The organism is Shewanella sp. S1-49-MNA-CIBAN-0167 (assembly GCF_040310145.1).
GTDB classification, from domain to species: domain Bacteria; phylum Pseudomonadota; class Gammaproteobacteria; order Enterobacterales; family Shewanellaceae; genus Shewanella; species Shewanella psychromarinicola.
Window position 1 is genome coordinate 1 of the sequence record NZ_JBEOPO010000027.1, and the last position, 57,671, is coordinate 57,671.

The 57,671-nt window shown below is 42.3% G+C and carries 52 protein-coding genes, 1 tRNA gene and 2 pseudogenes (1 of these 55 running past the window's edge); 35 read left to right on the plus strand and 20 right to left on the minus strand.

Annotated elements, in window-relative coordinates; all coding sequences use genetic code 11:
- Positions 1-230 precede the first annotated feature (230 nt).
- Complete coding sequence (locus AAEZ00_RS13330) at positions 231-2,129, plus strand: sensor domain-containing phosphodiesterase (RefSeq protein WP_351088746.1); 1,899 nt, start codon at positions 231-233, stop codon at positions 2,127-2,129.
- A gap of 90 nt (positions 2,130-2,219) precedes the next feature.
- On the opposite strand, the gene AAEZ00_RS13335 is transcribed toward AAEZ00_RS13330, so the two are convergent.
- Both AAEZ00_RS13335 and hcp read right to left on the minus strand, forming a co-directional pair.
- Positions 2,220-3,416, minus strand: coding sequence for an FAD-binding oxidoreductase (locus AAEZ00_RS13335; RefSeq protein WP_351088747.1), 1,197 nt, complete (start codon positions 3,414-3,416; stop codon positions 2,220-2,222).
- A 115-nt stretch (positions 3,417-3,531) separates the two neighbouring features.
- Positions 3,532-5,190, minus strand: a complete 1,659-nt coding sequence (hcp, locus tag AAEZ00_RS13340) for a hydroxylamine reductase (RefSeq protein ID WP_351074545.1) — start codon at positions 5,188-5,190, stop codon at positions 3,532-3,534.
- Positions 5,191-5,505: 315 nt separating this feature from the next.
- Between hcp and AAEZ00_RS13345 the strand changes: the two genes are divergently transcribed.
- Positions 5,506-6,195, plus strand: a complete 690-nt coding sequence (locus AAEZ00_RS13345) for a DUF3157 family protein (protein WP_351088749.1) — start codon at positions 5,506-5,508, stop codon at positions 6,193-6,195.
- 128 nt (positions 6,196-6,323) lie between these two features.
- On the opposite strand, the gene AAEZ00_RS13350 is transcribed toward AAEZ00_RS13345, so the two are convergent.
- Positions 6,324-6,584, minus strand: a complete 261-nt coding sequence (locus AAEZ00_RS13350; protein ID WP_101033932.1) for a DUF5062 family protein — start codon at positions 6,582-6,584, stop codon at positions 6,324-6,326.
- Between the two features lie 287 nt (positions 6,585-6,871).
- Here AAEZ00_RS13350 and AAEZ00_RS13355 point away from each other — a divergent pair, with 287 nt between their 5' ends.
- From AAEZ00_RS13355 to AAEZ00_RS13380, 6 genes are all read left to right on the plus strand, one after another.
- The gene (locus AAEZ00_RS13355; protein ID WP_124012599.1) at positions 6,872-9,028 is read left to right on the plus strand and encodes a M3 family metallopeptidase; all 2,157 of its coding nucleotides are present in this window, start codon (positions 6,872-6,874) and stop codon (positions 9,026-9,028) included.
- Positions 9,029-9,228: 200 nt separating this feature from the next.
- Positions 9,229-9,318, plus strand: a tRNA-Ser gene (locus tag AAEZ00_RS13360).
- A gap of 492 nt (positions 9,319-9,810) precedes the next feature.
- A complete protein-coding gene (locus AAEZ00_RS13365; protein WP_124012600.1) occupies positions 9,811-10,026 on the plus strand; it encodes a hypothetical protein in 216 nt (71 codons plus the stop codon).
- A gap of 586 nt (positions 10,027-10,612) precedes the next feature.
- The gene (locus tag AAEZ00_RS13370; protein ID WP_351088751.1) at positions 10,613-11,611 is read left to right on the plus strand and encodes an endonuclease/exonuclease/phosphatase family protein; all 999 of its coding nucleotides are present in this window, start codon (positions 10,613-10,615) and stop codon (positions 11,609-11,611) included.
- 263 nt (positions 11,612-11,874) lie between these two features.
- Positions 11,875-12,333 (plus strand): DUF1499 domain-containing protein, encoded by a 459-nt coding sequence (locus AAEZ00_RS13375; protein WP_101033927.1) that lies wholly within the window; start codon positions 11,875-11,877, stop codon positions 12,331-12,333.
- 224 nt (positions 12,334-12,557) lie between these two features.
- A complete protein-coding gene (locus tag AAEZ00_RS13380; RefSeq protein WP_124012603.1) occupies positions 12,558-12,749 on the plus strand; it encodes a DUF3185 family protein in 192 nt (63 codons plus the stop codon).
- Between the two features lie 267 nt (positions 12,750-13,016).
- Here the strand turns inward: AAEZ00_RS13380 and AAEZ00_RS13385 are convergent, their stop codons facing one another.
- The 3 genes from AAEZ00_RS13385 to AAEZ00_RS13395 form a co-directional block, all read right to left on the minus strand.
- Complete coding sequence (locus AAEZ00_RS13385; RefSeq protein WP_124012604.1) at positions 13,017-13,613, minus strand: 2-hydroxychromene-2-carboxylate isomerase; 597 nt, start codon at positions 13,611-13,613, stop codon at positions 13,017-13,019.
- A 407-nt stretch (positions 13,614-14,020) separates the two neighbouring features.
- Positions 14,021-15,280 (minus strand): alkaline phosphatase family protein, encoded by a 1,260-nt coding sequence (locus AAEZ00_RS13390; RefSeq protein WP_351088753.1) that lies wholly within the window; start codon positions 15,278-15,280, stop codon positions 14,021-14,023.
- 101 nt (positions 15,281-15,381) lie between these two features.
- Positions 15,382-16,254, minus strand: a complete 873-nt coding sequence (locus AAEZ00_RS13395) for an alpha/beta fold hydrolase (RefSeq protein WP_351088755.1) — start codon at positions 16,252-16,254, stop codon at positions 15,382-15,384.
- Between the two features lie 197 nt (positions 16,255-16,451).
- Here AAEZ00_RS13395 and AAEZ00_RS13400 point away from each other — a divergent pair, with 197 nt between their 5' ends.
- Positions 16,452-17,195: a sulfite exporter TauE/SafE family protein gene (locus tag AAEZ00_RS13400; protein ID WP_101034795.1), complete on the plus strand. Its 744-nt coding sequence runs from the start codon at positions 16,452-16,454 to the stop codon at positions 17,193-17,195.
- Positions 17,196-17,201: 6 nt separating this feature from the next.
- On the opposite strand, the gene AAEZ00_RS13405 is transcribed toward AAEZ00_RS13400, so the two are convergent.
- Positions 17,202-17,408 carry a hypothetical protein gene (locus AAEZ00_RS13405; protein WP_351074556.1) on the minus strand — a complete coding sequence of 69 codons (207 nt, stop codon included), beginning with the start codon at positions 17,406-17,408 and terminating at the stop codon, positions 17,202-17,204.
- A 131-nt stretch (positions 17,409-17,539) separates the two neighbouring features.
- On the opposite strand from AAEZ00_RS13405, the gene AAEZ00_RS13410 reads away from it, so the two are divergent.
- Together AAEZ00_RS13410 and AAEZ00_RS13415 are read left to right on the plus strand one after the other, a co-directional pair.
- On the plus strand, positions 17,540-18,169 hold the full coding sequence (locus tag AAEZ00_RS13410) for a flavin reductase family protein (RefSeq protein WP_101033923.1): 630 nt from the start codon (positions 17,540-17,542) through the stop codon (positions 18,167-18,169).
- 255 nt (positions 18,170-18,424) lie between these two features.
- Complete coding sequence (locus AAEZ00_RS13415) at positions 18,425-19,414, plus strand: phosphotransferase (protein WP_351074558.1); 990 nt, start codon at positions 18,425-18,427, stop codon at positions 19,412-19,414.
- Between the two features lie 313 nt (positions 19,415-19,727).
- On the opposite strand, the gene AAEZ00_RS13420 is transcribed toward AAEZ00_RS13415, so the two are convergent.
- The gene (locus tag AAEZ00_RS13420) at positions 19,728-20,234 is read right to left on the minus strand and encodes a glycine cleavage system transcriptional repressor (RefSeq protein WP_101033921.1); all 507 of its coding nucleotides are present in this window, start codon (positions 20,232-20,234) and stop codon (positions 19,728-19,730) included.
- 882 nt (positions 20,235-21,116) lie between these two features.
- On the opposite strand from AAEZ00_RS13420, the gene AAEZ00_RS13425 reads away from it, so the two are divergent.
- Complete coding sequence (locus AAEZ00_RS13425) at positions 21,117-21,713, plus strand: acetate uptake transporter (RefSeq protein ID WP_101033920.1); 597 nt, start codon at positions 21,117-21,119, stop codon at positions 21,711-21,713.
- Between the two features lie 332 nt (positions 21,714-22,045).
- Here the strand turns inward: AAEZ00_RS13425 and AAEZ00_RS13430 are convergent, their stop codons facing one another.
- Together AAEZ00_RS13430 and AAEZ00_RS13435 are read right to left on the minus strand one after the other, a co-directional pair.
- Complete coding sequence (locus AAEZ00_RS13430) at positions 22,046-22,564, minus strand: hypothetical protein (RefSeq protein WP_101033919.1); 519 nt, start codon at positions 22,562-22,564, stop codon at positions 22,046-22,048.
- A gap of 7 nt (positions 22,565-22,571) precedes the next feature.
- Positions 22,572-23,360 (minus strand): winged helix-turn-helix domain-containing protein, encoded by a 789-nt coding sequence (locus tag AAEZ00_RS13435; RefSeq protein ID WP_101033918.1) that lies wholly within the window; start codon positions 23,358-23,360, stop codon positions 22,572-22,574.
- A gap of 463 nt (positions 23,361-23,823) precedes the next feature.
- On the opposite strand from AAEZ00_RS13435, the gene AAEZ00_RS13440 reads away from it, so the two are divergent.
- Both AAEZ00_RS13440 and AAEZ00_RS13445 read left to right on the plus strand, forming a co-directional pair.
- Complete coding sequence (locus tag AAEZ00_RS13440) at positions 23,824-24,645, plus strand: cytochrome c3 family protein (RefSeq protein ID WP_351088758.1); 822 nt, start codon at positions 23,824-23,826, stop codon at positions 24,643-24,645.
- A gap of 7 nt (positions 24,646-24,652) precedes the next feature.
- On the plus strand, positions 24,653-25,225 hold the full coding sequence (locus tag AAEZ00_RS13445; protein ID WP_233768612.1) for a hypothetical protein: 573 nt from the start codon (positions 24,653-24,655) through the stop codon (positions 25,223-25,225).
- A gap of 245 nt (positions 25,226-25,470) precedes the next feature.
- Here AAEZ00_RS13445 and AAEZ00_RS13450 read toward each other — a convergent pair whose 3' ends face one another.
- Positions 25,471-27,564 (minus strand): prolyl oligopeptidase family serine peptidase, encoded by a 2,094-nt coding sequence (locus tag AAEZ00_RS13450; RefSeq protein ID WP_124012619.1) that lies wholly within the window; start codon positions 27,562-27,564, stop codon positions 25,471-25,473.
- Positions 27,565-27,877: 313 nt separating this feature from the next.
- On the opposite strand from AAEZ00_RS13450, the gene AAEZ00_RS13455 reads away from it, so the two are divergent.
- Complete coding sequence (locus tag AAEZ00_RS13455; RefSeq protein WP_351088760.1) at positions 27,878-28,171, plus strand: hypothetical protein; 294 nt, start codon at positions 27,878-27,880, stop codon at positions 28,169-28,171.
- A gap of 160 nt (positions 28,172-28,331) precedes the next feature.
- On the plus strand, positions 28,332-28,610 hold the full coding sequence (locus tag AAEZ00_RS13460; RefSeq protein WP_011639051.1) for a peptidylprolyl isomerase: 279 nt from the start codon (positions 28,332-28,334) through the stop codon (positions 28,608-28,610).
- A 175-nt stretch (positions 28,611-28,785) separates the two neighbouring features.
- Here the strand turns inward: AAEZ00_RS13460 and AAEZ00_RS13465 are convergent, their stop codons facing one another.
- Positions 28,786-29,511: an arginine N-succinyltransferase gene (locus tag AAEZ00_RS13465; protein ID WP_124012621.1), complete on the minus strand. Its 726-nt coding sequence runs from the start codon at positions 29,509-29,511 to the stop codon at positions 28,786-28,788.
- A 247-nt stretch (positions 29,512-29,758) separates the two neighbouring features.
- On the opposite strand from AAEZ00_RS13465, the gene AAEZ00_RS13470 reads away from it, so the two are divergent.
- The 3 genes from AAEZ00_RS13470 (at position 29,759) to AAEZ00_RS13480 (ending at position 32,116) form a co-directional block, all read left to right on the plus strand.
- The gene (locus AAEZ00_RS13470; RefSeq protein ID WP_124012694.1) at positions 29,759-31,327 is read left to right on the plus strand and encodes a S41 family peptidase; all 1,569 of its coding nucleotides are present in this window, start codon (positions 29,759-29,761) and stop codon (positions 31,325-31,327) included.
- Positions 31,327-31,710, plus strand: a complete 384-nt coding sequence (locus AAEZ00_RS13475; RefSeq protein WP_124012622.1) for a hypothetical protein — start codon at positions 31,327-31,329, stop codon at positions 31,708-31,710. The genes AAEZ00_RS13470 and AAEZ00_RS13475 overlap by 1 nt, the downstream gene beginning before the upstream one ends.
- A 154-nt stretch (positions 31,711-31,864) precedes the next feature.
- Positions 31,865-32,116 carry a DUF2999 family protein gene (locus AAEZ00_RS13480; RefSeq protein ID WP_101033909.1) on the plus strand — a complete coding sequence of 84 codons (252 nt, stop codon included), beginning with the start codon at positions 31,865-31,867 and terminating at the stop codon, positions 32,114-32,116.
- Positions 32,117-32,269: 153 nt separating this feature from the next.
- Here AAEZ00_RS13480 and AAEZ00_RS13485 read toward each other — a convergent pair whose 3' ends face one another.
- Positions 32,270-32,761: a MarR family winged helix-turn-helix transcriptional regulator gene (locus tag AAEZ00_RS13485; protein WP_124012623.1), complete on the minus strand. Its 492-nt coding sequence runs from the start codon at positions 32,759-32,761 to the stop codon at positions 32,270-32,272.
- A gap of 146 nt (positions 32,762-32,907) precedes the next feature.
- Between AAEZ00_RS13485 and AAEZ00_RS13490 the strand changes: the two genes are divergently transcribed.
- Positions 32,908-33,789, plus strand: coding sequence for an EamA family transporter (locus AAEZ00_RS13490; protein WP_124012624.1), 882 nt, complete (start codon positions 32,908-32,910; stop codon positions 33,787-33,789).
- Positions 33,790-33,983: 194 nt separating this feature from the next.
- Here the strand turns inward: AAEZ00_RS13490 and AAEZ00_RS13495 are convergent, their stop codons facing one another.
- Complete coding sequence (locus tag AAEZ00_RS13495; RefSeq protein WP_101033905.1) at positions 33,984-34,499, minus strand: hypothetical protein; 516 nt, start codon at positions 34,497-34,499, stop codon at positions 33,984-33,986.
- Positions 34,500-34,791: 292 nt separating this feature from the next.
- Entirely contained in the window at positions 34,792-35,799 is a 1,008-nt protein-coding gene (locus tag AAEZ00_RS13500) for an AraC family transcriptional regulator (protein ID WP_351088763.1), read from the minus strand.
- 185 nt (positions 35,800-35,984) lie between these two features.
- Here AAEZ00_RS13500 and AAEZ00_RS13505 point away from each other — a divergent pair, with 185 nt between their 5' ends.
- The 4 genes from AAEZ00_RS13505 to AAEZ00_RS13520 all read left to right on the plus strand — a co-directional run bounded on the left by AAEZ00_RS13505 (position 35,985) and on the right by AAEZ00_RS13520 (position 39,893).
- Positions 35,985-37,451: a flavin-containing monooxygenase gene (locus tag AAEZ00_RS13505; protein WP_351088764.1), complete on the plus strand. Its 1,467-nt coding sequence runs from the start codon at positions 35,985-35,987 to the stop codon at positions 37,449-37,451.
- A 59-nt stretch (positions 37,452-37,510) separates the two neighbouring features.
- Positions 37,511-38,284, plus strand: a complete 774-nt coding sequence (locus AAEZ00_RS13510; protein ID WP_233768611.1) for an SDR family oxidoreductase — start codon at positions 37,511-37,513, stop codon at positions 38,282-38,284.
- A gap of 48 nt (positions 38,285-38,332) precedes the next feature.
- Entirely contained in the window at positions 38,333-39,424 is a 1,092-nt protein-coding gene (locus tag AAEZ00_RS13515) for an alpha/beta hydrolase (RefSeq protein WP_351088767.1), read from the plus strand.
- 190 nt (positions 39,425-39,614) lie between these two features.
- Positions 39,615-39,893, plus strand: coding sequence for a DNA polymerase III subunit epsilon (locus tag AAEZ00_RS13520; RefSeq protein ID WP_101033900.1), 279 nt, complete (start codon positions 39,615-39,617; stop codon positions 39,891-39,893).
- A gap of 267 nt (positions 39,894-40,160) precedes the next feature.
- On the opposite strand, the gene AAEZ00_RS13525 is transcribed toward AAEZ00_RS13520, so the two are convergent.
- Positions 40,161-40,565, minus strand: coding sequence for a hypothetical protein (locus AAEZ00_RS13525; RefSeq protein WP_124012628.1), 405 nt, complete (start codon positions 40,563-40,565; stop codon positions 40,161-40,163).
- Between the two features lie 337 nt (positions 40,566-40,902).
- Between AAEZ00_RS13525 and AAEZ00_RS13530 the strand changes: the two genes are divergently transcribed.
- From AAEZ00_RS13530 to AAEZ00_RS13550, 5 genes and pseudogenes are all read left to right on the plus strand, one after another.
- The gene (locus AAEZ00_RS13530) at positions 40,903-41,391 is read left to right on the plus strand and encodes a TIGR00645 family protein (protein ID WP_124012629.1); all 489 of its coding nucleotides are present in this window, start codon (positions 40,903-40,905) and stop codon (positions 41,389-41,391) included.
- A gap of 183 nt (positions 41,392-41,574) precedes the next feature.
- Positions 41,575-42,810, plus strand: coding sequence for a hypothetical protein (locus AAEZ00_RS13535; protein WP_351088770.1), 1,236 nt, complete (start codon positions 41,575-41,577; stop codon positions 42,808-42,810).
- A 141-nt stretch (positions 42,811-42,951) separates the two neighbouring features.
- Positions 42,952-43,530: pseudogene (locus AAEZ00_RS13540) on the plus strand (IS4 family transposase); the annotation flags it as partial.
- 82 nt (positions 43,531-43,612) lie between these two features.
- Positions 43,613-45,168 (plus strand): IS3 family transposase gene (locus AAEZ00_RS13545; RefSeq protein ID WP_351088772.1). Its coding sequence is split into 2 segments (ribosomal slippage): positions 43,613-44,066 and positions 44,066-45,168, totalling 1,557 coding nucleotides; the frame shifts between segments, so codons are not numbered across the junction.
- Between the two features lie 46 nt (positions 45,169-45,214).
- A pseudogene (locus AAEZ00_RS13550) lies at positions 45,215-45,808 on the plus strand (transposase family protein); the annotation flags it as partial.
- Between the two features lie 360 nt (positions 45,809-46,168).
- Here the strand turns inward: AAEZ00_RS13550 and AAEZ00_RS13555 are convergent.
- From AAEZ00_RS13555 to AAEZ00_RS13565, 3 genes are all read right to left on the minus strand, one after another.
- Positions 46,169-46,681: an Sbal_3080 family lipoprotein gene (locus AAEZ00_RS13555; protein WP_351088774.1), complete on the minus strand. Its 513-nt coding sequence runs from the start codon at positions 46,679-46,681 to the stop codon at positions 46,169-46,171.
- A gap of 660 nt (positions 46,682-47,341) precedes the next feature.
- Complete coding sequence (gene groL / locus AAEZ00_RS13560) at positions 47,342-48,982, minus strand: chaperonin GroEL (RefSeq protein WP_124012634.1); 1,641 nt, start codon at positions 48,980-48,982, stop codon at positions 47,342-47,344.
- A gap of 57 nt (positions 48,983-49,039) precedes the next feature.
- Positions 49,040-49,330 (minus strand): co-chaperone GroES, encoded by a 291-nt coding sequence (locus AAEZ00_RS13565; protein ID WP_101033888.1) that lies wholly within the window; start codon positions 49,328-49,330, stop codon positions 49,040-49,042.
- Positions 49,331-49,541: 211 nt separating this feature from the next.
- Here AAEZ00_RS13565 and AAEZ00_RS13570 point away from each other — a divergent pair, with 211 nt between their 5' ends.
- Together AAEZ00_RS13570 and AAEZ00_RS13575 are read left to right on the plus strand one after the other, a co-directional pair.
- Positions 49,542-50,984 (plus strand): MATE family efflux transporter, encoded by a 1,443-nt coding sequence (locus tag AAEZ00_RS13570; RefSeq protein ID WP_351088776.1) that lies wholly within the window; start codon positions 49,542-49,544, stop codon positions 50,982-50,984.
- A gap of 87 nt (positions 50,985-51,071) precedes the next feature.
- Entirely contained in the window at positions 51,072-51,452 is a 381-nt protein-coding gene (locus AAEZ00_RS13575) for a hypothetical protein (protein WP_233768610.1), read from the plus strand.
- Between the two features lie 164 nt (positions 51,453-51,616).
- Here the strand turns inward: AAEZ00_RS13575 and AAEZ00_RS13580 are convergent, their stop codons facing one another.
- The gene (locus AAEZ00_RS13580; RefSeq protein WP_351088785.1) at positions 51,617-52,267 is read right to left on the minus strand and encodes an FxsA family protein; all 651 of its coding nucleotides are present in this window, start codon (positions 52,265-52,267) and stop codon (positions 51,617-51,619) included.
- A 205-nt stretch (positions 52,268-52,472) separates the two neighbouring features.
- Between AAEZ00_RS13580 and cutA the strand changes: the two genes are divergently transcribed.
- The 4 genes from cutA to galK form a co-directional block, all read left to right on the plus strand.
- Positions 52,473-52,799: a divalent-cation tolerance protein CutA gene (gene cutA, locus AAEZ00_RS13585; protein ID WP_101033885.1), complete on the plus strand. Its 327-nt coding sequence runs from the start codon at positions 52,473-52,475 to the stop codon at positions 52,797-52,799.
- Positions 52,796-54,655 (plus strand): protein-disulfide reductase DsbD, encoded by a 1,860-nt coding sequence (locus AAEZ00_RS13590; RefSeq protein ID WP_124012637.1) that lies wholly within the window; start codon positions 52,796-52,798, stop codon positions 54,653-54,655. Before cutA ends, AAEZ00_RS13590 begins: the two co-directional genes overlap by 4 nt.
- A 236-nt stretch (positions 54,656-54,891) precedes the next feature.
- Positions 54,892-56,556: a cation:proton antiporter domain-containing protein gene (locus tag AAEZ00_RS13595; RefSeq protein WP_351088779.1), complete on the plus strand. Its 1,665-nt coding sequence runs from the start codon at positions 54,892-54,894 to the stop codon at positions 56,554-56,556.
- A gap of 235 nt (positions 56,557-56,791) precedes the next feature.
- Positions 56,792-57,671, plus strand: partial view of a galactokinase gene (gene galK, locus AAEZ00_RS13600; protein ID WP_124012639.1) — the 5' portion only. It continues 263 nt past the right edge of the window; the window shows 880 of its 1,143 coding nt (coding positions 1-880); the start codon lies at positions 56,792-56,794; its stop codon lies off the right edge, out of view.

Consider the following 57,671-nt stretch of genomic DNA (forward strand, 5'->3'; position numbering starts at 1 on the left):
AGAGTGTAATTTGTTTCATGGGGCTATGATGATCCCATTTGGGACAAAATCAAGCATTTTCAATGATCACGGGTATATACCTTTATATAGGTTTATATAGAGCTAACAATATAGCTGTTAGTGATTAACTCGAATGTGCGCACCTTACAAAATGGCAAGCTGTTAACGTTTTTTAATATACAAACGGTCTGTTTATTGAGTAACAAGACAATGAAAGTAGGGATAATACGATGTTGAAAAACAACACTATTGCGATACCAGCAGAAATGCTAACGTCTTGGCAAACCACAGTAGACCTCATCGCCAAGGTCGCTAAAGTGCCAGCATCATTAATCATGAAACTTCATACTCATGAATTAGAAGTCTTTGTTGCCAACAATAATACTAACAGTCCATTTGCGGCTGGGATGAAGGACTCGCTGGGTCATGGTTTATATTGCGAATCAGTGATTGTTCAACAAACTAAATTACATGTCGAAAATGCCCTAGAAGATCCCAAATGGTGCACAAACCCTGCGCTTGCAGTAGGTATGATGTCTTATTATGGCTTACCCCTCAATTGGCCCGATGGGGAGCCTTTTGGCACCATTTGCATGCTAGACATAAAAGCAAATAGTTACTCAGGCGACCTTATGATGTTGATGGAGTGTTTTCGTCGCTGTATTGAAGGTAATCTAGAAATGTTAGCGCAAAAGGAAAAACTTGCACAAGCCAATTTACATTTAGAAACCAGTATTGCACAGCGCACCTTTGAATTAGAGAAGCTTAACAGCGATTTAATGCAAGAAATCGATTCACGCATCGCGGCGGAAAAACTATTAGATATCCAGCAACGTTTCGACTCCGTCACTGGTTTGCCTAAATTTAACCAGCTCGAAAAAGTGTTTAACAAACTTATTGCAAAAAATGAGTTGACTAGTATTTCGATAATTCATTTCAGCATCACTAACCTAAAGAGAATTCAAGACGGATTTGGTTATGACATAAGTGACAAAGTGCGCAATACCGTTGTCCAAAAACTGCAACTCTTTACTAATAATAGTACCTATCTTGCCATTTTCAGTGAAACCACATTCTGCATCATTATCCCGACCAAAAAACAGCAGTATGCCAACAAGATGGCGGTTTTTTGCAGCCGCTTATGTCAGCAATTTAGCCAAGATATTTATGTTGATGAATTATCACTCTCCATTACCACAGCAATGGGAGTCGCATTTTACCCCAATGATGGTAGTGGATTTATGGACCTATCAAGAAAATCCAGCGCCGCGCTATCACATTGTGAAATGGGTAATAACAATAGCTATAAGTTCTTTAACCCAAAAATGGAATCCGAACTGTCTAGTCGTATAAAAATGGAATCATTATTAAGGGGGGCACTGCAGCGCGATGAGTTGTCATTACATTATCAACCTTTTGTAAACACCCAGAGCCAAAGCGTTGTCGGCGCTGAAGTGCTTATAAGATGGCATAACCCAACTTTAGGCCAAGTTTCGCCGGCAGAATTTATTGGAATTGCAGAACATTCAGGGCAAATCATTGAAATCGGTTATTTTGTATTAAGAAGCGCTCTGAAACAGTTAGCTTATTGGCGCGAAATATACAATCAAGATTTTTATCTGGCGATCAATTTGTCTCCAGTACAACTCAAAGACAGCTACTTGGTCGATAAAATTGTTAACTTGCTTGAGTTATACAAAATACCCGGCCATTTGCTTGAGATTGAGCTAACAGAAAATGCGTTAATACATGATGCCGCATATGCCCAAGAAGTACTGAGCAAGTTACATCGGAAGGGGATCCGTTTGTCGTTAGATGATTTTGGTACTGGCTATTCATCACTCAGTTATTTGCAGTATTACCCTTTTAACTCAATTAAAATTGATCGCAGTTTTATTCACAATCTTGAAACCTCAGAACAGAGCCGACAGTTGGTGAACACCATTATCGCCATGGCCAATAACTTACAGTTGTCATTAGTGGCAGAAGGGGTCGAAAATCAATTTCAAGCCGATTTTGTTGCCAAGCAAGGAGCCAATATATGGCAGGGTTATTATCTGGGAAAACCGGTAGATGCCAATGTTTTTGCCCAGCAATACCTCATTCCCTCAATGACACTGCTGTTTTAACCTTCGCCAGTTAGGGCACGAAGCAGGATTAGAGTATGTACCATCATTAAAGGCGGATACGTCAACTGACGCACCCTTGGATCATACCCATTACATTTGTAAGCGCACATTTGAGGTTATTTTGGTCGAACATGCCAACACAAAACCTGCCGCAATTTCTTCAGTCGTTAATGCCATCTTACTAGACGACTCAGTGGTGCCCGAAACAACCTGACATTTACACGCCCCGCATACGCCAGAACGACAAGCAGCAATAATCGGTAACTTTGCAGACTCAATACCATCAAGTAGGCTTTGATTGCCCGTTAATGGGATCTGTTTGTCGCCAATGCTCAACATAAACTGCTCGGTCGATGGATTACTTTCCATCGCGGCTTTCAACCCCATAGCACTACTTGCACCAAAGCTTTCTTGATTGAACTGGCTCATATCAAATTCGGCAGCTTCAAGCATTAATTTTACCGCCGCCATGTAGGGCTCAGGTCCGCACACAAATACGGTACGCTGTTGATAATCTGGCACTAACTTGACTAAGGTTTGTAAACTTAAGCGACCACTTTCACAACCAGTAGAGGCATGCTTATCAGTCAAATTTTGCTTGTTGCCGTCAGACTCAAGTACATAATTAAGATTGAATTTTGGGCTTCGTGATGCCATCGACGCCATTGAATTGGCAAACATAATGTCATCAACCGTTTTGGCACTGTGTACAAAGGCAATATCGCTGTCGGTGGTGGTATCGCAAAGCCAGCGCGACATAGAATGCATTGGCGTCACGCCGCAACCCGCACTTAAAAATAAGTACTTATCGGCCTCAATATCGACTAAGTTAAATATCCCATCAGGGCCAGTAACCGTCACTTCATCGCCTACGTTCAGCGACTCAGTTAAGTAATTAGACACCACGCCACCAGCGATTTTTTTAATCGTGATCACTAATGAAAATGGTCGTGAAGGTGACGATGAAATAGTGTAACTGCGGTAAACCTTGTCGCCATTAATCGCTAATTTAAAGGTAATAAACTGCCCCGGTTTAAAATTAAATTTAACCGGTGTAAGTCCCTGAAAGCGAAAACTGACCACATCGTGGGTTTCATTCCATTTTTCAACACAGCAAAGCTGTACTTCACCTCTTTGCCAGTTATCGGCAGCCAAAAGTGCTTTCGGAGTTGCCAGTGCAGCAGGTTCAACCACAGGTGGAGCCTCACTAACTGGGGTAACCTTTTTAGCCGCTTGGGCAGAAAGCGCTTGTGAAAATGAAAAACCAACGGAGGGAGTACTACTCATTTTGATGCCTTTAACGCAGTAAAAAAGAGAGGTGGCAATATGGATAATCCCATAGTGCCATTAATCGCAATAGTGCAAATAAGCCGGGCTTAGATGCACTATTGTTATAACAAGATTACGCCACGTTGATCATGGCTTTTAAGTCTGTTTCAACATCGGTAGTGGTGCGTAAACCAAACTGTTGCTCTAAAATGTTTGCTAGGTTTTCGGTTAAGAATCCTGGTGCACTTGGGCCAGTACGAATGTTTTTCACCCCAAGAGACAACAAGGTTAACAACACTACAATCGCTTTTTGCTCAAACCACGACAACACTATGCTTAACGGTAAGTCGTTAAGGTCACATTCAAAAATGTCCTTTAACGCTAACGCCAACTGAATAGCAGAATATGCATCATTACACTGGCCAATATCTAGCAAGCGTGGCACACCGTTAATATCGCCAAATTCCAGTTTATTGAATTTGTACTTACCGCAACCTAAGGTCAAAATAATTGAATCATCAGGCACAGACTTAGCTAAGTCTGTAAAGTAATTGCGCTCTAATTTGTCGCCATCACAACCACCAATTAAGAAGAAGTGCTTAATAGAACCATTCTTAACGTTTTCAACCACTGTGGGTGCTGCAGCCATTAATGCATTGCGAGCAAAACCAATGGTGATCATGTGGGGGATTTCATCATAGATAAAGCCTTCAAGCGCGAGTGCTTTATTAATCACTTCGCTAAAGTCATCACCTTCAACATGGGTCACACCAGGCCAACCGACAATACTACGAGTATAAATACGGTCAGAGTATTCACCCACAGTAGGGTCGATAATACAGTTTGAGGTCATCACCACTGCACCAGGGAAAGTGGCAAATTCTTTTTGCTGATTCTGCCAAGCGCCGCCGTAGTTACCGACTAAATGCGGGTACTTTTTAAAGGCTGGGTAAGCCAGAGCCGGTAACATTTCGCCGTGAGTAAAGACATTAATGCCCTTGCCTTCGGTTTGTTGCAAAATAAGCTCTAAATCTTTCATGTCGTGGCCAGACACTAAAATCGCCTTGCCTTTAACAGATTTTGTATTCACTTGCGTTGGCTCAGGGTGGCCAAATGAGGTGGTTTCGCCTAAATCTAACATCGCCATAATGCGATAGTTTAATTGGCCAATTTCCATTGAGGTAGCAAATAACTTGTCAGCATCAACTGAGTCTTCACCTAAAAATGCCATGATTTTATGGAACTCAGCAGCCACATCAACATCAGTTTGGTCTAATACGCGAGCATGCTCCATATAAGCAGCCGCGCCTTTTAAGCCGTATAAGCATAATAAGCGTAAGCCAAGAATATCTTCATGCACGTCACCACGATTAGGCAGTGCTATTGGCGCTTGAGCTAAAATTTCAGGCTTAGATGCACCAAGTAATATCTCACCTTGGGCGCTGACTATTTCAGGCTCTATGCCTTTGTCTTTACAAGCAGCTATATAAGCGGCTTTTAATTGGTCACGATAGGTTTGAGCCTGATAGGCATAATCAATTAACCGTTCATCGTCAAAGTTTACGTTAGTGAGTGTGGCAAAAAAGGCCTTAGGAACAAAGACATCAATGTCGTTGTCTACAATGCCGAACTCGCGGGCTTTAATTGCGTAAGCAGACACGCCTTGCAGCATATAAATTAATAAGTCTTGAATATCAGACGTCGACGCCAACTTGCCGCACATTCCTTGCGAGTAACTACAGCCATTACCTTCTGGTGTTCTAATGGTTTGCTCACATTGCACACAAAACATAACTCTACTCCTCAAATATTATTCATGTATAAAGTTTACATGTTATAAATGAGTTTACTCTTTACACCGTAAAGCAAAACCCATTTTTAAGACCAATGTTGTATTTTACGAGCTACGTCACCTTCAGCGATCGCTAATGTAATTAGCTTTTTTTCTAGCTTGTTCAAGCATGAACACCGATAGGTACCACAACAAGGCCTATTATCAATGTCAGTATAAGTCGATATGATAGTAACAGTCGGTCTTTAAAAAACGTTCCATTTACCCAATGAAAACAAGTAGAATTAATTAAAGATTTTCAATCAGGATGAACAGATGAAAACCAAGCTTAATGTTATCGCATCGACCCTATTGTTGGTGCTTGCCCCTGCAGCAATGGCCGCCGATGTTGCAGTCATCACTTTAGACAATGGCGCTAATGTTCGCCTAAAAGATGACTTTACCTGGGAATACATCATTACCGAAACCGTCAGTCAACCAGTGCAAGCCGCTAAAGCAGGCATCACAAAGCAAGCAAACGTAGTAACACAGCCTACCATTGCATCTGCAGCGTCAATAGCAGCAGTGACTACACCTGTTGCAGCACCAACGGTTACCATGCCCACTGCGGCAGCAATTAATACTCAGGTATCAACCACACGCTTAACGGCAGCGGCATTAGCACAACCAGAACTGTTAGGCAGCACGGCCAAAGATGGCATTAAAATCACCCTTGTAGACACCAAATGGAAGGATGACAACGTCGGCTTAGTGTTTGATTTTGACAGCAGCAGTAACGAGCATGTCACCCTGGTTGAAGTTGAAGCCAGCTTTTATAACGACCAAGGTGAACTGATCAAACAAGAAAACCTACAAGCGTGGGAAGCTATTCCTAGGATGCCAGACACTTACCTGCGTAAAGGACAGCATCGCCAAAGTGATACCCTATGGATAGAAGATATTAATCAACAGCAATGGCAAAAGCAGTTGATAAGTTTAAAAATTGTCGAAATTGAGTCTCGCTAACCCTGCATCCAGTTCAACAGATAGCGACTAAAAATTGACATAAAAAAGCCTAAGCGAAATCAATATTTCATTTAGGCTTAGTCTTTGCGCGCCAAAGTGTTAACACACCCTCCGCATAGGGACACTGATTAGTTTAACAATTCATGCTCTTTAGGCAGCTGCTTACTAATCCACAATATCAATTTATGTTTGCGATTTGGACCATCATCTTTATCTTCGGCTAAGGGTTGGATTAAGTTGTCTTGAACCAATAATCGATAAATACATTCGACTTTATCTTTTGGCGAAATGCCTTTACCAAAATCATCAAAACCACGCTTTTGCGCGTATCCCATGCCAATCTCCATCGCGAGCTTGAGCAGTTTTGTATCGTGCTTACCAACTTTCATCTATCAGCCTCATCGTGCTTATTTATCACTATTAAGCTACGCGAATATCCACAAATTGCCACTACAATTGCGCCAAGAATGCCCCAAAACCTAACAAACATCACTATTGGTAAGTTTCGTTACAATAATTATTCATAGTTTATCCCTTTAACCTATGCTGCAAGACGCAGTCTTGTTATTGTATTGTGGTTATTTCATTACGTTTTTATTGTCACTATTGTTCGCCACAGCTACATTTCGAATAGGCATAAAAACACCTAAAAGGGCAAAGACCCAAGGATATTTCAATGCGCAAAACACTTATTACCACTGCAGTGAGTGCTGCACTGATGCTCAGCGCCTGTTCAGAGCCATCAGTAGATACTGCCATGGCAGACAAAACCGCCGCTGAGGCAACAAAAACAATGACTAAAGCTCCTGCAACTGCCAACAACGTACTGTTAACACCTAGCCCTTTACAATACATGGCGCCGCAGTTCGACAAGTTTACAGCCAGCGACTACTTGCCTGCATTTAAGCAAGGAATGCTAGAGCACAAAACTGAAATCGCAACTATCACCAATAACAGCGAACCAGCCACGTTTGACAACACCATTGTCGCGTTAGAAAAAACCGGAGCCACACTAGACCGAACTCAACGTGTTTTTTTCAATCTTTCAGGACTTATTTCAGACGACAACTTCATCAGCGTTGAAGAACAGATTGTGCCTAAGTTAACCGCACACCAAGACAACATCTACCTTGATGAAAAACTGTTTGCTCGCGTCCAAGTTATATATAAAAACAAAGCCGCATTAACAGGCGAAGATTTACGCTTGGTTGAAGTGTATTACGACCGTTTTGTGCGCGCAGGTGCTGAATTATCTGTCGCAGACAAAACGAAAATGCGTGAGCTAAACGGTGAGTTAGCCAAACTTGAAACCAGTTTTTCACAAAACGTTTTAAAATCATTTACAGCTGACGTTATCGTCATCGAAGACAAAGCTCAACTTGATGGTTTGTCAGACAGCGACATCGCATCATTAGCTGCTGCAGCAAAAGATGCTGGCAAAACGGGCTACATGATCACGCTAGTGAACACCACCACTCAGCCGCTACTGTCTAGCCTTAAAAACCGTGATGTTCGCAAACAACTGTGGGAAACCTCAGCTTATCGCGCCATGGACACTAACGCGCCGTTAAACATCAAAATAGCTCAACTGCGGGCACAAAAAGCCACACTATTAGGTTACCCAACTTGGGCGGCATACTCCTTAGGCGACCAAATGGCCAAAAACCCAGAAGCGGTTTATGGAATACTTGACGACCTAGCACCAAAAGCGCTGATTAAGGCCAAAGTCGAAGCCGCTGACATCCAAGCCGAAATCGTTAAAGATGGCAAAGATTTCAAACTTCAGCCATGGGACTGGGCGTACTACGCAGAAAAAGTACGTAAAGCCAAATATGACTTAGACGACAACCAAGTTAAGCCGTATTTTGAAATGAATACCGTACTAAACGATGGCTTGTTCTTCGCCATGAACAAACTGTACGGCATCACGATTAAACCACGCAATGACTTACCGGTATGGCACAAAGACGTGTCAGCTTATGAAGTCTTTAACAAAGACGGTAGCTCAATTGGCTTATTCTATCTAGACCCATACGCTCGCCAAGGTAAACGTGGCGGCGCCTGGATGGACGAACTTGTCACCCAGTCATTCTTGCAAAACACTAAGCCTGTGGTCTATAACGCGCTGAATATTCCTAAGCCAGCCGAAGGTCAGCCAACACTGATGACATTCGACGAAGTTAACACCATGTTCCACGAATTTGGCCATGCTATCCACGGATTGTTCTCACAAGTTAACTACCCTAGCCTAGCGGGCACAGCAACCGCGCGTGACTTTGTTGAGTTTCCATCACAAGCTAATGAAGACTGGAGCGTCGACCCACAAGTGCTTGCCAATTACGCTAAGCACTACCAAACGGGCGAACCAATCCCAGCAGAGTTACTCGCAAAAGTATTAAAGTCACACACCTTTAACCAAGGCTTTAATACGGTTGAATACCTAGCCGCTGCGCTACTTGATATGGAATGGCACTCTATTGCTGCTGGAACTGAAATCACCGACGTTACGGCCTTTGAACAACAAGCACTGGCTAAACACGGTTTAGATTACACGCCTGTACCACCTCGCTACAAAACAACCTACTTTAGCCACAGCTTCGCTGGCGGCTATTCAGCAGGTTACTATGCGTACCTATGGACTGAAGTGTTTGCTGCTGACTCATTCTCTTACATGATGTCAAATGGTGGATTAACCCTAGAGAATGGCCAAAAGTACCGTGACACAGTGTTGTCAAAAGGTAACAGCCAAGATCTGATGCAAGACTACATCGACTTTACCGGTAAAAAACCCACTACCGACGCCTTATTAAAGCGCCGTGGTTTGGTTAACTAATCACGAAAAAGTCATTAGCCTCTCGACTTTGGTAACTCACCCCGTCGAGAGGCTAACTAATAATAAAAGTGTCACCAGGGTAATACAGGATAAATATTGCGCAACCGTGAGCTTATTTGTGTCATTTTGCACATTTGTTGTGCCATTAAACACCTCAAGGCTTTACATTTTCGCCAATACCCTTATTATCCACCCTGTTCGGAGGGATGGCAGAGTGGTCGAATGCACCGGTCTTGAAAACCGGCAACGGTTTATCCCGTTCTAGGGTTCAAATCCCTATCCCTCCGCCACATTTAAATAAAAAGGCCTGCTATTTATAGCGGGCCTTTTTATTGGGCGAAAGATAGGACTTTAAACCCAGGGTTCCTATTTATTACAAGCAAGCTATCCCTCCGCCACATTCAATGAAAAAGCCTTATCAGAAATGATAGGGCTTTTTTGTGTCTGTAGCATTTAAACCCACGGGTTCCTCTTTATTACAAGCAAGCTATCCCTCCGCCACATTTGACTACCAAAAATATCAACCCATGCACTTTTTTATATAGACATTTAGACTATTGATTTCAAATGAAATGCACATTAATTCAAGGTTTGTTCAATACTTTAATCGTGCTGGCTCGTTTTGTTGCTGTAAAACAGAAAAGATTAGAAGATTCACATCAAAGGCATAGCAATAAAATATGAAATAAATCAATTACTTATGCGGCCTAATTTATTATTCGATCCATTCAATAAAAGTTAGTGCGTTAAGGATTCATTTTGAATACCTTTTAATAGCTTGTATGGCTTTATCCTTTGCTGTTTATACGGAAACCACATTTAATAACGTAAACGAACTTGAGCCATCGTCAGAGCATGATGTTGATATGCTACGCGTAATAGACCTGAAGCAAGGTCATCATGAGATAACACAGATCAAACTTGCCGATAAGGAAAATAGCATGTCGAGTCAGTTTGTTAATTTTTGGAGTAAACAACCCTTACCTGATTATCCGTAAATTAACGATATACCACTATCTGTGATTGCTTCCATAGAAAATCACTAATAAGCCTGCGTATCTGTTTTTTCGCGAATAAAGATCCAAAATATGGGGCGAACTATGGCAAGGTTGGACGCACGTTTTCCCACACAGAAAACTGTATTGGCGCAAAACTGCGAACACTAGGTACAGTTTGATGAACCAGAATGGGTGATTAAGGAGCTTTTGTTACTCACCTCGACGCTGGATAATAGATGGGATAAATCGTTAAAAACGGGTTTACTTCAACTCTGTAATATCAAATTAGCCATGTGTTTTGCTAACAAGGCAGATAGCAAAATATAGGGTTGTTTGATAAGCTTTATTATCCAGAATTGAGGTTACTTATGCCGACGTTGGACAAACACTAACGAGCAAAGGCTGCACCGCGCGCCAGCGTTGGGCGAAAATATCAACCACGAGGATCTGGCGAGTCGTGTTATCTTAAAATTATCCATACAAAACTAGGCTCTCTATGTTAACGATACTGACATTTTGTACGCTATTGATCCTACTAGCTACTTTGTTGCCTTTGTCGCGACATCCGCATTGGATTGTCAGGGGCATGGATTTCCCTCGATTGCAGTTGACGATATTGGCAACGGTGCTGTTGATCGCTGATGTTGTTTTTCTCGACACTCAAATGATCAATACACAGGCACTGATTTTGGTCACTATGCTGTGTTTAATCTGGCAGTTGTGCTGGATATTGCCTTATACTTTTTTATTTCCCAAGGAGGTCAAAACCTCCACTGAATTCAATGCCGACAATCAACTCAGCATTATCACATCGAATGTACTCACACCAAATCGCAATGCAGAAGCGTTGATCCAGCTGGTTAACAAGCATAAGCCTGATGTACTAGTCACACTGGAATCCGACCAATGGTGGGAAAACAAACTTAAGATATTAGAAACTGACATGCCCTACAGCATCAAATGTCCTCTGGATAACCTTTATGGTATGCATGTGTTTTCACGCTTGCCGTTAGGCGAGCAAGAAATCTGCTATTTGGTTGAGAAGGATGTTCCATCGATACATGCAACATTAACGTTACGTACGGGAGATCACATTCGCGTGCACTTTCTCCATCCAGCGCCCCCAAGCCCAACAGAAAACGCTGAATCGGCGGAGCGAGATGCTGAATTGGTGATAGTGGCTCGAAGTGTAGCCGAGAGTGACCAACCTGTGATTGTAACCGGTGATCTTAACGATGTGGCTTGGTCTGCCACAACTCGTCTTTTTCGTAAAATTAGTGGCCTGCTTGATCCGCGCGTGGGGCGTGGAGCATTTAACACTTTTCACGTGGATTACTCGCTCTTGCGTTGGCCTTTGGATCATTTGTTTCACAGTCGGCATTTTACTTTGCAAAACATTCAACGCTTACCTTCGATTGGTTCGGATCATTTCCCTCTACTGACTAGGCTCTCATTTACTCCGTCGCAAAGTACCAACCAGGAAGGTATTAAAGCCGGTGCTTGTGAGCATGAGTGGGCCAAAGCAGTATCAACAGAGCAGAAAGTGAGTAAGAATGATGTGCCGAAGCCTGGAGAAGCACCCTAAGCAACAATAGCGAGATTGATGAACATATACTTAAAAAATAACTGTTTATTGCCTAATCTCACTTATGAGGTAATAATATCACCTCGAATTTGGTGGCCAATAATGAGTGAGCTATTACTAACCTCCCCTTAAAAAGCAAATTTCTATCTTTAAATAATACTAAATAGTATTGACTAGGTATCGACCAAGCCTAACAAACGATTTATGCCTCGCACACAGCGTAACTCATAAAGACAATACGACAACACTAGAGGATGACAACAATGTACAAACAGATTTCAATTATTACACTCAGCATGATGCTGTTAATGGGTTGCTCTGGCACTGTACCTACATTGGGCTTAAATGATGGCCAATTAATGCCATGCCCTGACTCGCCAAACTGTGTCAATAGTCAACAAGCAGCAGATGAAGAACATTTTATAGCACCGATCGATTTCATCGGAACGCAGCAACAAGCGAAAGTGCGCCTTTTACACATATTAAAGGCCTCGGAGCGAACAAATATCGTCGTGGTTGAGGAAAATTATATTCGAGTTGAGTTTACCTCTCAGGTATTGCAGTTTGTTGACGATGTTGAGTTTTATTTCCCATCTACAATATCCGATAAAATATCCATACATGTCAGATCAGCTTCACGTATCGGACACTCTGACTTTGGTGTTAATCGGGAGCGAATAGAACAAATTAGAAATAAATTTAACGCATATGAACAACAATAAAAAATTTACAAACGTAATTTATATAGGTAATAGTGGTTTAGCTTTTGTCAGTCCAATTTTAGCTAAAATGGACTCGATGGAAGCTATCATTTCTCTGGAAATTGACAGAAAATTTATCGGGGATCCCCAATAACGAAACGTTATTGATTTCGTAAGTGCCATTAGTTTCAGGTCCATTATCTGTAACCTCATCAACTGTGACCTCTTAAAAGTCAGGAGTAAGAATGAATAATAAAATTATTGGGATCGTGCTTGTTATTGCGGGTATTTTTTTAGCTATGTGGGGCTACAATATTTATGATTCAGCGGGCTCTCAATTTAGCCGAGCGTTAAGTGGTGATGCGCCTATTGAAGCTTGGGCAGGAATGGTGGGGGGTATCATTTGCGTGTTAATTGGTATCACAAAATTAAAGTAAATTTGTTGTGGTTAAACACTTAGCAAAGTATTTGACGATAATAAGGCGTTAACAATAAATATTATTTATTGTTAACGCCTTATTATGCCTATTTATATGCAAGGTTATTTGTTGCAAGAACTGCACATTAACGTCGAGCATACAGCTAAACTTATCTTTTAAAACAAGTTGTTAAATAACCAATGCTCATTCTGTAACTATTGGGATCGATGCAGGCTGCAGTAAATAGTCACTGCAATCTTGCTTTAGGCTGTCATCTAAATAACATTACTCACTCAGCTTATCATCAAGTAAATCTAATCTATCTTGTCCCCAAAATTGCTCTTTTTCATACACATAAGCTGGCACACCCAACAAACCTTTCTCGATAGCGTCTAAGGTGTTGGCTTCGTATATTGCATCGATATCGGCTAATAGCGCTTGCTGTAAAACACTGTCTGCATCGATATTAACCGAGGTTAATATTTGTCTAATAACTGCCTCATCAGCAATGTTTTGATCTGCAGCCCAACATGCTGCCAGCACATTGCCGACAAACTCGCTGACCTCTTGCCCAGCTTGCTGTAATACAATCGTGCACTTATCTGCCAAACTAGGGTCTGCAGGGAAAAAAACCGGATGTAGACTAAGCGGTAATTGGCGCTTTTTTGCCCAGCGAGCTAGCTCTATTAAGCGATAGTCTTGTCGAGCTTGTGGGCGCTGTTTTACAGGCAGCACACCTAATACCGCAAATAATTTTGACAGTTTAATGGGCTTATAGTTTATCCCTAAGTGGTACTTATTTGCCAACGAGATAAAGGTGTTGTGGCCTAAATAAGTATAAGGAGAGAGGCTAGTAAAGTAATAATCTATTGCTGTTGTCATGGTTGGCACTACCTTTATGTTAATGGGATAATTAACACGACCCCATGATTTCATTTTAAATTCATCTTGAACATACTGTATTCGGTGCTGGGTAATCGCTACTCAAACTATAGCAGGTGTTGGCAGGTTTAATAACTCAGATGACATCAGAAGATAGTCACGCTTTACACCAATAGAAATATTGCATTGAAAGCTAGTAGGCCCATAAAAAAAACGCGAGTAGTACAGTTATATCTGCTGACGTTATTGCAATAACTAAGCTTAACGTAACACCAAAACACCACTCATTTGTACAATATCATCTTATATTGCAACTGGACGTAATGTCTATTTAGCTTTTTTTATCCCATGTTGATTGAGATAAACAAGCATGAATCATGGCACACGTCGACGAGTGTTATCTGTAATCATTTGCCTAATAAAGGCGCTAACACGGTTAACTGGCCATCTATGGGTTCTGTTATGGTTAAGCCTAAAATATGGGCGATAAGAGGATATAAATGGATGTTTTCAGCATTGGCTATGGTGACTTGATTAAACGCGGGTCCTTGAGCATATAACACAGTATTCATGTCGGTAATCACATTGGCATCGTAGCCGTGCTTACCAATGCGCCCTGCCCGTGCATCGCTACTAGTAATGTAGTGTTGATTACTGATCAGTACCGCATCTTCAATAGAGGGATTCGCGCTAAAGTGTAAATTGGCCGGTATATCTTGCTGACGATAAAACTGTAAACCGGGTACCTTTTGGGTTAATGCTTCTAACGCGGCTAAGTCTTGCTGTTTGTTTTGCCCTGTCGCAGTCACTAACGAAAATGCGGCATCGTTGTTAAAGCTAAATTTATCTTTTAACGTTTCATTGCCAGCAAACAGTTTGTCGGTATATACACGTTCAAATCCGTCAACCTTAGTCATGCCATGGTCGGAGGTGATAATTACATTCACTTTAAAGGGTAAGGCTTTTATTCCAGTCAGTAATTGCCCTATGGCTTGGTCAACGTTCTGCACTGCTTGGTAGGTGTTATCTGATGTTGGACCATAGAGATGCCCGGCAGTATCAACGTCTGAAAAATACAAGGTCACAAATTGTGGACGCTGATCTTCGGCCAAATTAAACCACTGTAACACCTGCTGTACTCGTTGATTATTTGCCGCATCATCTTTGTAAGGCAGCCAATAATCTGGACGGTGACCCGCAATTTTGGCTTCTGAACCTGGCCAAAAATAGCTGGCACTTTTTAACCCTTGTTGACCCGCTAATGACCATAATGGAACCCCATGGTAAAAGCGGCCATCGGTCAAAGCTTGTTTAATATTCAACCCATAGGGCTGCTGCAGAGTATGGTTATAAAAACGGTTTGACACTATGCCGTGATGGGCGGGATACAAACCTGTGACTAAGGTAATGTGGTTAGGAAACGTTACCGTGGGAAACGATGGCTTAAAGCGAGTCACTTGCGCTGCATGGCGAGCAAATTCGCTCAGATGTTTGGGTTTATGCAGACGGTTGTAATCGTATCGATAGCCATCAATAGAAATCAGCAAAACATAGGGTTTCTCGGGCTGTGCTATTGCGGCTTCAATTGGCTGAGCCAATAAAAAAAAGCTACTCACACTGAAAAATATGCAGCTAATAACGACACTTATGATGGCAATTACACGCATTGTGATTTACTCAATAAATCTAAAGAATATCGGCTAATAATATCAATTAAACATGACAGCTTTATTGATCTTTATGCTGTCTTTTTTCAATATTTTGAGCCTCACTCAATGCTATGTCTAAATTGTAAATAGGCCGTGGTAATGGCTTGTGCATCTTCGATGTGCGGGTAGTGGCCTAAGGTTAGCATTTCAGTGACATTGGCATTGGGGATCAAATCTCGATAATGATCGATCATATGCTGACCCGAGATCGGATCGAGCGCTCCGGCGATCAGCTTTATCGGTATCTTACTGTTGATAATGGCACCCACCCAACGCTCACGGTATTGTTGTCGCTGAGTAATGTAGTGAATCAATTTATGCATCACCGACAAACCGTCATTGTGGGTTAATAATTGCCATAGAGTGTCGATCGCTTCTGGCGAAGGTGGTGTCGACGGCCCAAATATGTGTTGTAGATTATTGGCAAACTTTTGTTTGTTGATCAGTTTAGACACCAAAACCCCTAACGGCGACAACAACAACTTCTGAATGAATAGCGGTTTATGGGTTTCAGGAAACAAACCACCATTTAAAAAGCACACACTCTCGATGGTCAATGGACTACAGCCGTCAATTTGCCTCGCTAACAACTCTTGCGCGACAGTGTCACCGTAATCATGAGCTAAAATATGATATTCACTGACACCTAGCTTGTATAAGCATGCCTGATAAATATCGGCTTGGTCGCTTATTAAATATGCCGAATTTTTGGGTTTATCTGATAAGACAAAACCCAACATATCCAGAGTGATCACATAATAGTGCTGGGTTAATTCATACCACATGCCTTCCCAATCCCAACTGGCGCTAGGAAAACCATGAATGAGCAATAATGCAGGCGCCTTACAATCCCCCGCTTGACGGGTAAAAATTTGCTGACCGTTAATGAGAAGGTATTGTCCCTGCTGCTGCCACTCGCTCAATTGGATCATCGTTTCGTTATCCCTTCATTGATAGTTTATGTGCCGTAGAGTTATATCTCTTATCTGGAGTTGAGGTTATATATTGTGTTAATTAACTGACTCTATACTAAAAGGCAGTGATATTATCTCTGACTAACAATATCAAATAGCCAATTCCAATTATCTAATATCAATAGCCAATAGCAATGATTGGCGCGGGAGCATCGGTGTTAACAGATCCGTTATTTTGGTTAGTGGCTATTCCGGCAGTGTTAATCACTGGTATGTCAAAATCAGGTTTTGCTGGCGGTGCAGGCGGATTAACCGTCCCGTTGTTGGCATTAGCGATTAGCCCAGCAACCGCGGCAGCGGTGATGTTACCGTTATTAGTTTACATGGATTTTTTAAGTGTGCGTTCTTGGTGGGGAAAACACAATACCGCGCAATTGTGGATTTTATTGCCTGCTGCCATTGTCGGTATCGTGGTGGCTTATCTGTTATTTGATCAACTTAACGAGCAATATTTACGCGGTATATTAGGAGGGATTTCGTTAGGGTTTGGTATTTATGGCCTCACTTTAGGTGAATGGTCACAAGGTAAACCGTCCTCGTTCATTGGCCAAGTTTGCGGCACTATTGCAGGCTTTACTAGCTTTGTAGCCCATGCCGGCGGGCCACCATTAAATGCCTATTTAATTCCACTGCGTTTAGCCAAAACAGAATACTTGGGCACTGCGGTAGTCTTTTTTGCAGTGGTAAATATGGTCAAGTTAATTCCCTACAGCATGCTGGGACAAATCAATGGTAGCAATTTATTGATATCTGTATCGTTGGCGCCTATCGCTTGGATTGGGGTAAAACTGGGGCTGCGTATTCAAGATAAATTTAACGACAAACAGTTTAAGAAAATCATTCTCAGTTTAATGATAATAGTCGGTTTACGATTGCTGTGGACTGCATTAATGGCATAACTGTCCTTATAATGAAGCCATAACTATGGTCATATCAGTCCCTATAATAAATGCCATAACGATGGCCATATCGGTTCCTATAATGAATGCCATAACGATGGTCATATCAGTCCCTATAATGAATGCCATAACGATGGCCATATCGGTTCCTATAATGAATGCCATAACGATGGCCATATCAGTCCCTATAATGAATGCCATAACCATGGCCATATCTGTCCCTATAATGAATGCCATGATATTGATGATATGATATTAATTTTACCGTATTGATTTCAAAATATTGATGACATCGTCATGCCTAATAACGTCATTTAAGTTTACCAATATAAAGAAGGGAAGATATGAGTGCTGATAATCGCTATTTTTATGAACCAAGCAAAGGCCATGGTCTACCACATAACCCACTAAATGCCATTATAGGCCCGCGCCCAATTGGTTGGATTGCCTCTCGTAATGCCCAAGGCCAGCGAAACCTCGCGCCTTATAGTTTCTTTAACTGCTTTAATTACGATCCGCCCATTATCGGTTTTGCCAGTACCGGCTGGAAAGACAGCGTCGCCAATATTGTTGAAACCGGCGAGTTTGTGTGGAACTTAACCACCCGCAGTTTAGCCGAGCAAATGAATCAAACCTCTGCGGCATTACCTCATGGCACCGATGAATTTGAATTTGCAGGATTAACCCCAATAGCAGGCAACATAGTTAAGGCTGATCGTATTGCACAAAGCCCTGTTAGCTTCGAATGCAAACTGTCGCAATGCATCCAGCTAACGGCAGCAAATGGTGACAAAATTGATAGCTGGCTAGTGTTAGGTGAAGTCGTGGCGGTGCATATTGAAAAGCACTTACTCAGCGCCGAAGGGATTTATCAAACGGCATTAGCTGAACCGGTATTACGTGCTGGCGGTCCATCTGCCTATTATGGTATTTCAGACCAGTTACGCTTTGATTTACACCGCCCAACGGTGTAAGCCACTCATAAATATGACTTAACAACAAAGTTGCCATTGGCAGCCTTGTTGTTGAAAAGAATAAAATAGTCTCTTCACTACCTTTAATATCATGATTTTTTAGTAAAATAATATCAAATTGACTATATCCTCAACCAGTCTTGGCTAGCATGTTAGCGAATATTTAATTGAACCAACAAAATTTGTTACTATTATTACAAGACTAAGGTCGCGATTAAAAAATCATATCGATAACATCACTAACACGAGAACACCTTGAGTATTCCACCTAATATACTAACGCGAATTACCCATGCCCTAGGTGCAACTTCGCTAGATCATATCGAGAAAATACAGCCGCTTTGGGGAGGGTATGGTCAGCTATTTCGAGCCTATGTCACTGGCAAGCCATACCCGTCTGTGATTGTAAAATATATCTGTTTCCCTCAACCAGAATCACATCCTAAAGGTTGGAACACGCCGCTGTCGCATCAACGTAAATTGCGGTCGTATCAAGTAGAAGTTAATTGGTATCAACACTATGCTAATGCCCATGCAGAGCACTCAATGTGCCCGTTGCCCCGTTGCATACATGTCGACCAACAAGCCGATGAAACCCTATTAATATTACAAGATTTATATAACATCGGTTTTACCCAAGTAAGAAAAACTGCCACACCCGCGACTGTGCGCGAGTGTTTAACCTGGTTGGGACATTTTCATGCTAAATACATGCATGTCGAGCCTAATGGGCTTTGGCCTATAGGCACTTACTGGCATCTAGGCACCCGACCGGATGAATTAGCCGCCCTACCCGAAAGCCCGCTTAAGTCAGCGGCTCACCTTATCGACCAAGCGCTGAGGCAATCTAAGTACCAAACCTTGGTACACGGTGATGCAAAATTAGCTAATTTTTGCTTTAGCCCAGATGATCGCGCCGCTGCGGTAGACTTTCAATATATTGGTCAGGGCTGTGGCATGAAAGACGTGATCATGCTGTTAAGCAGTGTGCTGAACTATCGAGAGCCAGAAGCCTTAATTAATGACCATCTTAATCATTACTTTGCCGCTTTAACGCAAGGACTCATAGCGTTTCACCCTCAAATAAATCCGCTTGATGTACAACAGCAATGGCGGCCTTTATATTGCGTGGCTTGGGCTGATTTTCAGCGTTTTGTCAAAGGTTGGAGTGTTGAGCATTGCAAAATTAACCCTTATACCGAATCGCTAACCGAGCAGGCGATTAAGCAACTTACTATGGTGTAATACCAATAAGTGTAAATTAATTAACCACCTATTTGTCACGATTGGCTAAGGCGACTATTGCCGTCGACAGCTTACAAACACAGTCGTAATGGTTGCCCTACCTCAACTTAACCTCAACTCGGGTTAAGCATGGGGTAAATAGGTAAAAATTAGCATAGTTCATCTATTTCATATCAAACTTGCCATTTGTTTAGCTAACAAGCCGTTTTCACGTGTTAACCGCGGGGTCAATAGTTAACCTATTGCAAGTCAATGCAACTCAGATAGCATAACAAATGGCTGTCTGATAATCGTTTCTTGTCTTAAGCAGAGTTTACTTAGTAACATCGATACGAATATTATCGCTTAAGGTTTCAAGTTGAGATACTAACAGCGCTTTGGTCACGTTCTCCGGTAACCTTAACGTCATCTTAGCGCTATATACCGTTTTACCTAAACTGCTTACTTGCACACGATAACATTCTTGGTGATCAACACTCACATCAAGGTCTGATAAAATTTCATTAATATCATGGGTTAAACCCGAACGATCATTGCAATCTAAAGTGAGTTTACACTCTGTAGATAAATGTATAGATTGATGTTCAAACTCAGCATAGACAAAAGTCAATTGCGAAAACTGCTGCTCTAATGCTTGTTTTAAGGAAGCTTCCTTATCGACATCTATCATAACCCGCATCATTGCAACAAATTGCCCGTCGAGTTTGATGACTTTACTGGTTTCCCAACTTGCGCCTATTTCACGGCTGACTTGAGCAAGTGATTGCAGAAGATTGGGCTGTAAAGTGCCTAATACCGTAGTGATAAACTTATGTTGCATATAACCTCCGATGATAAATAAACCAAAATGATTTTGACCTATTTAATGTGGTTTTAGTTAAGAGCTAACCACAGATTAACTATCATTAGAAAGCTAATCTATGACCTAGGAAACAAATTAGATAATTTGAATTCGCCCAACAATACCTTAAAGAGCCCTCAATATACTCGGTCATTGTCCGACTCATGCCAATGACAATTGCGGACAGCAAATTAACATTATCACCAATTTTGGGGGTAGTTGAACTCAGCGACCAAGACATACCGATAGAGTAAGCAATCGATCTTGCGGATACCGGATTGCTTCAGTCCAAAATTAGCGCCCGAAATAAGGTGATATTGAGTGAATCATAAGCCGATAGACACCGAAAATGGCGCTGGCATCAATTAACATTAACTGACATTAACTGACAACAACCTCTGTCACGACACACTTTTTAGCATTAAAAGAAACTTTATTAACGTTTTGTAGCCTTAATCAAGTTTAGCTCATTAACCCAAGCATGATCACAAATATCTGCGGCTTTAACCCATTATTGCTGCGGCGAATTGGCGATTATTTAGGCGATACATTATGGGGGTCACGCTTACCACTCAAACGGTGAATACCATCACCCTCATTGTAAGATGTCTGTCTATCTAATTGAATTCAAATAACTTCCTACAATATTAATTTTCATTCAAATATGCCAATTACTCACAACGAGTTTAAGTAATTGTTTTTAATGATAATTTATTATTACATTTTACAATACTGCTACCTCTTCAGGCATATTGCGACCCCGGCCCCCTTTCTCTAGAATGCGCGCCTTACGCTATAAAGATACAGATTAACGCTCACTGAATCGACAGGATTCAGTGACCTTTACACTAGGGGAACTTAATGTCTACAAAACTGGCCAACCCAGCGCCACTGGGATTAATGGGCTTTGGCATGACCACCATTTTGCTGAATATTCACAATGCGGGTTACTTTCCAATTGATTCGATGATCCTTGCGATGGGGATTTTTTACGGTGGCATTGGCCAAGTGATTGTGGGCATCATGTGCTTTATGCGCGGCGATACCTTTGGCACAACAGCATTTACTTCCTACGGTTTGTTTTGGTTGACTTTAGTTGGGCTAATATTAATGCCAAACATGGGTGTTGCCGCCAGTCCCGCTCATTTTATGGGCTGGTATTTAACCTTATGGGGCATATTTACCGCCTTTATGTTTGTCGGGTCTTTACGATATCCACGAGCAAAACAAGTGATATTTGGTTCATTGACGGTGTTGTTTTTCTTACTGGCTGCACACGACTTTACCGATAATGCCCTGCTTGGCACTATCGCAGGATTTGAAGGTATTTTCTGCGGAGCAAGTGCCATTTATTTTGCTATGGCGCAGTTACTGAATGCCGAATACGGCCGTACTATTTTGCCCGTGGGTGAAGTCACTCAGACCAAACAAGTCACGCTCAACTCAATAAAAATATAACGGGTAGTCACTAGGGCCGGTAGATCTTTGAAGGTGAATGCTGCTGCATTTTGTGGCAGTTTTATCCAAGGCAGAGCTTATGACATGTCGTTGTTATACATTAATAAGCGATAACGCAGTACAAAGAAGCCACAAACGCAGCCCGAAGGGTTCGGCTAAACGGTCGTCCTTATTTGTAAGCGAAGAGTTTGTGCTAGGTATTAGCGTACAATGCTAGGCGCCGCATTTTTATTCAAAGCGCTAAACCGTTTAGCCCTTTGAACACGAAAGGTCAACAAGCCCTAGACACTAGAAGGTCGATGCATTTGCATCGACCTTTTTATTGGGTTTGATTAATGCACTAAGCGACAACCACACACGGTATTGCTAGGTTGAAACAGGACCACCGCATAATCTTTTGCTTCGTCTCGCTCAATAACTTGAAGCGATAACGAATGCAGCCCTTTTTTATTTAAATTTAAACTACTGACATAAGACAAGTACGCTAAATGCTGTGGCACTTTTGAGTTGTGACTCGCCAGGAATTCTTTTTTGGTGGTCACTGAAATATCGTAGATTTGATTTTCGGTATCAATTCTATCCACAGTTCCTTTCATTGATAATGTACCCGCCAAATTACCCTCGTAGTCAAAATAACGATAATTAATCTGAGCTTGGCCTTCATTGGAGACTAAATCGACTAATAAATAATGACGTTGGTCTTGTGCCGCGCTCTTACGATGAAATAATTCTGAACTGCAACTGAGCATAAAACTTGGCACACGTGTAGTAAGTCTATAAATAATTCCCATACTGGCCAGCAATAACACTAAGATCATAATATTAATAGCCCACAATCTACTTCTAGTCATACTATTATTACTCCAAATGCTGACTTGTTTGGGCTAGCTGTGCGTTAATCGTGTCACAAATATTCACCTGCTTGAGCCAATCACGATTAACAAACTGTTTAGGCTGCCTTAAATCACTGATTTTTAAATTACGAATAAGAGACTGCCCTAAGAGATCTCCCCGCAAGGTAATGTTCAATACTTGCTTGTCGTGAGACAATGATAAATAAACTCTTTCCCAACTGCTCACGTCACAATCGGCAAAGCTTTGCTGTATTTGTTGCCCAAGTTCAATCAACTGCTCATTGTTGGTTCTTGATGGGGCATAGAGCATCACATCAACGGTACTTCCAGATAAGAGTTTAACGGTATTGACACTCAAAGGCGGGGTTGGTGTAACAATAGGCTGCATCAGTTTCACTGCAGCAATGCTACAAACGATTAGTATTATTGCCGTTACGATTAGTAATCCAGAATGACGGCGAATAATCGACGGTAATACACTTGCTGTTTGCTTACGAGGACGATGATGCCGCAGTAAGTAGCCCTGACCTTTAACCGTTTCAATAAGAGATTCCTGCTGTGGCCCAAAAAAAGACCGCAATGTAAATATGGCTCGCGCCACCGAAGCACTGCTTAAATGCGATTTATCACCATAGCCAGATTCTAATAAGGGTTTAGCAACAACTTTGCCTTGATACTCGACCAATAATGTCAGCACATGTAGCTCTGCTCGGGGAAGGTGCCACACCACGCCACTTTCCTGATTGATCAGATCACCTTTGTCGATATCAAACCTGCAATGGCCCAATTGCATATCAACTGCCTCAATACTGTTAACAATTGATAAAGTGTATGCAGAAAATCTTATGAAATCTGTGATCCCGATATCTTCACACTATTATTCCTTAAATTTTGTAAGGTGTAATGACTAACAATGATGTAATTGAGACGTTAATCACATAATTTCATGATGTTAATTTCAATAAATACACAGATAAATATGCATAAATCTTATAAATAATAAGACTACTGTCACAAAAAAAGCGCTTTTGGTATTTATTTTTGACCGTCATAGTCAGTGTTTATTAGCTAAATTTAATGGTTTTTTAAAAACAGTTTTATCGGGCATAAATCACACCATTAATAACCCTATTGATTATTGTTAGGTCATCGCGTTGCTGCCGACATTCAGGCCAGCAACGAATGTCAAAACAAGCCTAAGCCATAACAAATATTAGCGCTTGAATATAACAACAATGATATAGAGGGTAACCACAATGAGCATAAATAGACGCCAAGCATTAACAAAAATTATTGGATTAAGCACCGCAGCTGCTGGGGCAACACTATTAGGTACATCGGCATTTGCCGCCACCGATGAAGCCGGTAACTACCGCTTAGAGTTAGGTGAAAAACTCAAATATGTACCTTTAGATGCAATGGCAACCGCTAAGTTAGCCTATGAAACTGGCGGCGGCTGTATGCACCAAGTTTTCCATGCCATTATCACTATGCTTGCAGCATCTACCAGTGCTGATGCCAGCAAATTTGCCACCATACCAACAGCATTAGCCGGTTATGGTTGGGCAGGGGTTGTGGGTCAAGGAACACTTTGTGGAAACTTGAATGCATCGGGTATGTTAATCAATTTCCTAGATGACATTAATGGCCAAAACAGTGCCATTATTGGTGCTTCATTCCGCTACTATGAAACGACAGATTTGCCTTTATCCTCTGCTGAGTTTATTGCTGGGATTGGTTCTACGGAAGAGAAATCATTAGAAGTCGGTGCAACCTCAATCGCTAATAGCCCACTATGCCATTCATCTATTAGTAATTGGTCTGCAGCATCAGGTAAAGTGTTTGCACTCAAAGGTGAGCGCTGCAAACGCCTTTCTGCCAGCATGGCTTATCATATTGTTGATCTGCTAAACCGCGCTTATGGCGGCGAAGATATTTCAGTATTACCAGAAGCTAAACCGTCTGTAGAAGCGCAAGCGTGTCAGTCTTGTCATGGCGTGACCGAAACCATGGGTTCTGCCGCCAGCGTGAAAAGTGATATGGAATGCACCACTTGTCATACCGGCCATTACAATTAAGGAGCGCATGATGAAAGTTAAATATCTCAGCGCCATATTAGCCAGTTCATTGCTAATGTTTGGCTGTAATAGTGATAACGATGACGACGTGGCTGTTATTGATCCACCAGTAGTTGTTGTACCTCCAGTTGTTGTACCGCCAGTTGTTGTGCCGCCAGTAATTGATGGCGTTAGTATCGATGATGCCAGCAGCGTAGTGGTTAAACTCGACACATTTGATGCCACCACTGGCGCACTATCATTCACCGTTGCCAATAGTGACGGCGAAGCACTCACTAACGTAGCCGATTACGATATTGTGTATTTTGGCTTTCCCGACCCAGCCTCAGCGTCAACCAAACCCAAGGCTTGGAAACGTTGGCATGTCACCCAAAGCTATCAATGCGACAGTTCAACTAGCGATGAGTGCACTGGAACATTGGAAGCCACCGACACAACCGGTACATATACGTTTAATGTCCATGACCTCGACTTACAAAGCAAAGCATCGGATAATGCGACGCTGCTTTACCAGGTCGCCATTAAAATCAATGGCACACTGGCAAGTAATGATATTGAGTTAATTAGCGCCACTAATTAATCGTCATTGAGCCTACCCCCCTAGCTAATGGCGCGAAAAGATCACTCGCGCTCATTTGCTTCAGGCTATTTTGCCGCAGTACTTCACTGCGGCAATTTTTTCATTATTGGGTAGGTTAAACATCGATGCACTAATGTGAACATCACTGTGAGAATTAGCGTAAAAATCAACGTTGAATTCTAAAATATAAAAAAGGGCTTCAGCAGCACTGAAACCCTTTCTTTATTAATCACTAACCAAGTTTTTTAACGCAGCTGCTGCATTAAGTAAGCGTAAACCATTGAGCTTAACTCGGCAGCTTGAGTGTTATCTGCCGCGCCAGCATGGCCGCCTTCGATGTTCTCAAAATACAACACATCAATGCCCATATCTGCCATTTTAGCCACCATTTTACGCGCGTGTGCAGGATGAACCCGATCATCACGTGTTGAGGTAGTAAAAAACACTTTAGGGTATGTAACCCCTGGTGTTAAATTATGATACGGCGAGTAGGTTTTAATATACGCCCACTCTTGTGCAATATCAGGATTACCGTATTCACCCATCCAGCTGGCACCTGCTAATAACTTATTGTAGCGTTTCATATCCAATAACGGCACTTGACACACTACGGCGTTATATAGCTCAGGGCGACGAGTAAATGCAGCGCCCACTAGCAAGCCACCATTACTACCACCTTGAATGCCAAGATGTTTGCTTGAGGTGATTTTACGGGCAATTAAGTCTTCTGCAATGGCTTCAAAATCTTCATACGCTTTATGACGATGTTGTTTTAACGCCGCTTGATGCCAAGCGGGGCCGTATTCGCCACCACCACGAATGTTGGCAAGCACGTATACACCGCCCTGCTCTAACCAGTTTTTGCCAATAGTGGCCGAATAGGCCGGCAAGCGAGACACTTCAAAACCGCCATAACCGTAAAGTAACGTAGGGTTGCTGTTATCGAGTTTGATGTCTTTAGCCATCACCACAAAATAAGGCACTTTAGTGCCGTCTTTTGATTCGACAAAATACTGCTGGGTGACAAACTTATCGGCGCCAAATTGCTGTGGCATCGCTTTAATTTTATCTGTTTTTAAGCTTGCGCCATTTAAGCGATATAAACTGGCAGGCTCTAAAAAACTGGTGTAGTTAACAAAAAAGTCATCACTATCACGTTCAACATCAAACACACTTAAGGTGCCATTGGCTTCAAAGGGTACCGGCTTGCTTTGCCAATCACCTTTATCATTTTGCATGTAGCGTACAAGTTGGCTTTTTACATCATCTAACCAAGTGACAAAAATAGCATTCTGGCTAAATGACACTTGCGAAATAGAGGCGTGCTTCGTTGGCGATACCAATTCACTAAACGCTGGTTTTTGCGCAATCAGCTTATCGACTGGGGTGTAGACGATGGCACCTTGTTTAAAAGTACCTTTTTTAGTGACTAAATCACTTTTTAACTCAATATACAGCTGCCCCTTAAAGTAGCCTTTTAAATCTGCATCCTCAGGAATAGGCAGCGAGACCAGCTTTTTATTTTGATAAACATAATGTTTCGCAGTGTAAAAAGTTAAGCTTTCGGTGACAATATTCAGTGGTGTTTTATCATCAAACATCACATAACCCGACACCGCAACGGATGTTTTATCGCCTCTAAACACTAATTTAGCGGCAGACAATGGCGTACCGCGTTGCCACAATTTAACCACACTTGGGTAGCCTGAATCGGTCATGCTTTGCCCATCACCAAAATCAGTACCAACAAACACGCTATCTTTATCAATCCAGCTTAGCATTGACTTCGCCTCAGCCAACACAAACGGCTGCTGAGTACTGTCGACAAAAGATTTAGTGGTTAAATTAAATTCGCGTACTTCAGCAGCATCTGCACCCCCGCGAGACAAGGACACCAAGCAGCGCTCGTTTTGTGGATATTGGCATTCAATGCCCTTAAATACCCAATTAACCCCCTCGGCTTTACCGAGGGCATCAATATCAAGCACTGTTTCCCAGTTAGGTTGCGCTTTGGCGAATTCAGCTAACGTGGTACGGCGATAAATGCCACGCTGGTGGGTTTCATCTTTCCAAAAATTATACAAATAATCGCCAATGCGGCTGGCATAAGGGATACGCGCTTTATCGTTTAAGATCTCTAGGCTGTTTGCCACCAGATTATCAAAACCTGGGTACGCCTTAATGTGGGCCGCAGACAGGGCATTTTGCTGCTTAACCCATTCCATTGGCTTTGCGCCTTCAACATCTTCTAGCCAAATATATTTGTCTTCTTCTGCATGAACAGGTGTTGCCATAGTCATCGCACTCGCTATACATAATGGTATGATTCGCTTAAGCATTAAAATTTCCTTTTCATTATCTGCTCGCGGTATTTTATAAACTTGCCAATACTGTAATCCATTTAAACAGTGTTTAATCACTAAACTTGCGCAAACGATAGCAAGTTATGCCTAGCGGATTGACTGGTTAGCGTAATGAATATCACTGACAACGGCACGAAAATGGCCAGTCCCAATGAGATAATATGCCATAGCTAACTGAGCTTGTAAGCGTATTCAGCCTAAGAAAAGCATGAACGATGCAAATCTCAACACGGTTGTCTTACGCTAAAGTGCGCCATAGTAAGCGCGTCATTGGACTGCCTGAATACCCATGTCAAACACACTCTTGAATGCGTTTTTTGTGAGCAAAGCTAAGCGGCAACGCTGGACTAAACCTCAATATGGTTTTTACCTGCCAGTGATCATTATTGCAACACTATTATTGATGTTTACCTATGAGACTTTGGCAGTTTTCAGTCAATTTACGCAATTCTGTTTAGCGCATTTTGATTCACCGTGTATTCAGTTTTCAAGCTTATTATTCGTGCTGGCAATCGTTATTGTTGGCGTAATCCTCTTTACTCTCGTGCTGTGTTTACAATTGATTTTTTTGGCGAGAGATTGACTTGGTCACCCGGCAACATAATGGTGTAAACATCACTCAATGCTCACCATCTTTGACCTTATGGGATTGAATATATTATTCGGGTAAGGATCTACTGCCAATTTAGCTGACAAAGCAGGTATAATAATGCGCTAACTACAGCGACACTAAGACCGACATCATGGCCAAAACCGCAGCAGCATTACATATATTAGTTAAACACCAAACTCAAGCTGAAGACATCATCAAGCAGCTTAATAATGGCGCCAAGTTTGACGTGTTAGCCAAAAAGCATTCTAGCTGCCCTTCAGCTAAAAGTGGTGGTAACTTAGGTGAGTTCAAAAAAGGTCAGATGGTGCCACCATTTGACAAAGTGTGTTTCAACGGTGAATTAATTACCCCACACTTAGTCAAAACCAAATTTGGTTGGCATGTGGTGAAGGTACTTTATCGCACCTAGAAATACTCGTACCTAGAAATGGTCGATCTTAGAATGAGTCGCACCTAGAATAGTCGTTCTTAGCATGAGTCGCTCTTAGAATAAATCAGTCCAGAACAATCTTGTGATAAGTAAATGGTAAATAGTGGGCTTGATATCAATGCCCACTTTTCAAAACACCCTCGGTTTACAAAATTTACTCTCGCAGTTTGATCGACAGCTCACCGTCACGAATTTGAATATCATCCACACCATCGGCAAACGCATTCCAAAAGCCGCGATCGCCAAACTCACCCACCAAATTGACGTTTTTCATATTCCCAAGCCAGGCATTCGGGATAGGTACGCCCATTAAGCTCACGCCAACCAGAGCGACCACCGGGCGACGATTAGCGTCTAAATGAATATCTAGCCCTGTATTCACTCGTAAAATCTCCCCTGCCATAATCGGGAAATCTTCTGGGATGGGGATCAGCATTTTGGCGCTGGCTAAATTATTGGAAAAATCAATCGCGACACGCTGCGCAAAATCAGGATTGCGGCCAATCATTGAATTAACTTCTTTTTCACTAAAGGTCACCTGACGGTCGGCGTCAAATTCTCGATAGGCCTGTGGGGTTAACTCTGCGCTGTTATTATTGCCACGATTGCTTCGCTTGTTGGGATCTGACGATTGACTCACTTGAGTGCTAGGCTCAGCTTGCCAGCCCAATTGTGCCAGTTTATGGTCTAGCTGTTGAGTTTCTTTGGCCGTTAAGGTGACGGGGGTTAACGGCGACGGGAAGATATAAGTGCGGATAATAAAAAATGTTAATCCCACAGTCACCAACATGGTCGCTAAAATAATCAGCAGTAGTTTAACCCCAGACGCGCCACCTTGCCGACGGCATAGCGCCGAGATATTGATTAATGAAGCTCGCATTGACTCGCCTTTTTTTATTCTATGTTGGCCTATCATGGTAATGCTCTCTTTAGTTAAACAGCAACTATAAACTGAACATTGCAACGGATGCCCTCGTATAAAAGTATCATTACACCGCAGATAGCATGGTTGTTAAATCTTATCTTTGTTCAATAAACCGAGTTACAAATCAAGTCAATTGTAATAAAGTTGTAAATAATAAAAGACTCAAATTAACCATGACATCTGAGTATATTAAAGGATTATGATGAAGTTACTCCCTAGACACATATTAGCCCCATTGATTATCAGCGCCAGCTTGCTGCTATTAACCGCTTGTGGCGGTTCATCTGGCGGCGATGACAGCACCAATACAGGGTCTACCTCACCTCAGTGGGTTGCAGGCCAATTTGCTGACGATTCGACCTTAGCAAATCAGTGCAGCGCGCCATTAACCCAAAAGCTGTGGCTCCGCTCATGGAGTAATGACACCTACCTGTGGTACAACGAAATTATTGATCGCGATCCGGCGCCCTATAACGTAGCAGAATATTTTGAACTGCTTAAAACAGAAGAATTGTCTGACACTGGTAACCTCAAAGATAACTTTCACTTTTCCATGTCGACAGCAGAATGGGAATTACTCAATGGATCCGGCGCCTCGGTTGGTTATGGCATGACGCTAAATTTGCGTAACGCTTCAGCAGGTATTTCACGACAAGTCACTGTGGCTTACAACGAACCCAACTCGCCAGCGAGTGATGCAGACATTAGCCGTGGCGCTATTATTGTCACTGTTGACGGCGTAAGCGTCGCAGATGCCAATGACAGCGGCAGTATCGACACCATAAATGCAGGTTTATTCCCCAGCACCAGTGGCAAGCAAACCGTGTTTACGCTTCGTGATTTAGATGCACAAACAGACCGCACCGTGACACTCTCTGCTAGCACTGTGGTATCAACACCAGTACAAAACACCAAAATCATTCAAACGGCTAGTGGCAAAGTGGGTTATTTACAATTTAACGCCCACATCGCAACCGCTGAAAAAGGTTTATACGATGCCATGACTTTGCTCAGCAACGCGCAAGTTGACGATTTAGTCGTGGATATTCGCTATAACGGCGGCGGATTGTTAGCCCTCGCCAGCCAAATGGGCTACATGATTGCCGGCGATAATGCTACAGCCAACCGAGTATTTGAACGCACCAGCTTTAATGACAAATACCCTACCGTTAATCCCGTTACCCGCGAAGCCTTAACGCCGATGCCGTTTATTCCTGAATCAATTGGATTTAATACTTCATTGCTTAGCAGCGGAGTCCCACTGCCTTCGTTAAATCTTAAGCGGGTATTTGTACTAACAACGCCAGGTACCTGTTCTGCCAGTGAAGCCTTAATGAATGCCCTTCGCGGTATTGATGTTGAGGTAATTCAACTCGGCGAGACCACCTGTGGAAAACCATACGGCTTTTACCCCACCAATAACTGCGACACAACATATTTTACCATCCAGTTTAAAGGGGTAAATGATAAAGGCTTTGGCGAGTATTCTGACGGTTTTATGCCATCAACCAATCCAACCGTAGACAGCGAAGTACCAGGTTGCGAGCTAGCCGACGACCTTGGGCACGCATTAGGTGATACCAACGAAAGATTATTGAGTGCAGCCTTATTTTATCGCGACAACAACCGCTGCCCATCGACAGCAACTGCAGTCGCACGCGCACCAGCACAAGATCCCTTTGTCGACCCAGGCTTTATGCTGCAAGACACACGTAATCAAAATGTGCTTAAAAATAACCGTATTCTCACGCCATTGGCTTTGGAGCAATAATGCTAAAGCAATTAATTGGCATACTGGCGATATTGGCGGTGGGCGGCTGTGGTGCAACGGCAAACGAGTCGCCAGCCCAAATGCAACGTGCAACACTGACCAACCCAAGCAGCCAAATCCATGCTGAGTTACAACAAGCATTGGCAACTTTGTTAGGGGCAAGTAATGTATTAATCGCAGACGATGCCTTCACACAGTTGAGCCAAGAAGTGATTGAACGTGCGCAGCACAAGGATGCTAATGGTTTGCTCATAATGGGGCGCAGTACTGAGATGCCAGTCACTGTGCAACTGCTTAAACAAGGCGATAATTGCCTATTGCGTCATGTGCAAAGCGGCAATACCACCTCGTTGTCGCAAGCACGTTGCGCCGCTGAAAAATAACGGATAAATGGCCCGAGCGCATATCACTTGCGGTCGGGCCATTTATACAGATCAAGCTTAACGGCTTGGTATCCAGCGCCATGAAAACTTACTACCGCAGTTATGTGGTAGAATTAGCCTATGTTTAACATCAACGATCACACAAGGTATCGTAATGAACCCTATTCTTGCCATCTTCAAAGAACACAATATCAGTGACGCGCAAATTAATGAGCTGTTCCAGACGTTGACTGAAAACCCATTTGCCGCAATGGCGACTATTGGCCAGTTAGGGATCCCTGCGGATAAGCTACAACAATTGATGGGCATGGTTATGCAAAACCCAACCTTAATCAAAGAAGCAGTCGATGAACTGGGTTTAGACTTTTCAAAAGTTGAAGCAGCAAAAGCGCAGCTACAGCCATAAGCGCAAAGCCTTTTCAACCTGCAATAACAAAAACGGCTAGGGTCTTAAAGACACTGGCCGTTTTTTATAGCATATCTTAACTCGGGATAATAAACGTTTATTAAACAGCACTTTGACCTGATAACTGCGTGTTATTGACTTACAATAGACCCACTATTGGCGTCCCTCAAAAGCAGTTAACCAATTTTTGAGTAGTTGGTTCAATTCGGGCACTTCAGCATCAGACAGGCTTTGGACCAGTTTGTGCTGAATTTTCACGTGCTGTTCAATCACTTCATCTATGGTGACAAGACCTTTTTCAGTCAAGCCAACCGAGACACTGCGCCTGTCTTCAGTGCTGTGTACACGTGCAATTAAGTCTTTATATTCAAGCTTATCTAAACGATTTGTCATCGCGCCAGAGGTTAACATCATTGACGATAATAACCCTGAAGGGGTTAAGATATAAGGCTTACCTGCACGTCTTAATGTCGCCAGCACATCAAACTCACCCATGGTCAAGCCAAACTGTTTATGGCAAGCGGATATTTCGGCTTCAATGTGTTTTTGCAAACGCAAAAAGCGCCCAAGTAACGCCATTGGTAGCGTATCTAAATGCGGCTTTTGTTCGCCCCATTGTGCTACCACTCTATCAATATCCTCCATACCTCACCCTTATCATTTGCCACTCAAAACACAAGTTAAAAACTTAATGTAAAGATACTTCATAAAAAGGTACTTTACAAAAATAACTTAACGGTTCAGAATTGATACTTATCTTTACGTGAAGATATTTAATACAAAGGTAGTTAATGAATATTTTACTGGCCATGATCCCAGCATTTTTTTGGGGTACCACTTATGCGATGACCCAGTTCACCTTGCCCGACTGGCCACCATTATTACTCGGTGCCCTACGTGCGTTGCCTGCTGGACTGATATTATTGGCAATAAAACCTAGCCGACCTCTAAAGGCAGACTGGCCCATTTTGATTAAACTCGGCGCAATCAATATTGCGGTATTTTTCAGTTTGATTTTTATTATGGCACTCACACTTCCGTCGGCCATTTCTGGTATTGGTATGATTTCAGTGCCGGTTTTCGCGATGTTATTTCATTGGGTTAGCAGTAAAAAGCGCCCGAATCTGCAGCAAGCCTTTTCTGGCGCTATCTTAATGGCCTTAGCTTGGATGCTGTTTGATCCAAATTCGATCAGCTTAAATCCGATCGGATTAGTGGCGATGCTGGCGGCTATCAGCTGTATTATTATCGGCAGCACGGTAACTAAATCGTTAGGTTCGCGGATTCATTGGTGGACAATATTAACCTGGCAACTCGTTATCGGCGGTGCATTCTTATTGGTTGCAGCAGGAATTCAGGCACTGTTTTCACCTGAGCAATACCTCAATGTGGTAAACCAATTTAGTCTAACTAATGGTTTAGGCATCAGCTGGATAATCTTACTCAACACCGTACTCGGTTACAGTATGTATGTGTGGTTATTACAACGCATGTCAGTGGTCGACTTCACTTTTGGCGGCATTGCCAACCCAGTAGCAGGTATAGTCTGCGGCCTGGTATTAATGGGTGAGTCATACACACCACAGCAATATCTGTTGATGAGCGGGATGATTTTAGCCTCTATCGCGCCAACATTAATTCAGTTGTTACGCCAAAGAATACCCAGCACTTAGGCTAGCGATTAAAATTAGGCGCTTAGCGAGTAACTAGATTTGTAACTAAGCTAGTCGCTCTAGCCTTTAAGCGAGTAACTTAGCGAGTAATGAGACTCGTAACTAAGTTGGTCACTCTAGCCATTAAGCTAGTCGCTTAGTGGCTAATAGACTAAAAATTAAGCGAGTGACTAGACTAGTTACTTAGCTGGCAATTACAGCATTGCTCTTAACTGATTGAGTGCATCAACTGAAAAGCCTTGGTCATAAAAGTAAATCACTTTACCTTGTGCATTTAATAGCACCACTCGAGTATTGTTTGGTTTTTCATTACCGGTAAAGGCTTGTACTTTTTCACCATCTTTATAGACAGTAACTACGCCTTTCCAAAGCGGTTTAGGTATTCCTGAACGCATGCCATTATCAATAAATGTACTGAACATTCTAGGAAACAGTCCCTGTATTGTCGGAACCTCAAATACCGAAACTTGAGTTTGGGTCATGTCTAAACCAATCAACCAGCGATCAATGTCAAACTGAGAGTCTTGCTTGTAACCGATCAATAATAACGCCACTTCACCTTTTAAATCGTCAGGCAAGGTCATAGACTTTTCTTCAAGGTTTTGCCCTGATACAGACGGGAAAGCTTGCCCTGTAATAGCCTGATTTGGATAACTAGTGCTACAAGCACTAAGTAGCAATAAACTTGCAATAATCATTAAATAACGCATCTGTAGTCCTTTTTGATAAATTCCTAATCCCTTTATACGCAGCTAAGCGGCAAAAGGATTTTATTAAGCTAATTGAGATCTTTATTTTTCGGGCTCAAATAACGTTACCCTAAAGACATCTTCAAAGCTGCCATCTTGGTTACGCCGATATACACTCACTCTTTTTACTAAGTCGATTAACAGTTTAGCCAAGTTTTTATAAGCTCGCACCCACTTATTTTGGCTCGAAGCTCTATATTTTAAGCTCTATGTTTTAAATTTTAGCGGCTCTTTGCTTATGTCGCACAGGTGGCTATCGCTGTTTTTTTACCTGCTTTCGATACTGGCTTGGGGTCATGTTTTTGCAGCGCTTAAAGCTGTGGCTAAAATTAGCCCCATCACTAAAACCAAGGCGTTCAGCAATTTCATCAAGTTGTATCGGCGTTAATAATAACGCTTCGGCGATGCCAAAACGAACATCATCACGCACTTGGCGCCAACTGGTTTGTTCTAGTGTTAGTTGACGATGTAAAGTGCGAGTGGTTCGCGCTAAATGGTGGGCGATATCTTGCATTGACGCCGTTAAGCCTAAGTGTACTAAGGTGTCTTTTACCAACTTTGCTGTGGGCTGCCAGTTTTGCTTTTGTTGCAACAACTGAATGCACTGCGCTTCACATAGTCTCGCGGTAGCTTCATTGGCTTTTATCAATGGCAGATCTAATAGTGGTGCCAATCCAGCAAAACCGTTATAGCTGGCATTAAACTCAATCTCAGCACCCAGTCTTTGCTTTATATCTTCGAGTGACAAGCCTGCGGGCTGGGGCGACGTAAACTGCAATTGTATCGGCCAGTCGTTACTTTCAAATACTTCTCGTTGGATCATAGCGGCGCCCAACATGTCTCTGACTAACACCAGTTCGCCTAACTCACCAGGAATGTCGCATGAGAACCTTAGGGATAAATCGTCTTTAAGCTCAGTTAATGTTATCTGTGAAAAAACATAGGTTAAATCTAGATAACGTAAGCCTAATTCAATCGCCTTTCTCGCAGTACTGCTCGCCAATAGGGCATAGCCCATGATGCCATAACTGGTCAGGTGATAACGGCAGCCTAACGCCATTCCCACCTTAAATGGGCATGAGGTATTGAGCATGAGGTTATTTAACACCTGTAATTCTTGTTTGCCTTCGACCAGTTGGTCGTGATCTGCTAATTGGGCGCTCACCAGACCCGACCCTTGCAGCAACCGATCCTCATCAATACCCAGCTCGATGCCATAAGAAACAATAATTTGCACACTGGTAATGCTGCGAAATGTCATAACTGATGGCCGCCATGTCTTAAAATCACAAATATACGTCCCTTTAGCGTGTAGATCAATTAACAATAGTTTCCTATGCTGGAAGGATAATACAAATCGTTAACATTCTTTGAATGCTTAGAGGCATTATTACTCAAAGCAGCAATAACAACAGCGAATAACGATAGTCATCATTGAGGGTCCCGATGAACCAAGTAAAGCGAAACCCTTCGGTTGTCATCATTGGCGCAGGCATGACGGGCATCTTAATGACCATTAAACTGCGCCAAGCTGGTATCACTGACATTGTAGTTCTAGAGAAAAAAGACTGCGTCGGCGGAACGTGGCGAGAAAACACTTATCCAGGGGCTGCCTGCGATGTACCCGCTCACATGTATACCTATTCATTTGAACCTAATCCCAACTGGAGTCGCTTTTTTGCCCATGGACCAGAGATTAAACAATACTTCGAGCACGTGGCAGATAAGTATGAGGTTAAACGAGACATCCGCTTTAACGAAGCGGTTACTGACGCACAATATGCCAATGGCAAATGGACCGTAAAAACCAGCCAACAGCAAACCTATATTGCCGATTTTATAGTGTGCGCCACGGGCATTTTGCATCATCCGCAATTTCCAGACATTCCCGGACTAGCAGATTTTAAAGGTACGACATTTCATACCGCCCAATGGAACCACGACGTCGACATATCCGCTGCAACCCGGGTTGGGGTGATAGGTACAGGGTCAACCGCCGCACAAGCCATACCCGAATTGATTAAAACCGGTGCTAAAGTCTCGGTTTTTCAGCGCACACCACAATGGCTAATGCACCTGCCCGATTTTACTTTTTCAAACACCAGCAGAAAGTTAATGGCTCGCTTTCCCATCATCACCAAAATTCATCGCAATACGGGCAAGTTATTTCTAGAACATTTTTTTACCAAAGCGGTAACGGGTCACTTTATCCAAAAGCATGTGTTAAATTTTTTGTGTAAAGCCAATTTACGATTAAGCATCAAAGACAAAACCTTACGGGAAAAGCTACGACCTCATTATCAAGTAGGCTGTAAACGGGTCATTATCAACACCACCTTTTATAAAGCCATTCAAAAACCCAATGCTGAGTTAATAACAGCGGCCATTGAGCGCATAACTGAAACAGGCATTATCACTACAGACGGTAAACACCATGATCTAGACGTGTTGGTTTTATCGACGGGGTTTAATGCATTTAATTTTATGCGCCCAATGAATCTAATTGGGCGTAACAATTTACACATTGATAAAGCTTGGCAACATAAGATCAAAGCCTATCGATCAATGCTGCTCAGCGACTACCCTAACTTCTTTTTAATGCTCGGCCCCAATACCCCAATTGGTAACTTTTCGGTTATCGCCATGAGCGAGGTTCAAGCTGATTACGTGATTAAAATGATTGATAAATGGCGTGACCATGAATTTGATGAGTTTGAAGCCAAGCAACAAGCCATTGACGATTTTAATGCCTACGTAAAGGAAGGGTTAAAGGGTACGAGCTGGGTCGGTGGATGCCAAAGTTGGTATTTAGATGCCGATGGCGACCCAATTTTATGGCCTTATACTTGGCAGCGATGGGTGGATGAAATGAAACAGCCGCAGATGGAACACCTTAATACCCGATCATTTTAATTGGCGACTAATGGTAACGACTAGCGGTAACGATTAGCGGTAACGATTAACTGGATTTTATGATGAACAAAAACACCATCTTGATTACCGGCGCGGCTTCCGGCATTGGCTTAGCGGCAGCACGGCACTTTCATAAAATGGGCTACTGGGTCGGTATGGCCGACCTAAATTTAGCGCTATTAAAAGACGTCACCAAACCATGGGATCACGCTCGGGTGCGGCTATTTCAACTTGATGTCAGTGATTTTACCCAAGCACAAAATGTTGTGGCCGAATTTTGTGCTGAACATAATAATAGCTTAGCGGTATTACTCAATAACGCCGGCATATTGGAGATAGGTCCTTTTGAAGACATACCTATCGAACAGCATCAGCGCACGCTAAGTGTCAATGTCATCGGTGTAATGAACCTATGTCATGCTGCATGGCCATATTTAAACAACAATGGCACAAGTACCATTATCAATATGTCGTCAGCCAGCAGCGATTACGGAGTGCCAGAATTGGCCAGCTATTCGGCCAGTAAGTTTGCCGTAAAAGCGCTTACCGAGGCGCTAGAACTAGAATGGCAAAAATACGGCATCAGTGTATGCGATGTTATGCCGCCCTTTGTCGCCACCAATATGCTTAAGTCACAGAAAAACACTGCAAAAGTCATGCAACGACTCGGTGTTAATATCACCGCAGAAGATGTGGTAGCAGTGATAGATAAGCAAGTAAGGCAGCCTAAAACCCACAGAACGGTGAGTGTTTTTTATGGCCTATTACATAGATTAAGTAACGTATCACCAGCGCTTATCAATCGCCTAGCAATGAAGTGGTTAAGTCGATAAAGCTTTTTTAAATGCGTAACAATAACAACAACAACAAGGCCTATTAAAATGGACAGTTTCAACAAGCCACCGGCACAAGGCATTCAATCACACAAAAAACAGCTACCCATCGAGCAATTACAAGGCAAACCACTACAAGCCCCCCAACTTGAAGCTAAACAATTAATGGCCGCAAAGATGTTGTCATTAGCACCGTTATACAAGTTGCCAGTAACATTATTCAGATATGTATTTCTCGCGATGGACCGAGTACTTGGGCTGACTAAAATTGAAATGGATAAGGTGGTTAATTTAACTGTCCCAGTGAGCACTGGCACTCCTCTTATGGGCACTATTCCTTTGAACGAACATAGCGCCAGCGGTACTAGCAATAGCACAATCAACATTAGCAGCTATTATCCCAGCGCCAAAACACCTCAAAAAACACTGGTGTACTTTCATGGTGGCGGCTGCGTCATTGGCAGTATAAACACTCATGATCGCTTTTGCCGCTACCTGGCTAAACATGGCAAGATGAACATTATCTCAGTCGGTTATCGGCTGGCCCCCGAACATAAATTCCCAATCCCGATTTGTGATGCTATCGAAGCGTGGAACTATATCAATGGCAATCATCAACAACTTAATATTAATCCACAACACATAGGCGTGGGTGGTGACAGCGCAGGCGGATATCTAGCGTGTATCATCGGTTTACATTCACTGCAAACATCACTGCCAGTACAGGCAAAAGTAACACCCGCATTTCAGTTTTTAATCTACCCAATGGTAGATTTACAAGGCTTAACCGAGTCTTATCGCCGTTTCAATAAGCAATTAATACTCACCCGCGATTTAATGGATTATTTCAGGCTGCATTATTTAAACTCTCTCGACGAAGTCACTCTGCCATTAGTGAGTCCACTGCAAGCAGCAGACATTAGCGAATCGCCAAAAAGCTACATATTAACCCTTGGTTTCGATCCATTAAGAGACGATGGCATAGCATATGCGCAACGCCTAAAAGCAGCAGGCATCAACACACAACACCAGCATTATGACGATTGCATGCATGGCTTTATTTCAATAACAAAGCTCAGCGCGCGCGCCAAACAAGCCACTCATAACATAGCAATGGCATTAAATCGCTTTAATGATTAATGATTGATTGATTGATTGATGGATTGATGGATTGATGGATTGATGAAAAGTTTACTCAAACATCACGTATTTCCAGCTAGCGAGGCAACTTATGCTAAAATGCACCAATCAGCTTTATGAATGTGCAACTCTCATTTGTTTGACTGAGCGTAGTGAAACGCTACCGTGATTAACTAATGAGGATACAACAATGAGTAAGTTAAATGCCGAAGAACGTAAAGCCCGTGATAACGAACGTTTTTCACAACGAGTGGATGAACGCAGGGTAAAGGGCGAAGATGTTGTTGCGTATGCACTTGCCAATGATAAAGCGTTTAAGTTTCTGACCAAAGATGAGAAACATAGCCTTAAGGAAAGACAAGCAGCGCTTGCAGAAGACGTCAGTATTAAAAGACAGCAACAAATCGAGCTTAAAAACCAGCAAGAATTAGACAAGGTTCAAGCAGAATTTACTGATACCGCACAGTAAGCCCCTATCAACAGCCATTGTTAATGATGATGGCTAGCCCACACTCAAATGCTTATTTTTATAAACTAAAATCGATAAAGATAGGCATTTGAAGCGGCAAAAATCTTACTAACTTACAGCAATGAAAACACTGCAATTCTTAGTCAGCGACTAGCAAGCATGCGATTAAATTTATGGGGGAGCTCCTAGACTCTTAGCCCATTTATTCAAAAGAGATAAAGTTTACTTCGCCCCTGACGACCTCTGATAACGATCACTCCAAAATGACTAGCGTACCCACCGCATGAGCTCGTTAGCATCTATCACCGCGAGCTGCCTTTTAGTTAGGATCCCTGCTGAGTCAAAGAGTAATAACTCTGAAGCGCTGGCACGATGTTTAGTAATGAACGTCTTTCCCTCAGGAGTACCCACTCTGGCAAGAAGAAAGAACACATTATCACCAAGATGAGCACGAGCTTCATTCATCTGCTCAGTCTGGCTGATACTCGCAACAAGGTTAGGATCATAAACAAATACTACCGAAGGCTTACCCGTTCCGATTTGTTCGTGGGTCGCCTTAAACCCCTTGGGCATCACCATTAGCAACAGTCCAAACAGCAAGACGATGGATGCAATAACACTTATCGTAATCCAAGGCATTTTACGCGTCGCGTTTGAATTATGTTTATCCATAATAATAGGTCCCTCTTTTAACGGTTGAAGTACATAGCCAAGCAACTCAGTATAATTAATAAAGCTGAGGCCTAGATTAAAAATTGTTGCGATAAATAAACAGTAGATGATTTAGACGGCAATAACGCTTACTCTGACTTAACCAAATTCTGACCCAACTAAATTCCAACGTCTAAAGACATAATGCAATACACTATGCATCATGCAAAGTTTACAGATAATACATCATCAAGCTCACCACTGTATGCAAGCGCAGATAAAGTTGATTATGTTAATATTTTAAAATAAGTTATTTGGTTGATTTATAGCGTTTTTTATTTGAAGGATTAAATTTTTTATGGAAAAAGTGTTTGAAAGATTGATGTATGCATCACGCTGGATCATGGCGCCTATTTATCTGGGATTAAGCCTAATCTTATTAGCCTTAGGCATAAAGTTCTTTCAGGAGATCTTTCATCTCCTACCCAATATCTTCTCGATAGCAGAAGTTGATTTGGTGCTAATCACACTATCACTTATCGATATTACCTTAGTCGGTGGTCTGCTCATCATGGTGATGTTTTCAGGCTACGAAAACTTCGTATCACAGCTTGATGTGGGTGAAAACAGTGAGAAACTAAACTGGCTTGGCAAGATGGACGCCGGTTCGCTTAAAAACAAGGTGGCCGCATCTATTGTAGCGATTTCATCCATTCACCTACTTAAAGTATTTATGAATGCCGAAAATATCGCGAACGACAAGATCATGTGGTATCTACTCATCCACATCACGTTTGTGTTATCGGCCTTTGCCATGGGATATCTGGATAAAATTACCCGCAAGTAATAGCAGACTATAGTTGTGCTGACGGCATAGGTAAATAGTGGGGTAGAAAGTTGACTCTTACCCCACTTACTTCTTGGTGAAAATTTAACATGACTAAATCAATAAATGAATATTACCGCAATATTGTTCAATCACCCGCCATTTATTGAAAGTACAATGTTAAAAAAAATTATAGGACTATGTATGTTAGGTATAAAAAACATAAATTTGATCTCGCTAATCGGTATTTTGATAACGATAACTTTAGTGTCTGGATGCAATGCTAGAGGCATCATGAACCTACAGAGTGGGAATGTTTTTGCGTCTCAAACTTGGCACAATGAAGGCAACAGCTTTACCGTACCATTTGTTTGGCACGATGGTCATATCATTATTGAAACAAAGGTTAATGGAGCTAAATCATTACGTTTAGCACTTGACTCTGGAGCCTCTACTACCGTCCTTTTTGAAACACAAAGAACTAAATCACTACCTTTAGATATAGAGCGAGAAATTAAACTTCGAAGCAGTATTGTCAATGTTGTAAATGACGTTTTGATAGAAATTGGTGACATTAAACTCGCAGAGCTTACTATTATCCATGTTCCAATTGACCAGAATCCATTATTCGATAGCTACGAGATGGCCTATTTTGATGGTGCAATAGGCTTTGATATTCTGAATCATTTCAATGTTACTATTCACTACGCAGAGAAACTGGTGACATTTTCTAGGCAAGACGCACATCTAGACTTTATTGACGAGAAATGGGTGACATTACCTATTTCTATTCAAGGTCGCATTCCATATGTTGATGCTACTATGGAGAATAGTGAAGGTAATTTAAGTCAATACAGTTATGTTGTTGATACTGGCGCACCAGAGTACATATACCTGAATGAAAAGCTCGCTAAAGGGATTGAATTCCCATCAGTTTTTGTCGAGTCTCAAATTCAAAACTTTGATGGTAAACATGTGATAAAAACCAGCCGTATCAAGTTATTCGGCTTAGCTGGTGAAACATTTTTAGATATTGCTGCAAATGACTTACCTTATTTTGAAGATGACTATGGTGTTGGCTTGATTGGTAGTGGTTTATTGCGAAAATTTGATGTTCATTTTAATTACAGAGCTGGTTACATGGCCTTGCATCGAAATACTTTGTCAAATAAAACCTATATTGACCAAAGTGGTTTTGTACTTGAACCACATCAATTAGGTGGGATTGTTAAGCACGTTTCAGAAGATTCACATGCTGCAATTATTGGGATTAAAGTCGGATCGATTGTAAACAGGATTCAAGGTGTAACGCTTAATGAAGAAAATTTTGATCTACTACGAAATTTATTCCGAAGTGAGGTATCGACTTTAATGATTTGCTGGCAGAACGGAAGTGTAAATGAATGCAGTAAATTGAATTTAAACAAAACTTACCATTAAAATAAATAAATGGGATCAGAGTCTGAGGGATCCCCACAAAAGAATGAATAAAAATAATGAGATAGGTTAAAAACTAAGGAACATTCATGACATTTGGTGATCAAATTTATCGCCAAACAAAAATTACCACGAGTAAATGCCATGAATGCAAAACAAGTTTTATCAAAATGCCTCTCACTTGTCACCCCGTTAATGCACAAAACTCGCCGACAAAGTCTGTTCTCTGCAATTGAAAGCTCAATGAATGGTGGAGCATTATCAATCACAGGGCTTGGCCGTGATATTGAAAGTAAAGCCAAGGAAAAACATAAGATTAAGCGTGTTGATAGGCTTTGTAGTAATCCTTATCTTCATCGTGATATTGAGGTCACTTATACTCGTATGACCTGCTTGCTCCTCGGAAAAATGAAGCAACCCATCATTCATATCGATTGGTCAGATCTTGATGACCGTAAGCAGCATTTTCTCATTAGAGCATCTTTGGCGGCTCAAGGACGCTCATTGACACTTTATGAAGAAATACATCCACTAAACAAAAAAGAAAAGCCTAAAACTCATCTACTCTTTCTGACCAAACTGAAGGCGATGCTACCTAGTGACTGCAAGCCTGTCATCGTGACTGATGCTGGATTTCGAATTCCATGGTTTAAACAAATACTGTCACTTGATTGGGATTATGTCGGGCGATTCAGAAACAGAACTCACTGTAAAAAGCATATTGGGGATCCCCCTGTGTCAGGATTGTTGTCACCCCTTAAAATCATCCAATAATTAAATAGAGGGGGCGGTCAATGAGAGCTCAATGGCACGATATTCATCTGAACGTAAAGAAGCAGTTTTAAAGAAGTTATTGCCTCCCCACAATATGACCGTCATGGAAGTGGCACGTAGTGAAGGGATCGCCTACCAAACCCTGTATCATTGGCGCGATAAAGCTAAAAAAGAGGGTCGCCCAGTGCCAGGTAAAAAATTGACCAGTAATGATTGGTCGGCCGAAGCTAAGTTTGCCGTTCTCATTGAAACAGCGCCAATGTCTGAAGCTGAAGTAAGCCAATATTGCCGAGAAAATGGTTTGTTTCGAGAACAAGTTCAGCAGTGGAAACAAGATTGTTTAGGGGGCTTTACGACAAGTGAAGTTCAAGCCAAAACGATTAAGCAGCAAGCCAAATCAGACAAAGCAGAAATCAAATCCCTGCAACGAGAGCTGCGCTACAAAGAGAAGGCGTTAGCAGAAACAGCGGCTTTACTGGTGCTTAGAAAAAAGCTCAATGCGCTTTGGGAGGACGACAACGAGGAGAGTTAACGCCTTTGCCTAAGCGCATAACATTGGTGAATTTAATACAAGAAGCGTATGCCCACGGTGCACGTCTTTACAAGGCTTGCGCTGAAGCAGAGCTAAGTAAGCGGACGTATCGGCGCTGGTATCGAGCAGGAAAAGTACAAGCTGATTTAAGGCCCTCGGCGGTAAGACAGGAGCCAGCCAACAAGCTTAGTGATGACGAGGAAAAGCTGATACTGGCAACCTCGAATGAGGCAAGGTTTGCGAGTCTACCTCCCTCACAAATCGTGCCGACGCTGCTTGATGAAGGGGTCTATATCGCTTCAGAGTCGAGTTTTTACCGAGTGTTAAAAGCCAATGCTCAATTAAATCGACGTGGACGAAGCCAAAGCATAACAAAAAGAAGTAAACCAGATGCTTATGTTGCAGATGGGCCGAACAAAGTGTGGTCTTGGGATATCACTTATTTAGCTTCGGTCATCAAAGGACGCTTTTATTATCTGTATATGTTTGAGGATATTTATAGCCGTAAGGTTGTGGGTTATGAAGTCCATGAACGTGAATGTGGTGAGCTAGCGGCCGAGTTAATGCAACGCAATATGCTGCGTGAGCAATGCTTTAAGAAGCCACTGGTATTGCACTCAGATAATGGTGCTCCGATGAAGTCGTTAACAATGAAAGCCAAGCTTGAAGAGTTAGGCGTTACCGCGTCATTAAGCCGCCCGAGTGTCAGTAACGATAACCCTTACTCCGAGTCGCTGTTTAGAACATTAAAGTATCGGCCAGAATGGCCTAGCTCTGGCTTTAAAAGCATCACCGAAGCACGAGAATGGGTCGAAGTATTTGTGACTTGGTACAATACTAAGCATAAACACAGCAAGCTCAATTTTGTGTCACCGAGTGAGGGTCATGTGATGCAAGACAGGACTATTTTATCTAAGCGTAAGATAGTGCTAGAGGAAGCGAGGTCAAGAAATCCTAAACGCTGGCCAAACGGTATAAGGAATTGTGACGCTGTAGGTGAAGTCACACTGAACCCAGATAAGAAGTCTGAAACAGAAACAAGAAATGCAGCTTAAAATTTAAGTAAAGAGTGCCAACTACCTTGAAAAACACCGGGATGATTGGTTTCCAGTTAAAAATTTGTATGCTCAAGCAAACTCAAATGCCAAAAATCTCGGCATATATTACTTAGGTGAGCAAACTGCTTTTAAATCTCGCTTAGTGATTTTTAAACGCAACGCTAAAGGGCGAAAAGACAAAGTGGCTACAGGTGATAAAGCTAGACGGAGTAAACAGTCACGAACAAGTGCCGAGCGAGAAAAAGAGCCGTGGTTACTGGCAACATCGCTATGCAGTAGAAGAGATGCTGCTAAAAGAGTCGTTAAAATTTATGCGACGAGGATGCGTTTTAGAGATGTTAAAACAGGGTTGAAAATGAATGATAGCGGAACAAGGATTCACCGTAAATTAGGCGTACTCCTGCTGATAGCTTGCTTATCACAATTTATACTTTACCTGCTTGGTTTGGCAGTAAAATCAGCTGATAAGCACAGGCAATATCAAGCTAACTCAATAAAGCATCGCAACGTGCTCTCAAACCAATTTATAGGATTAAGGGCCTACAAAGATAAGTCTTTGAGGCTACTGAAGTCTCACTGGCTAGCAGGAATTAAGATGCTACAATCGTTAATCAAGGATCCACAAGCATGCTATTAAATTCGTGGGGATCCCTCAGGATCAGAGTAAACTTATGCTGAAGTCCTCCCCCCAGATAATCAATAACAAAAAAGCCCCAATACCGTTAAGTCTCGGGGCTTTCTCTTTTCTTTTACAAGAAATTTTGTCTTAGCTTCTAGGCTTTAGACCAGCAATGATTTTTGCAATTTTGGCGCAGGATAAATCAGGTTACAACAAGTCGCTTTACCACGACGTTTAGCTTTTTAGCTTTTATCAATCAACTAAGTGAGTGGTGAAGCAACGCAGTTATCAACGATGTAGGTCAGATAAAAGTTTAATCTACCCCCCCTTTAATCCAGCCTCTAAGGAGTAAAAAGTAATCTGCCTAACCATCATTTGCTAGCAGTCGTAAGCACAGGTAGGTGCTGATTTAGTACTTCTCTCTTTACCATGCTCTAATTGACGTTCAGCATCTTGTACTGAAATCTTTTGGAAAAACACTTCCATAATTAGATTTAATCTTTCTTCTGCGTTTCCAAACTTATCCATACCACCATACCTTACTGAATCGAAATCAAGTTCAGCCACCTTGGTTCCTTTACTATCAGTAACATCTAAGTTTACGTAACGCATATAAGTTGCCATGTCCCACCACCAGTTAGCATTGAATTCAAACATGACTTGATCATCGTCTAACTCAGCATTTGGACTTGCAGTTTCCTTAGACACATTGTAACCATTATCAACCATCCAGTTAGTCACAATGCCCCTAACTTTTGCGGTTTGATCTGGATCGTTTGTCATCACGATTTCTTTTTCAAAGTTTGGATCCATTTGCTTCAGCGTTGTTAGACCATTACTTGAACAACCCGTAACAGCGATTAAAACCAAACCGAGTATTATTTTTTTCATGTTATTTTCTCTTTAGGTTACAAGGGATTTCACACTAACAATTAAATAACAGTATATCTATTAAAGTCGTTAATATTGATGACTTTACGATGATAATATACAAAATATTCGCCAGCTACTCACTATAAACATGGATTAAAATCAAAATATTAAATACAACACACAAAAAATGAGTCCGACAGACTGTTTTTAAATTAATTACGAAATAAATGAGGCCAGAGTCTGAGGGATCCCCAAATAAAAAATCCCTGACACTTTTAAGTACCTGGGATTTTCTTTAACTAGGTTTTAAGCTTCTAGGCTCTAGACCAGCATATATATCTTAAGCAGAATAAATCGTGTTAGAACAAGGTGCTTTACCACGACGTTTAGCTTTTCAGCTTTTATCAATCACCTAAGCGAGTGGTGAAGCAACCTATTTTTTTCAAGATAGTTATCACCGATTTCAACCAGCTAAAAACAAAAAGCCCCGATACTGTTAGGTATCGGGGCTTTCTCTTTTCTTTTACAAGAAATTCAGCTCTAAGCTTCTAGGCTTTAGAACGACAAGCAATATAGCGCAGGATAAATCGGGTTAGAACAAGGCGCTTTACCACGACGTTTAGCTTTCTTAAACGAGTGGTGAAGCAACGCAGTTATCACCGATTTAGACAAGCTAGATTACATCATGCCGCCCATTCCGCCCATACCACCGCCCATTCCGCCCATATCTGGCGCAGACTCTTGTGGTATTTCAGCGATCATCGCTTCAGTCGTGATCATTAAGCCCGCGATAGACGCGGCGAACTGTAATGCACTACGGGTCACTTTAGTTGGGTCAAGGATACCCATTTCTAACATGTCGCCGTAAGTGTCGTTACCTGCGTTGTAACCGAAGTTACCTTCACCGTTTTTAACAGTGTTAGCCACAACTGATGCTTCTTGACCTGCGTTAGTCGCGATTTGACGTAAAGGCGCTTCCATCGCACGTAGCGCAATAAGCACACCGTGCTTTTGGTCTTCGTTAAGCACGTCAATATCTTTAATCATGCTTGCAACGCGAACAAGGGCTACACCACCACCGGCTACAACACCTTCTTCAACCGCTGCGCGAGTAGCATTTAATGCATCTTCAACGCGGGCTTTTTTCTCTTTCATTTCAACTTCAGTTGCTGCGCCAACTTTAATGACTGCAACACCGCCAGCTAACTTAGCCATACGCTCTTGTAGCTTTTCTTTGTCGTAGTCTGATGTTGACTCTTCAACTTGTTGTTTGATTTGCGAAACGCGAGCTGAAATCTGCACTTGGTCGCCGTTACCATCGATGATGGTGGTGTTATCTTTAGTAATGATAACGCGCTTGGCAGTACCTAAATCTTCTAGTGTCGCTTTTTCAAGTTCTAGGCCGATTTCTTCAGCGATAACAGTACCGCCAGTTAAGATGGCTACATCTTGAAGCATGGCTTTACGACGGTCACCAAAACCAGGAGCTTTAACTGCAGCCACTTTAACGATGCCACGCATGTTGTTGACAACCAATGTTGCTAATGCTTCGCCTTCAACGTCTTCTGCAACGATAAGCAATGGCTTACCTGTTTTAGCTAGACCTTCAAGGATAGGTAATAATTCACGGATATTAGACACTTTTTTGTCTACTAATAAAATGAATGGGCTGTCTAATTCAATGCTGCCAGTTTCTGGCTTGTTGATGAAGTATGGTGATAGGTAACCACGGTCAAACTGCATACCTTCAACAACGTCTAATTCGTTTTCAAGCGCTTGGCCTTCTTCAACGGTGATAACGCCTTCTTTACCGACTTTTTCCATTGCTGTTGCAATGATTTCGCCGATTGACTCATCAGAGTTAGCAGAGATAGTACCGACTTGGGCAATCGCTTTAGTGTCAGAACATTCTTGAGAAAGTAATTTAAGCTCAGCAACGGCTGCGATAACTGCTTTGTCGATACCACGCTTAAGGTCCATTGGGTTCATACCCGCCGCAACTGCTTTTAAGCCTTCAACAACAATAGCTTGAGCTAATACTGTTGCAGTAGTAGTACCGTCACCGGCTGCATCATTTGATTTAGAAGCAACTTCTTTAACCATTTGTGCGCCCATGTTTTCGAACTTGTCTGTCAGTTCGATTTCTCTCGCAACTGACACACCGTCTTTGGTGATCATTGGCGAACCAAAGCTTTTATCTAAAACAACGTTACGACCTTTAGGGCCTAAGGTCACTTTAACTGCGTTGGCTAGGATGTTAACGCCCGCAAGCATTTTTACGCGTGCGTCGTTACCAAATAAGACTTCTTTTGCTGCCATTTTTGATGTTCCTTTAAATTTGTTGATTAACTGGAAAGTCGAGTTGATGCAAGAGGCTTAGCCTACTACTGCCATCAGGTCAGCTTCTGACAGGATTAAGACTTCTTCTCCGTCAATTTTTTCTTTCTTGACGCCATAACCTTCATTGAAGATCACAACGTCGCCCACTTTAACGTCAAGCGGAGTAACTGAACCGTTTTCTAAGATGCGACCGTTGCCTACAGCAAGGATTTCACCACGAGTTGATTTCTCAGCTGCGCTGCCTGTAAGCACAATACCGCCGGCTGATTTTGATTCAACTTCTAAACGTTTAACGATAACGCGGTCATGTAATGGACGAATATTCATCTATGAACTCTCCTAATGATGTGATGCCCAGAAAACGAGGCTATTGACTAACAAATAAGGGTTTCCCCCTTAATGCATGTGATATGGGGGTGATTGATCACAGATCCAAGGGGACTTAAAAAAAAAACTCTACTTTTTTAAGTCTGATTTATTAATGCTGCACTAATCCTGATAGAATTCTGTTCCTTTGAAATATTAAGACCGAGAATAGATGAAAGACAGACATGGGTTGCTCACAGCCCCAATTGGTCGTGTTCTGCTTAACATGACCTTGCCTAACCTGATTGGCATTATGACCATTCTCGGTGGCAGTCTGGTAGACATCTTTTTTATCAGTAAGTTGGGCACTGAAGCACTGGCGGCGGTGAGTTTTACCTTCCCGGTAACCTTGGTCATTTCGAGTATCGGTATCGGCATTGGTGCTGGCGTGTCGACCAATCTGGGGCGTTTGATTGGTTCTGGGCATGCGCCCGAGTCTAGAGTGTTTTTATATGACACCTTGTGCATGACCTTAGTTATTATTTGGGGGTTATCGATACTCGGTTGTGTCTTGATTGAACCTACTTTTAGTTTACTGGGTGCCAATAGTGCCAGTTTGCCATTAATACATGACTACATGTGGTTCTGGTATTTAGGTGCCCCTGCATTAGTGTTAGTGATGGTGGGTAATCAGGGATTACGTGCCACGGGTGATACCCGCTCACCGGCTAAAATTATGATGCTCGCCGCCATTGTAAACTTAGTACTCGACCCGCTACTTATCTTTGGCATTGGCCCTTTTCCTCGATTAGAAATACAAGGCGCAGCCATTGCGACAACGCTTTCCTGGGTGATGGCAATGTCGTTGTCGGGCTACCTGATTATTGTTAAGCGTAAACTGGTCAAGTTTGCTCGCTTTGATGTTGGTCGATTAATTTTGCATTGGAAGGTATTAGCTCATATTGCCCGCCCAGCGGCATTAATGAATGTGATTAACCCTATTACTAACGGCATTATCATGGCGATGTTAGCCCGGATTGATAATACCGGCGTTGCAGCGTTTGGCGCAGGTATTCGCCTTGAGTCGGTGTCGCTAATTGTGGTGATGGCGCTGTCATCGAGTTTAATGCCCTTTATTGCGCAAAATTTAGGTGCTGGCCAGCCTGAACGCGCTAAAAAAGCCTTATTGATGTCGTTGCAATTCGTGTTTGTATTTCAAACATTGCTGTATATTCCACTGTATTTTAATGCCGATTTTATTGCTGGATTGTTTACTCACGACCCGCTTGTTATCGAGTGGCTGAGTTTTTATATCCTAGTGTTACCTGTCGCTTATGGGCCTCTGGGTATTGTGATTATTTTTGCCACTAGCTTAAACGCTTACCATAGGCCGTTGAGTTCACTGGTGATTAACTTGTGCCGGTTAATGTTATTAATGTTACCGCTAGCGGTTTTAGGATCTTATGTTGGTGGGGTAAAAGGTATTTTACTGGCACTGCCCATTACCAATACGCTTATGGGCTTAGCTTGTTATTATTTGGCGACTAAAATTAGCGAGCCAGACAACATTAAGCATGCTGTACCTTGTCCTGACAAATCCGAGCCAACTGACGCTGACGCAGCCGACAAACAAGTTGATGCAAAAGACTCAGCAACTCACCTTGGCGAATATTAAACTGTGTTAATGATGCCGACCAAACTTGCTTTTTAATCGCTGTCAGAGGATTAATAGCAGTATATTAATCGAAAATACAATTAAGCTATGATGAAAAAATCCATTTATGCCGCCATGCTCTCTGGCATTATTTGCCCTGGCAGTGGTCAACTCTGGTTAGGTAAAAAATTACAGGGCTGGGGGTTTATCAGTATCAGTGTGGTCTGCATTATGGTGCTTATGGACCAGATGATCAGTCGAGCACAAGTCATTGCAGAGCAAATTTTAGCGGGCAATATCGGCAACGATTTAGCCTCAATTTATGCTGCAGTATCAGAGGTCGCACTCGACACCGGCAGCTCAAGCATGTCGGCGTTAACCTGGGTATTTTTGGCCAATTGGGGCTTGAGTATCATTAGTGCATTTTGGTTTGGTGCTCAGCAGGATAAACAACTTCAGCTACAAACAGACACAAAAACAGCCGAATAATACATCTCTCGGCTGTTTCGCTGTTTCTTTCATTAGGGCTTAAACGCCACACCCAATCGAACACGCTCTAAAAGTAGAACCCCAAAGCGACTATTTTAACAATAATGCCCTAAACCTAATGCCCTCAACGTAAGACTCAATGGACATTGAATTGCTGGGTAACACTACGTCGGTTTGTTGTCATCTTTAGGGTTAATGGGCTCAACATCAATAATGTCGTCACGCTTGTCGTCATGGTTATCTTTATGACTGTTTTGATGCTTGTCTTCATTAAGGTTGTCATCAACATCGTCATGCTCAATTTGATGGCTACGAGGTTGCTCATTTCTATGTTCAAAATCACCGTCGAAGGTGTTGCCGGGGTGATCAGATGGTTTTTGTCCCGCAAATGGACCCGATGGCCCAAAAGGACTTTGTCCACCGCCAAAACCTGGTTTAAAACCACCATTAGCCACTACGCGTAATTGCATGCGCTTGTAAAAAAATGCCGCAATAGGTGCACGGGTTAACGGTGTTAATAAAATTAAGCCGATAAAATCGGTCACAAAGCCGGGGATCAGTAATAATACCCCTGCGGCAGCTAGCATCATGCCTTCGACAATTTCCTGCCCAGGCGCTTCGCCTCGAGCTAACTTTTGTTGCACTGACATTAGGGTGCTTAAACCTTGGCTACGCACCAACGACACCCCGACTACGGCAGTAAAGAGCACCAAACCAACCGTGGGCCACGAGCCAATCGAACTGGCAACTTCAATGATCACATTGAGCTCTATAACCGGTATTAAAACAAATATTAACAATAAAATAAAAAACATATTGGCCTCTAATGATCGCTTTTTGATAGAGTGGCGACCGATAAAATAACTGTTGCCGATGAAACTTAAATGGGGGTGAGCAGGTCTGATTTCAAGACAGGTCACGAATATCACCTCAGTTTAATGAAAATGCGTTTAAAAAAGCGTACTGTGATGACTTTTAGCATGATAACAGCATTAACTTAAGTAAACTTTAAGACAACTTATGTATAAACCCGAACAGCTACTTATTTTAACCACTTGTCCCGATGTTGAAATCGCTTCACGTATTGCGACTGCATTAGTAGCGGCCCAATTAGCGGCTTGTGTACAAATAGGCCAAGCCGTTGAGTCAATATATCACTGGGACAATAACATTTGTCAGTCAAATGAAGTGCCGATGCAGATAAAATGCATGGCAACTGATTATCATGCAATTGAACAACTCGTGATCCAAATGCATCCTTATGAAGTACCAGAATTCATTGCCACTCCGATTATCGTTGGTTTTGGCCCTTATTTACAATGGATAAAAGACAACTCACCATCATGAAAAAAATCGTCGCAATATGCCTCACATCATTGTTAATGATGTCATCAATCATACTCGCGCCAGCAGCACACAGTGCTGATGTCTTGAGTAGTAAATTCAGTTTTTTAAGCAGTGAACCAGAATTAATGAAGGTGAACGATGCTTTTGTGTTTGATTACCAACAACAAGGTAATCAACTCAAAATCAATTTTGTGATCGCCGAAGGCTATTATTTATACCGCGACAAGCTACAGTTTTCCGTCGACGGTGCGGTGATTGGTGATATTGCATTACCCCATGGCAAAAACCATCATGACGAATACTTTGGCGACCAAGAGGTGTTTTACTCGTTTGTTGAAATCCCGATTGCTTTTAAAGAAGCGCAAGCCGATGCGGTATTTCATGTCACCTTTATGGGTTGTGCTGAAGGGACCTTGTGTTATCCACCCACCAAACACGATGTTACCTTATCCGCTATTGAGGCTAATGATGGCAAGTTAACCAGCAAAAAAGTGATTGGCGCACCTGATGAAGCACAATCATCAACGGCGACCGATGCCCCAGCCGCACCGATTACCCAACAAGACACCTTAAACCAAAGACTACAAAACGACAGTCTATTATGGACCTTAGTGATTTTCTTTGGTTTGGGAATAGGCTTAGCATTAACGCCTTGTGTATTCCCAATGTACCCTATTTTGTCTGGCATTATTGTTGGTCAAGGCAAGAAGCTGTCTACAGCCAAAGCCTTCACCCTATCAATGGCCTATGTGCAAGGGATGGCGATTACCTATTCCTTACTCGGGTTAGTGGTGGCCTCTGCCGGACTTAAGTTTCAAGCGGCCTTACAACACCCGGCCATTTTGATTTTCTTAGCGGTGATGTTTGTATTGCTGAGCTTGTCGATGTTTGGCATGTACGATTTAAAACTGCCATCAAAATGGCAACAAAAAATGAACTCGATGTCGAACAACCAAAAAGGTGGCAACCTCATTGGTGTGTTTATGATGGGAGTGATTTCTGGTTTAGTCGCTTCGCCTTGTACCACAGCGCCATTATCTGGGGTGCTCATTTACGTGGCGCAGTCTGGCGACTTACTGCAAGGCTTTTTAGCCCTGTATGTATTGAGCATGGGGATGGGAGTACCGTTATTAATTATTGGCACTTCGGGTGGTAAAATCTTACCGCGCGCAGGGGCTTGGATGGACATCATTAAAACCGTCTTTGGCTTCTTACTGATTTCAGTATCGATTGTGATGATTGGCCGTATTTGGCCTGGTTTAGTGTCCGATTTACTTTGGTCAGTATGGGCAATAAGCTTAATCGCTTACTTAATGCATCAAAACAGGTTGTCAGCATTTAACTGGAAACAAAGCACTCGTGGGGTGTTGTTATTGCTGGCTTTGATGGCAAGTTTCTCCTATGGCTTCCAAGCATTAATGACCAGCTTTGGTCATCAATCCTCAAATATGACCCAAACCGGTATAGATGGCAAAGCCAACACCGAAGCCAATCACTTTATCCATATTAAGTCGCTGGAAGACTTAGAACTTGAATTGGATAAAGCCAGTATTAGCGGTAAAACAGTGATGTTAGATTTATATGCCGACTGGTGTGTGGCCTGTAAAGAATTTGAAGCCATTACCTTTAAAAATGCCGAGGTTGCAGCGCGCATGAGTCAAATGGTGTTATTGCAAGCCGACGTGACCGCCAGCGATGATATTGATATTACTCTTTTAGAACATTATGGCGTATTAGGTTTACCCACCTTGTTAATGTTTAATAGCGATGGCGAACAACGTAAAGACTTACGCGTTACCGGCTTTATGGGCCCGAAAGACTTTGCCGCTCACTTAGATTTACTGTTAGCAAAGTAAATTAACCGACTCATTTAGCGCATAAGTTAATGCGCTAAATTAAGTACGTTAATGAAATTCACTCAATCAGTGATCTTATAGCGTAAAACGAGTTCGTAAAATCATTCCGTAAAAAACAATGTAAAACAGTATCTTTAGTCACTAAAGATGCTGTTTTTGCATTTAAGCAACGAAAGTCATCGAAAGTTAACCTTTTTCTTATACAATACGTTTTTATTGTTTATTTAAGGCGCTTTATGGAACCCGCAATCCTGATCATAACCCTATTGTGCGGCATGCTTGTCAGCCGAGTAGGTTTACCACCACTCATTGGTTATCTTGCTGCTGGTTTTGTATTGTTCACCTTAGGCATTAAAGACACTAGCTTACCTATTTTGCAGCAATTGGCTGACTTAGGTGTCACCTTACTGCTATTTTCCATTGGCCTTAAACTTGATCTTAAGAGCCTTTTTAAAGCCGAAGTATGGGCAGGCTCAAGCTTACATTTAATTGGTTCGCTCTTATTTTTTGTGCCCATGCTCAAGTTATTGGGCTTTTTAGGCATCGAGCAGCTGGACGGATTTAGCTTTAATCAACTGATGTTGATTTCGTTTGCATTAAGTTTTTCCAGTACCGTGTTTGCCGTAAAAGTGCTTGAAGATAGCGGTGATATGCAGTCGCTTTATGGCCGCGTGGCGATTGGTATCTTGATTATGGAAGACATCTTCGCCGTGATATTTTTAACCATTTCTAAAGGTGATATTCCGTCTGTTTGGGCTTTTGCTTTACTCTTGTTGCCGTTAGCAAGGCCGCTTATTTATAAAGTGTTTGATCGCGTCGGCCACGGTGAAATGCTGGTATTGTTTGGCCTGGTGATGGCATTAGTGGTGGGTGCATGGTTATTTGAAGCCGTGGGGCTAAAACCTGATTTAGGCGCGCTTATTGTGGGTGTTTTATTAGCAGGGCATGCTAAATCATCGGAATTAGCCAAATCGATTTATTACTTTAAAGAAATATTTTTAATCGCCTTTTTCTTAACCATTGGCTTAAACGGATTACCAACATTAGCTGATATCGGCTTAGCCAGTATTTTAGTGCTGTTGATCCCGGTTAAGATTTTGATGTTTATCTACTTGCTCACCCGCTTTAAACTGCGCTCGCGCACCTCATTATTAGCCTCATTTAACTTAGGTAACTACAGTGAATTTGGGTTAATTGTCGCCGCTGTTGCGGCGCATAAAGGCTGGTTACCGCCAGAATGGCTGATCATTATCGCAGTCGCGTTAAGCATCAGTTTCTTATTTGCAGCGCCCTTGAATAGCAGCGTCGCAAAAATTTACTTGCGCTATCAAGCCAAGCTGATGAAGCTAGAACGTCACCCATTACACCCTGAAGATCGTCAAATCCGCATCGGTAATCCGCGCTTCTTAATCTTAGGTATGGGACGAATTGGTTGCGGTGCTTATGATGAACTGCATTCAAAATATACCGGCGAAATTTTAGGGATTGAGCATAAACAAGAATTGGTTGATTTTCATCGTAGCCAAAACCGTAATGTCGTCCAAGGTGACGCTGGCGATACTGATTTTTGGGAGAAGCTCGAGCGGGCGCCAGATTTAGAATTAGTCTTGTTGGCGATGCCTAATCACGTAGGTAATTTATTTGCGGTACAACAACTGCAAAAATTAAACTACCAAGGAAAAATCAGTGCCATTGTACAGTACGCTGAAGATGCTGAATCGTTGAAAGATTCAGGTGTGCACACTGTATATAACTTGTATGAAGCGGCGGGTGCCGGTTTTGTTGATCATGTGATCAAAGAGTTACTCGACTCTCCGCCAGAAATCACCCCAGACTCATTGACGAAGAATAGTCTTCAGCCAACACGGGCAGTGACCGATGAAGTCTCTTCCGAGTCGTGATAATAAAACGAACAGTCGCCTCAGCTCGGGATAATAAACCGGTTTTTATCGAATTATCCCATTTCTTATACCGAGTTGAGGTTAACTTACCGACGCCTAGATAACTTTCTAGGCGTTTTTGTTTATTGCCGCGTATTGCTGCGGATTAAAAATCTCCGTTACATACACAGTAAAGTCATGCTATAACTCATTAATAAGACTTTTTTTGTCACCCTTTTGTTGGATTTTTTGAAGTATGTCAAACCCTGCTCAACGCGCGACTAAATTATTTGTTCAAACATTTGGTACCAAGCCTGACGACTTATACCAAGCCCCTGGGCGAGTGAATATTATGGGCGAGCATACCGACTATAACGAAGGACTCGTACTACCTGCAGCAATTAACTTTCACACTGTGATTGCAGTAAAACATCGCGATGATAATTTATTTCGCGCCGTGACCACAGCTTTTCCAGGACAAATCAAACAATGGCACTTTGGTGAAGAAGGTGCAGTTGCGGCAGGTGATGATTGGTGTCATTACCTCAAAGGCGTGACAGCAGCCATGAACCAATCGGGTTTACGCGCAAATGGCTTAGACTTAGCCATAGTGGGTGACGTGCCACTCGGAGCAGGTTTATCGTCGTCGGCAGCACTTGAAATCGCTTTCGGTACGGCCATCAGTTATGCCAGCCAATTACACTTGTCACCTTTAGCTATTGCCCAATTGGCTCAGCGCGGCCAAAGCCAATTTATGCAGTTAAATTGCGGCATGATGGACCAAATTATCAGCGCGATGGCACAACCCGATCACGCCTTATTAATTGATTGTTTAGAATTAGAAAGCGAAGCGGTTTTATTGCCAGAAGAGTTAAGCTTGATCGTGATTGATTTAAAACAAGACCGCCATGGGTTTACCCAGCAATTTGAACAACGCAAACAAGAATGCAACCAGATCACCGCGTTGCTTGGCCTCGACTCACTGCGAGATTTATCACTAAGCCAACTGACCCAAAATAAAGATGTGCTAAGTAATGAGCAGTTTCGACGAGCGCGCCATATCATCACTGAAAACCAACGCACCAGTAATGCCGCCAGAGCCTTGCAACAGAATAACATCCCTCGTTTTAGTCAGT

What these genes read in the sequence shown, in the direction of transcription:
- AAEZ00_RS13330 (WP_351088746.1), top strand. Translation starts at nt 231, where the DNA reads ATGTTGAAAAACAACACTATTGCGATACCAGCAGAAATGCTAACGTCT.
- AAEZ00_RS13335 (WP_351088747.1), bottom strand. Translation starts at nt 3,416, where the DNA reads ATGAGTAGTACTCCCTCCGTTGGTTTTTCATTTTCACAAGCGCTTTCT.
- hcp (WP_351074545.1), bottom strand. Translation starts at nt 5,190, where the DNA reads ATGTTTTGTGTGCAATGTGAGCAAACCATTAGAACACCAGAAGGTAAT.
- AAEZ00_RS13345 (WP_351088749.1), top strand. Translation starts at nt 5,506, where the DNA reads ATGAAAACCAAGCTTAATGTTATCGCATCGACCCTATTGTTGGTGCTT.
- AAEZ00_RS13350 (WP_101033932.1), bottom strand. Translation starts at nt 6,584, where the DNA reads ATGAAAGTTGGTAAGCACGATACAAAACTGCTCAAGCTCGCGATGGAG.
- AAEZ00_RS13355 (WP_124012599.1), top strand. Translation starts at nt 6,872, where the DNA reads ATGCGCAAAACACTTATTACCACTGCAGTGAGTGCTGCACTGATGCTC.
- AAEZ00_RS13365 (WP_124012600.1), top strand. Translation starts at nt 9,811, where the DNA reads ATGGCTTTATCCTTTGCTGTTTATACGGAAACCACATTTAATAACGTA.
- AAEZ00_RS13370 (WP_351088751.1), top strand. Translation starts at nt 10,613, where the DNA reads ATGGATTTCCCTCGATTGCAGTTGACGATATTGGCAACGGTGCTGTTG.
- AAEZ00_RS13375 (WP_101033927.1), top strand. Translation starts at nt 11,875, where the DNA reads ATGTACAAACAGATTTCAATTATTACACTCAGCATGATGCTGTTAATG.
- AAEZ00_RS13380 (WP_124012603.1), top strand. Translation starts at nt 12,558, where the DNA reads ATGAATAATAAAATTATTGGGATCGTGCTTGTTATTGCGGGTATTTTT.
- AAEZ00_RS13385 (WP_124012604.1), bottom strand. Translation starts at nt 13,613, where the DNA reads ATGACAACAGCAATAGATTATTACTTTACTAGCCTCTCTCCTTATACT.
- AAEZ00_RS13390 (WP_351088753.1), bottom strand. Translation starts at nt 15,280, where the DNA reads ATGCGTGTAATTGCCATCATAAGTGTCGTTATTAGCTGCATATTTTTC.
- AAEZ00_RS13395 (WP_351088755.1), bottom strand. Translation starts at nt 16,254, where the DNA reads ATGATCCAATTGAGCGAGTGGCAGCAGCAGGGACAATACCTTCTCATT.
- AAEZ00_RS13405 (WP_351074556.1), bottom strand. Translation starts at nt 17,408, where the DNA reads ATGGCCATGGTTATGGCATTCATTATAGGGACTGATATGGCCATCGTT.
- AAEZ00_RS13410 (WP_101033923.1), top strand. Translation starts at nt 17,540, where the DNA reads ATGAGTGCTGATAATCGCTATTTTTATGAACCAAGCAAAGGCCATGGT.
- AAEZ00_RS13420 (WP_101033921.1), bottom strand. Translation starts at nt 20,234, where the DNA reads ATGCAACATAAGTTTATCACTACGGTATTAGGCACTTTACAGCCCAAT.
- AAEZ00_RS13425 (WP_101033920.1), top strand. Translation starts at nt 21,117, where the DNA reads ATGTCTACAAAACTGGCCAACCCAGCGCCACTGGGATTAATGGGCTTT.
- AAEZ00_RS13430 (WP_101033919.1), bottom strand. Translation starts at nt 22,564, where the DNA reads ATGACTAGAAGTAGATTGTGGGCTATTAATATTATGATCTTAGTGTTA.
- AAEZ00_RS13435 (WP_101033918.1), bottom strand. Translation starts at nt 23,360, where the DNA reads ATGCAATTGGGCCATTGCAGGTTTGATATCGACAAAGGTGATCTGATC.
- AAEZ00_RS13440 (WP_351088758.1), top strand. Translation starts at nt 23,824, where the DNA reads ATGAGCATAAATAGACGCCAAGCATTAACAAAAATTATTGGATTAAGC.
- AAEZ00_RS13445 (WP_233768612.1), top strand. Translation starts at nt 24,653, where the DNA reads ATGATGAAAGTTAAATATCTCAGCGCCATATTAGCCAGTTCATTGCTA.
- AAEZ00_RS13450 (WP_124012619.1), bottom strand. Translation starts at nt 27,564, where the DNA reads ATGCTTAAGCGAATCATACCATTATGTATAGCGAGTGCGATGACTATG.
- AAEZ00_RS13455 (WP_351088760.1), top strand. Translation starts at nt 27,878, where the DNA reads ATGTCAAACACACTCTTGAATGCGTTTTTTGTGAGCAAAGCTAAGCGG.
- AAEZ00_RS13460 (WP_011639051.1), top strand. Translation starts at nt 28,332, where the DNA reads ATGGCCAAAACCGCAGCAGCATTACATATATTAGTTAAACACCAAACT.
- AAEZ00_RS13465 (WP_124012621.1), bottom strand. Translation starts at nt 29,511, where the DNA reads ATGCGAGCTTCATTAATCAATATCTCGGCGCTATGCCGTCGGCAAGGT.
- AAEZ00_RS13470 (WP_124012694.1), top strand. Translation starts at nt 29,759, where the DNA reads ATGAAGTTACTCCCTAGACACATATTAGCCCCATTGATTATCAGCGCC.
- AAEZ00_RS13475 (WP_124012622.1), top strand. Translation starts at nt 31,327, where the DNA reads ATGCTAAAGCAATTAATTGGCATACTGGCGATATTGGCGGTGGGCGGC.
- AAEZ00_RS13480 (WP_101033909.1), top strand. Translation starts at nt 31,865, where the DNA reads ATGAACCCTATTCTTGCCATCTTCAAAGAACACAATATCAGTGACGCG.
- AAEZ00_RS13485 (WP_124012623.1), bottom strand. Translation starts at nt 32,761, where the DNA reads ATGGAGGATATTGATAGAGTGGTAGCACAATGGGGCGAACAAAAGCCG.
- AAEZ00_RS13490 (WP_124012624.1), top strand. Translation starts at nt 32,908, where the DNA reads ATGAATATTTTACTGGCCATGATCCCAGCATTTTTTTGGGGTACCACT.
- AAEZ00_RS13495 (WP_101033905.1), bottom strand. Translation starts at nt 34,499, where the DNA reads ATGCGTTATTTAATGATTATTGCAAGTTTATTGCTACTTAGTGCTTGT.
- AAEZ00_RS13500 (WP_351088763.1), bottom strand. Translation starts at nt 35,799, where the DNA reads ATGACATTTCGCAGCATTACCAGTGTGCAAATTATTGTTTCTTATGGC.
- AAEZ00_RS13505 (WP_351088764.1), top strand. Translation starts at nt 35,985, where the DNA reads ATGAACCAAGTAAAGCGAAACCCTTCGGTTGTCATCATTGGCGCAGGC.
- AAEZ00_RS13510 (WP_233768611.1), top strand. Translation starts at nt 37,511, where the DNA reads ATGATGAACAAAAACACCATCTTGATTACCGGCGCGGCTTCCGGCATT.
- AAEZ00_RS13515 (WP_351088767.1), top strand. Translation starts at nt 38,333, where the DNA reads ATGGACAGTTTCAACAAGCCACCGGCACAAGGCATTCAATCACACAAA.
- AAEZ00_RS13520 (WP_101033900.1), top strand. Translation starts at nt 39,615, where the DNA reads ATGAGTAAGTTAAATGCCGAAGAACGTAAAGCCCGTGATAACGAACGT.
- AAEZ00_RS13525 (WP_124012628.1), bottom strand. Translation starts at nt 40,565, where the DNA reads ATGGATAAACATAATTCAAACGCGACGCGTAAAATGCCTTGGATTACG.
- AAEZ00_RS13530 (WP_124012629.1), top strand. Translation starts at nt 40,903, where the DNA reads ATGGAAAAAGTGTTTGAAAGATTGATGTATGCATCACGCTGGATCATG.
- AAEZ00_RS13535 (WP_351088770.1), top strand. Translation starts at nt 41,575, where the DNA reads ATGTTAGGTATAAAAAACATAAATTTGATCTCGCTAATCGGTATTTTG.
- AAEZ00_RS13555 (WP_351088774.1), bottom strand. Translation starts at nt 46,681, where the DNA reads ATGAAAAAAATAATACTCGGTTTGGTTTTAATCGCTGTTACGGGTTGT.
- groL (WP_124012634.1), bottom strand. Translation starts at nt 48,982, where the DNA reads ATGGCAGCAAAAGAAGTCTTATTTGGTAACGACGCACGCGTAAAAATG.
- AAEZ00_RS13565 (WP_101033888.1), bottom strand. Translation starts at nt 49,330, where the DNA reads ATGAATATTCGTCCATTACATGACCGCGTTATCGTTAAACGTTTAGAA.
- AAEZ00_RS13570 (WP_351088776.1), top strand. Translation starts at nt 49,542, where the DNA reads ATGAAAGACAGACATGGGTTGCTCACAGCCCCAATTGGTCGTGTTCTG.
- AAEZ00_RS13575 (WP_233768610.1), top strand. Translation starts at nt 51,072, where the DNA reads ATGATGAAAAAATCCATTTATGCCGCCATGCTCTCTGGCATTATTTGC.
- AAEZ00_RS13580 (WP_351088785.1), bottom strand. Translation starts at nt 52,267, where the DNA reads ATGTTTTTTATTTTATTGTTAATATTTGTTTTAATACCGGTTATAGAG.
- cutA (WP_101033885.1), top strand. Translation starts at nt 52,473, where the DNA reads ATGTATAAACCCGAACAGCTACTTATTTTAACCACTTGTCCCGATGTT.
- AAEZ00_RS13590 (WP_124012637.1), top strand. Translation starts at nt 52,796, where the DNA reads ATGAAAAAAATCGTCGCAATATGCCTCACATCATTGTTAATGATGTCA.
- AAEZ00_RS13595 (WP_351088779.1), top strand. Translation starts at nt 54,892, where the DNA reads ATGGAACCCGCAATCCTGATCATAACCCTATTGTGCGGCATGCTTGTC.